Origin of the sequence: Enterobacter sp. A8, assembly GCF_004296595.1 — a bacterium.
GTDB classification, from domain to species: Bacteria; Pseudomonadota; Gammaproteobacteria; order Enterobacterales; family Enterobacteriaceae; genus Enterobacter; species Enterobacter cloacae.
The window spans coordinates 56,929-112,864 of the sequence record NZ_SCMF01000004.1 but is presented as its reverse complement, the minus strand read 5'-3'; the positions used below and the strand labels follow the sequence as shown (position 1 = coordinate 112,864).

At 54.4% G+C, this 55,936-nt stretch carries 57 protein-coding genes (2 of these 57 running past the window's edge); 22 read left to right on the top strand and 35 right to left on the bottom strand.

Annotated elements, in window-relative coordinates; genetic code table 11:
• The 4 genes in view from EQV24_RS16220 to EQV24_RS16205 are tightly spaced (at most 22 nt apart) and all read right to left on the bottom strand, a layout consistent with a single transcriptional unit that may run on beyond the window.
• On the bottom strand, positions 1-474 hold the 5' portion of the coding sequence (locus tag EQV24_RS16220; RefSeq protein WP_006810337.1) for a DUF4311 domain-containing protein. It extends 303 nt beyond the left edge of the window; 474 of the gene's 777 nt are visible here — the first part of the coding sequence; it begins with the start codon at positions 472-474; the stop codon falls past the left edge of the window.
• A 22-nt stretch (positions 475-496) separates the two neighbouring features.
• The gene (locus EQV24_RS16215) at positions 497-796 is read right to left on the bottom strand and encodes a DUF4312 family protein (RefSeq protein ID WP_006810338.1); all 300 of its coding nucleotides are present in this window, start codon (positions 794-796) and stop codon (positions 497-499) included.
• 2 nt (positions 797-798) lie between these two features.
• Positions 799-1,161, bottom strand: coding sequence for an SFCGS family glycine-rich protein (locus EQV24_RS16210; protein ID WP_006179053.1), 363 nt, complete (start codon positions 1,159-1,161; stop codon positions 799-801).
• 10 nt (positions 1,162-1,171) lie between these two features.
• Entirely contained in the window at positions 1,172-1,510 is a 339-nt protein-coding gene (locus EQV24_RS16205) for a glycine dehydrogenase (RefSeq protein WP_028027887.1), read from the bottom strand.
• A 416-nt stretch (positions 1,511-1,926) separates the two neighbouring features.
• Between EQV24_RS16205 and EQV24_RS16200 the strand changes: the two genes are divergently transcribed.
• Positions 1,927-2,082 carry a Hok/Gef family protein gene (locus EQV24_RS16200; protein ID WP_020688727.1) on the top strand — a complete coding sequence of 52 codons (156 nt, stop codon included), beginning with the start codon at positions 1,927-1,929 and terminating at the stop codon, positions 2,080-2,082.
• Positions 2,083-2,151: 69 nt separating this feature from the next.
• Here EQV24_RS16200 and cybC read toward each other — a convergent pair whose 3' ends face one another.
• Positions 2,152-2,538, bottom strand: coding sequence for a cytochrome b562 (gene cybC, locus EQV24_RS16195; protein WP_013095348.1), 387 nt, complete (start codon positions 2,536-2,538; stop codon positions 2,152-2,154).
• A gap of 40 nt (positions 2,539-2,578) precedes the next feature.
• Positions 2,579-3,931, bottom strand: a complete 1,353-nt coding sequence (gene pmbA, locus EQV24_RS16190) for a metalloprotease PmbA (protein ID WP_032618803.1) — start codon at positions 3,929-3,931, stop codon at positions 2,579-2,581.
• 95 nt (positions 3,932-4,026) lie between these two features.
• Here pmbA and yjgA point away from each other — a divergent pair, with 95 nt between their 5' ends.
• A complete protein-coding gene (gene yjgA, locus EQV24_RS16185; RefSeq protein ID WP_008501414.1) occupies positions 4,027-4,578 on the top strand; it encodes a ribosome biogenesis factor YjgA in 552 nt (183 codons plus the stop codon).
• 103 nt (positions 4,579-4,681) lie between these two features.
• Here yjgA and mpl read toward each other — a convergent pair whose 3' ends face one another.
• Entirely contained in the window at positions 4,682-6,055 is a 1,374-nt protein-coding gene (gene mpl / locus EQV24_RS16180) for a UDP-N-acetylmuramate:L-alanyl-gamma-D-glutamyl-meso-diaminopimelate ligase (RefSeq protein WP_013095346.1), read from the bottom strand.
• A 197-nt stretch (positions 6,056-6,252) separates the two neighbouring features.
• Here mpl and fbp point away from each other — a divergent pair, with 197 nt between their 5' ends.
• Both fbp and EQV24_RS16170 read left to right on the top strand, forming a co-directional pair.
• On the top strand, positions 6,253-7,251 hold the full coding sequence (gene fbp / locus EQV24_RS16175) for a class 1 fructose-bisphosphatase (RefSeq protein ID WP_013095345.1): 999 nt from the start codon (positions 6,253-6,255) through the stop codon (positions 7,249-7,251).
• A 145-nt stretch (positions 7,252-7,396) separates the two neighbouring features.
• Positions 7,397-7,756 carry a LysR family transcriptional regulator gene (locus EQV24_RS16170; RefSeq protein ID WP_038418557.1) on the top strand — a complete coding sequence of 120 codons (360 nt, stop codon included), beginning with the start codon at positions 7,397-7,399 and terminating at the stop codon, positions 7,754-7,756.
• On the opposite strand, the gene EQV24_RS16165 is transcribed toward EQV24_RS16170, so the two are convergent.
• The 5 genes from EQV24_RS16165 to ytfQ all read right to left on the bottom strand — a co-directional run bounded on the left by EQV24_RS16165 (position 7,728) and on the right by ytfQ (position 14,007).
• Entirely contained in the window at positions 7,728-9,299 is a 1,572-nt protein-coding gene (locus tag EQV24_RS16165) for a methyl-accepting chemotaxis protein (RefSeq protein WP_013095343.1), read from the bottom strand. The two genes, EQV24_RS16170 and EQV24_RS16165, sit on opposite strands and share 29 nt — an antisense overlap.
• Positions 9,300-9,392: 93 nt before the next feature.
• The gene (yjfF, locus tag EQV24_RS16160) at positions 9,393-10,394 is read right to left on the bottom strand and encodes a galactofuranose ABC transporter, permease protein YjfF (RefSeq protein WP_014830436.1); all 1,002 of its coding nucleotides are present in this window, start codon (positions 10,392-10,394) and stop codon (positions 9,393-9,395) included.
• A complete protein-coding gene (gene ytfT / locus EQV24_RS16155) occupies positions 10,381-11,406 on the bottom strand; it encodes a galactofuranose ABC transporter, ATP-binding protein YtfT (protein WP_161799150.1) in 1,026 nt (341 codons plus the stop codon). Before ytfT ends, yjfF begins: the two co-directional genes overlap by 14 nt.
• 10 nt (positions 11,407-11,416) lie before the next feature.
• Positions 11,417-12,919: a galactofuranose ABC transporter, ATP-binding protein YtfR gene (ytfR, locus tag EQV24_RS16150; RefSeq protein ID WP_040020472.1), complete on the bottom strand. Its 1,503-nt coding sequence runs from the start codon at positions 12,917-12,919 to the stop codon at positions 11,417-11,419.
• A 131-nt stretch (positions 12,920-13,050) separates the two neighbouring features.
• Positions 13,051-14,007, bottom strand: coding sequence for a galactofuranose ABC transporter substrate-binding protein YtfQ (ytfQ, locus tag EQV24_RS16145; protein ID WP_014882271.1), 957 nt, complete (start codon positions 14,005-14,007; stop codon positions 13,051-13,053).
• Positions 14,008-14,316: 309 nt separating this feature from the next.
• Between ytfQ and ppa the strand changes: the two genes are divergently transcribed.
• Entirely contained in the window at positions 14,317-14,847 is a 531-nt protein-coding gene (gene ppa, locus EQV24_RS16140) for an inorganic diphosphatase (protein WP_008501423.1), read from the top strand.
• A gap of 462 nt (positions 14,848-15,309) precedes the next feature.
• On the opposite strand, the gene EQV24_RS16130 is transcribed toward ppa, so the two are convergent.
• Genes EQV24_RS16130 through tamA form a run of 3 tightly spaced genes read right to left on the bottom strand, consistent with a single transcriptional unit; the run spans position 15,310 to position 21,163 of the window.
• Positions 15,310-15,654, bottom strand: a complete 345-nt coding sequence (locus EQV24_RS16130; RefSeq protein WP_028027890.1) for a gamma-glutamylcyclotransferase — start codon at positions 15,652-15,654, stop codon at positions 15,310-15,312.
• Positions 15,655-15,656: 2 nt separating this feature from the next.
• A complete protein-coding gene (tamB, locus tag EQV24_RS16125; RefSeq protein ID WP_130626815.1) occupies positions 15,657-19,433 on the bottom strand; it encodes an autotransporter assembly complex protein TamB in 3,777 nt (1,258 codons plus the stop codon).
• Complete coding sequence (tamA, locus tag EQV24_RS16120) at positions 19,430-21,163, bottom strand: autotransporter assembly complex protein TamA (protein ID WP_013095333.1); 1,734 nt, start codon at positions 21,161-21,163, stop codon at positions 19,430-19,432. The genes tamB and tamA overlap by 4 nt, the downstream gene beginning before the upstream one ends.
• A gap of 225 nt (positions 21,164-21,388) precedes the next feature.
• On the opposite strand from tamA, the gene msrA reads away from it, so the two are divergent.
• On the top strand, positions 21,389-22,030 hold the full coding sequence (msrA, locus tag EQV24_RS16115) for a peptide-methionine (S)-S-oxide reductase MsrA (protein ID WP_014830428.1): 642 nt from the start codon (positions 21,389-21,391) through the stop codon (positions 22,028-22,030).
• Here the strand turns inward: msrA and EQV24_RS16110 are convergent, their stop codons facing one another.
• Complete coding sequence (locus EQV24_RS16110; RefSeq protein WP_029882373.1) at positions 22,031-23,089, bottom strand: LacI family DNA-binding transcriptional regulator; 1,059 nt, start codon at positions 23,087-23,089, stop codon at positions 22,031-22,033.
• A 192-nt stretch (positions 23,090-23,281) separates the two neighbouring features.
• On the opposite strand from EQV24_RS16110, the gene EQV24_RS16105 reads away from it, so the two are divergent.
• The 6 genes from EQV24_RS16105 to EQV24_RS16080 all read left to right on the top strand — a co-directional run bounded on the left by EQV24_RS16105 (position 23,282) and on the right by EQV24_RS16080 (position 30,440).
• A complete protein-coding gene (locus EQV24_RS16105; RefSeq protein ID WP_130626814.1) occupies positions 23,282-24,433 on the top strand; it encodes a Gfo/Idh/MocA family oxidoreductase in 1,152 nt (383 codons plus the stop codon).
• Positions 24,434-24,449: 16 nt separating this feature from the next.
• Positions 24,450-25,634, top strand: coding sequence for a Gfo/Idh/MocA family oxidoreductase (locus tag EQV24_RS16100; protein WP_130626813.1), 1,185 nt, complete (start codon positions 24,450-24,452; stop codon positions 25,632-25,634).
• Positions 25,631-26,698, top strand: coding sequence for a Gfo/Idh/MocA family oxidoreductase (locus tag EQV24_RS16095; protein WP_045292417.1), 1,068 nt, complete (start codon positions 25,631-25,633; stop codon positions 26,696-26,698). The genes EQV24_RS16100 and EQV24_RS16095 overlap by 4 nt, the downstream gene beginning before the upstream one ends.
• A gap of 12 nt (positions 26,699-26,710) precedes the next feature.
• Complete coding sequence (locus EQV24_RS16090) at positions 26,711-27,730, top strand: Gfo/Idh/MocA family oxidoreductase (RefSeq protein ID WP_130626812.1); 1,020 nt, start codon at positions 26,711-26,713, stop codon at positions 27,728-27,730.
• Between the two features lie 82 nt (positions 27,731-27,812).
• Positions 27,813-29,360: an MFS transporter gene (locus EQV24_RS16085; RefSeq protein WP_130626811.1), complete on the top strand. Its 1,548-nt coding sequence runs from the start codon at positions 27,813-27,815 to the stop codon at positions 29,358-29,360.
• A gap of 399 nt (positions 29,361-29,759) precedes the next feature.
• The gene (locus EQV24_RS16080) at positions 29,760-30,440 is read left to right on the top strand and encodes a hypothetical protein (RefSeq protein ID WP_095453847.1); all 681 of its coding nucleotides are present in this window, start codon (positions 29,760-29,762) and stop codon (positions 30,438-30,440) included.
• Positions 30,441-30,627: 187 nt separating this feature from the next.
• Here EQV24_RS16080 and EQV24_RS16075 read toward each other — a convergent pair whose 3' ends face one another.
• Positions 30,628-31,122, bottom strand: a complete 495-nt coding sequence (locus tag EQV24_RS16075; RefSeq protein WP_130626810.1) for a YrhA family protein — start codon at positions 31,120-31,122, stop codon at positions 30,628-30,630.
• Positions 31,123-31,139: 17 nt separating this feature from the next.
• A complete protein-coding gene (locus EQV24_RS16070; RefSeq protein ID WP_130626809.1) occupies positions 31,140-32,282 on the bottom strand; it encodes an HNH endonuclease in 1,143 nt (380 codons plus the stop codon).
• Positions 32,283-32,534: 252 nt separating this feature from the next.
• Here EQV24_RS16070 and EQV24_RS16065 point away from each other — a divergent pair, with 252 nt between their 5' ends.
• A complete protein-coding gene (locus EQV24_RS16065) occupies positions 32,535-33,872 on the top strand; it encodes a hemolysin family protein (RefSeq protein ID WP_013095324.1) in 1,338 nt (445 codons plus the stop codon).
• A 71-nt stretch (positions 33,873-33,943) separates the two neighbouring features.
• Here EQV24_RS16065 and EQV24_RS16060 read toward each other — a convergent pair whose 3' ends face one another.
• Positions 33,944-34,150, bottom strand: coding sequence for a DUF1107 domain-containing protein (locus EQV24_RS16060; protein WP_008501430.1), 207 nt, complete (start codon positions 34,148-34,150; stop codon positions 33,944-33,946).
• Between the two features lie 324 nt (positions 34,151-34,474).
• On the opposite strand from EQV24_RS16060, the gene EQV24_RS16055 reads away from it, so the two are divergent.
• On the top strand, positions 34,475-35,032 hold the full coding sequence (locus tag EQV24_RS16055) for a YtfJ family protein (protein WP_013095323.1): 558 nt from the start codon (positions 34,475-34,477) through the stop codon (positions 35,030-35,032).
• Here the strand turns inward: EQV24_RS16055 and cysQ are convergent.
• The gene (gene cysQ / locus EQV24_RS16050; protein ID WP_013095322.1) at positions 35,026-35,766 is read right to left on the bottom strand and encodes a 3'(2'),5'-bisphosphate nucleotidase CysQ; all 741 of its coding nucleotides are present in this window, start codon (positions 35,764-35,766) and stop codon (positions 35,026-35,028) included. The genes EQV24_RS16055 and cysQ overlap by 7 nt on opposite strands.
• Before the next feature lie 190 nt (positions 35,767-35,956).
• Between cysQ and EQV24_RS16045 the strand changes: the two genes are divergently transcribed.
• A complete protein-coding gene (locus EQV24_RS16045) occupies positions 35,957-37,900 on the top strand; it encodes a bifunctional 2',3'-cyclic-nucleotide 2'-phosphodiesterase/3'-nucleotidase (protein ID WP_130626808.1) in 1,944 nt (647 codons plus the stop codon).
• A gap of 530 nt (positions 37,901-38,430) precedes the next feature.
• Here EQV24_RS16045 and EQV24_RS16040 read toward each other — a convergent pair.
• Positions 38,431-38,811 carry a helix-turn-helix domain-containing protein gene (locus EQV24_RS16040; RefSeq protein ID WP_130626807.1) on the bottom strand — a complete coding sequence of 127 codons (381 nt, stop codon included), beginning with the start codon at positions 38,809-38,811 and terminating at the stop codon, positions 38,431-38,433.
• 89 nt (positions 38,812-38,900) lie between these two features.
• On the opposite strand from EQV24_RS16040, the gene EQV24_RS16035 reads away from it, so the two are divergent.
• From EQV24_RS16035 to EQV24_RS16025, 3 genes are all read left to right on the top strand, one after another.
• On the top strand, positions 38,901-39,749 hold the full coding sequence (locus EQV24_RS16035) for an SDR family oxidoreductase (RefSeq protein ID WP_130626806.1): 849 nt from the start codon (positions 38,901-38,903) through the stop codon (positions 39,747-39,749).
• An 81-nt stretch (positions 39,750-39,830) separates the two neighbouring features.
• Positions 39,831-40,655: an AraC family transcriptional regulator gene (locus EQV24_RS16030; RefSeq protein ID WP_013095315.1), complete on the top strand. Its 825-nt coding sequence runs from the start codon at positions 39,831-39,833 to the stop codon at positions 40,653-40,655.
• A 75-nt stretch (positions 40,656-40,730) separates the two neighbouring features.
• Positions 40,731-41,696: a DMT family transporter gene (locus EQV24_RS16025; RefSeq protein ID WP_130626805.1), complete on the top strand. Its 966-nt coding sequence runs from the start codon at positions 40,731-40,733 to the stop codon at positions 41,694-41,696.
• Between the two features lie 62 nt (positions 41,697-41,758).
• Here EQV24_RS16025 and EQV24_RS16020 read toward each other — a convergent pair whose 3' ends face one another.
• Positions 41,759-43,408, bottom strand: coding sequence for a methyl-accepting chemotaxis protein (locus EQV24_RS16020; protein WP_013095313.1), 1,650 nt, complete (start codon positions 43,406-43,408; stop codon positions 41,759-41,761).
• Positions 43,409-43,652: 244 nt separating this feature from the next.
• Between EQV24_RS16020 and ytfE the strand changes: the two genes are divergently transcribed.
• Positions 43,653-44,315: an iron-sulfur cluster repair protein YtfE gene (gene ytfE / locus EQV24_RS16015; RefSeq protein ID WP_047352278.1), complete on the top strand. Its 663-nt coding sequence runs from the start codon at positions 43,653-43,655 to the stop codon at positions 44,313-44,315.
• Positions 44,316-44,410: 95 nt separating this feature from the next.
• Here ytfE and cycA read toward each other — a convergent pair whose 3' ends face one another.
• Together cycA and fklB are read right to left on the bottom strand one after the other, a co-directional pair.
• On the bottom strand, positions 44,411-45,820 hold the full coding sequence (gene cycA, locus EQV24_RS16010) for a D-serine/D-alanine/glycine transporter (protein ID WP_023619712.1): 1,410 nt from the start codon (positions 45,818-45,820) through the stop codon (positions 44,411-44,413).
• Positions 45,821-46,131: 311 nt separating this feature from the next.
• The gene (gene fklB, locus EQV24_RS16005; protein ID WP_008502892.1) at positions 46,132-46,752 is read right to left on the bottom strand and encodes an FKBP-type peptidyl-prolyl cis-trans isomerase; all 621 of its coding nucleotides are present in this window, start codon (positions 46,750-46,752) and stop codon (positions 46,132-46,134) included.
• Positions 46,753-46,985: 233 nt separating this feature from the next.
• Between fklB and EQV24_RS16000 the strand changes: the two genes are divergently transcribed.
• Positions 46,986-47,630 carry an OapA family protein gene (locus tag EQV24_RS16000; protein ID WP_130626804.1) on the top strand — a complete coding sequence of 215 codons (645 nt, stop codon included), beginning with the start codon at positions 46,986-46,988 and terminating at the stop codon, positions 47,628-47,630.
• A gap of 46 nt (positions 47,631-47,676) precedes the next feature.
• On the opposite strand, the gene EQV24_RS15995 is transcribed toward EQV24_RS16000, so the two are convergent.
• The 5 genes from EQV24_RS15995 to rpsF all read right to left on the bottom strand — a co-directional run bounded on the left by EQV24_RS15995 (position 47,677) and on the right by rpsF (position 50,197).
• Entirely contained in the window at positions 47,677-48,606 is a 930-nt protein-coding gene (locus tag EQV24_RS15995) for a DMT family transporter (protein WP_013095309.1), read from the bottom strand.
• A gap of 151 nt (positions 48,607-48,757) precedes the next feature.
• Positions 48,758-49,207, bottom strand: coding sequence for a 50S ribosomal protein L9 (gene rplI / locus EQV24_RS15990; RefSeq protein WP_008502894.1), 450 nt, complete (start codon positions 49,205-49,207; stop codon positions 48,758-48,760).
• Between the two features lie 41 nt (positions 49,208-49,248).
• Positions 49,249-49,476, bottom strand: a complete 228-nt coding sequence (rpsR, locus tag EQV24_RS15985) for a 30S ribosomal protein S18 (RefSeq protein WP_000135199.1) — start codon at positions 49,474-49,476, stop codon at positions 49,249-49,251.
• A 4-nt stretch (positions 49,477-49,480) separates the two neighbouring features.
• Positions 49,481-49,795, bottom strand: coding sequence for a primosomal replication protein N (gene priB / locus EQV24_RS15980; protein ID WP_008502895.1), 315 nt, complete (start codon positions 49,793-49,795; stop codon positions 49,481-49,483).
• Between the two features lie 6 nt (positions 49,796-49,801).
• Positions 49,802-50,197 carry a 30S ribosomal protein S6 gene (gene rpsF, locus EQV24_RS15975; RefSeq protein ID WP_003856034.1) on the bottom strand — a complete coding sequence of 132 codons (396 nt, stop codon included), beginning with the start codon at positions 50,195-50,197 and terminating at the stop codon, positions 49,802-49,804.
• Positions 50,198-50,540: 343 nt separating this feature from the next.
• Between rpsF and yjfY the strand changes: the two genes are divergently transcribed.
• Positions 50,541-50,816: a DUF1471 family protein YjfY gene (gene yjfY, locus EQV24_RS15970; RefSeq protein WP_013095308.1), complete on the top strand. Its 276-nt coding sequence runs from the start codon at positions 50,541-50,543 to the stop codon at positions 50,814-50,816.
• Positions 50,817-50,958: 142 nt separating this feature from the next.
• Here yjfY and EQV24_RS15965 read toward each other — a convergent pair whose 3' ends face one another.
• From EQV24_RS15965 to ulaA, 6 genes are read right to left on the bottom strand one after another with little or no spacing between them, the layout of a single operon-like run.
• Complete coding sequence (locus EQV24_RS15965; protein WP_013095307.1) at positions 50,959-51,645, bottom strand: L-ribulose-5-phosphate 4-epimerase; 687 nt, start codon at positions 51,643-51,645, stop codon at positions 50,959-50,961.
• The gene (locus tag EQV24_RS15960; protein ID WP_130626803.1) at positions 51,638-52,498 is read right to left on the bottom strand and encodes an L-ribulose-5-phosphate 3-epimerase; all 861 of its coding nucleotides are present in this window, start codon (positions 52,496-52,498) and stop codon (positions 51,638-51,640) included. Before EQV24_RS15960 ends, EQV24_RS15965 begins: the two co-directional genes overlap by 8 nt.
• Positions 52,499-52,507: 9 nt before the next feature.
• A complete protein-coding gene (ulaD, locus tag EQV24_RS15955) occupies positions 52,508-53,158 on the bottom strand; it encodes a 3-keto-L-gulonate-6-phosphate decarboxylase UlaD (RefSeq protein ID WP_013095305.1) in 651 nt (216 codons plus the stop codon).
• A 13-nt stretch (positions 53,159-53,171) separates the two neighbouring features.
• Complete coding sequence (gene ulaC / locus EQV24_RS15950; protein ID WP_013095304.1) at positions 53,172-53,639, bottom strand: PTS ascorbate transporter subunit IIA; 468 nt, start codon at positions 53,637-53,639, stop codon at positions 53,172-53,174.
• 9 nt (positions 53,640-53,648) lie between these two features.
• Positions 53,649-53,954 carry a PTS ascorbate transporter subunit IIB gene (ulaB, locus tag EQV24_RS15945; protein WP_004109091.1) on the bottom strand — a complete coding sequence of 102 codons (306 nt, stop codon included), beginning with the start codon at positions 53,952-53,954 and terminating at the stop codon, positions 53,649-53,651.
• Between the two features lie 12 nt (positions 53,955-53,966).
• A complete protein-coding gene (ulaA, locus tag EQV24_RS15940) occupies positions 53,967-55,367 on the bottom strand; it encodes a PTS ascorbate transporter subunit IIC (RefSeq protein WP_095453749.1) in 1,401 nt (466 codons plus the stop codon).
• A 359-nt stretch (positions 55,368-55,726) separates the two neighbouring features.
• On the opposite strand from ulaA, the gene ulaG reads away from it, so the two are divergent.
• Positions 55,727-55,936: the 5' end (the start) of an L-ascorbate 6-phosphate lactonase gene (ulaG, locus tag EQV24_RS15935; protein ID WP_010427455.1), read on the top strand. Its footprint extends 855 nt past the window's final position; the window shows 210 of its 1,065 coding nt (coding positions 1-210); the start codon lies at positions 55,727-55,729; its stop codon lies off the right edge, out of view.

Sequence of the window (55,936 nt, the reverse complement as noted above, 5' to 3'; positions counted from 1 at the left end):
CACCGGCATCACGGTGTTCACCAGCAGGTTTGCCGCCGGTACCAGCACCTTCACGGCGGTGACCTGCAGTGCGGCCGGAACAGACGAGGCAGTCAGGTTAAGGAAGGTGACAACAATCATGCCGATGATGCCGCAGGCAATCGCCATCTTGCGGGGATCGTGCAGCGTTTCGCCGACGTTACGGTTTTTGATCATCAAGGCTGCAGCACCCCAGTTTGGGATGATGCGGTGGTCTACGTCCTGTGTGAAGGCACCTGCGGCCACGGAAGAGGCCCAGGCGTTAAAGAAGAAGCCTAACCCAAAGGAGAAGTGAGAAGCCGGATCCCCTTCGCAGGAGTTCAGTTCCCCCAACGTACGAAACGCGCCCATACCCTGAGTGGTAGGCGCATGAAACATGCGTGCAGCCCCGGCTCCAACACCGACGCCTACCAGGCCGCCAATGATGAGCGATTTTATTAATATAATTAAGAACATCAGTCTGCCCTTTTATGAATAATCAGCGTTGCGTGACGAAATCCACCTGGTCGAGATTGATGGCGGTCACGTTGACGGTCACATCCAGCTCCACGCTGTAGGTGCGTCTTTCCCGGCGCAAAAAGAAGAACAGAAACGCTTCTTTACGCACCGCTTCTTGCGCCTGAACGACCTGCACATCCTGTGGCTCAATACGCAGTAAGATATGCGGTGAGGCTTTCATCACCGCGGCCTGAACGTGGTTGAGTGCGTCGGCAAAGGCGCGCGCTTTGGCGTCGCCCTTCCCCTTCACTCTCACCGTGGTTGTGAACTGTTCTTTCATGCTTATGCGCCGTGCTTCTTCTGCCACGCCTGCACCAGACGCTCGCCCAGCTCTTCTTTATCCATAAAGCCAAAGCCCAGCACGTTGCAGCCTTCGTTGATGGCGGTCACCCCCTCATCTACGGAGCGCATGCCGTATTTCGCTTTGTAGCCATATTTGGTTTGCGCCGTGATGGCACCCGCGCCGCCGCTGCCGCAGAAGGAGATGCCGAAGGTGGCGTTTTCCGCTTTCATGACGTCGCCGAGTTTCATATCTGCCGCCATACCCGGCACGACAACCGCACGTCCACCCGCTTTTTCCACACCGGCAGCCACTTTCTGGCCTTTACCCAGGCGATCGCCAATCACGACTGTAATCTGTTCCATGTGTTGCTCCTTAAAGGTTGTCTTTCGCGACTTCAAAGTGAACGGAGAGCAGCCAGGCTTCTTCATCAGGAAGGTTGCCAAACTGCGCTACCACTTCACGGGCGAGCCGCATTGAATCCGGTGAAATTTCGTCGAACAGCTCTGCCTCCACTTCCGGCAGCGGCTCGCCGGTCACGGACCGGTGCGCCATCGCGCGGACATGGGAGGTGAGCATCTGTTCCTGTACTGCATTGGGGATGATGTTGTGCCGGGCCAGCAGGGCATAAACCTGCTGCAGCATGGTGTTCGCGAGCTTTTCTGTTTGCTCCGCCTGATCCCCAACGTCGTTCATTACCGCTCCGTTACTCACTGGTCTTACCCCGTTAATGGCTCTGGAATAAAACTAACGTTGGCGATGGCGGGTTTGTAGCGAGTTGTTTTCCACTTCGAAGTGGAAAGGCGAGCCGCAGCAGTGATCTGTGCCACATAAATAGGCTGAATCTGGATAAATCGCTGTATTTACGTGATGAATATCACGTTATCTGACGGCAAATATGGCAAGAGCGAAGCGGAAAAGATTACGAGCCGACTCGTAGAAATGTGACGTGGATAAGGTTTTCTTATGGGGATTCGCTAGAGTGGCGGCGGGTGCTTGAGACTGACCGTCTCAGGCATGGGACGGAAAGTGGAAAGCCCCGCCTGATAAAAAATCAGGGCGGGGGCTCGAAACGACACGTCGGACCGTGGAGTTCGCTACCTCGCCCGCTTTAAAGCAAGGAGGCATCCATGAAACGCCAATCCCCAATTATCCGGGTTTTGATGATTATTGCTTTGACAATAATCATCTTAACGCTGGTGACGAGGAAAACACTGTGCGAGATCCGTTTTCGAAACGGTTCGCTTGAAGTGACAGCGCGGATGGAGTGTCGCTCCGGCCAGTAGGGAGCAAAGATGCGGGGGCGCTAACTGCGCCCCCGCATACGGGAAAGGACGTACAGCTCAGGCACCCAATTAACGATACTTTTTGTGATACGTGTTACGCGTCGCGACAAACTGGTCGGCTGCCGCCTGGGCTTCCTTCACTTTGCCTTCGTTAGCGAGCTTCAGCGCGCCGTCAATCTGACCGACCAGCACGTCAAAGCCGTGGCGATAGTCCTTCATCTCTGCGCTGTCTGCCGCTTTGCTTTCCAGCTTTGGCGGCGTCGCTTTTTGCGCGTCCAGCGCCGCTTCACGCATTTTGGTCAATGCGCTTTTCATTTCTGCCGCATTGTCCGTTTTCTGAACGACCTTCAGGTTTTGACTGAGGATGTCCATGTTGTCTTCGAGATCGGCAGCAAACGCAGAAGAGCCAAGAACCAGCGTTGAAGCCGCGACGATCGCTAACAGGTGTTTACGCATTGCTCACTTCCTTTTTTATTATTAAAACGCTTTTCGGGTATTACTGGCCGGCGATTTTCATTTCCGGCAGTAATACAGAACCACACTGTATATTGCTACGTGTTTCAATATCGTTACCGACCGTAACGATATTGCGCCACATGTCCTTCAGGTTGCCGGCGATGGTAATTTCGCTCACCGGATACTGAATCTCGCCGTTTTCGACCCAGAAGCCTGCCGCACCGCGAGAGTAGTCTCCGGTAATGCCGCTCACGCCCTGGCCCATCAGTTCTGTCACCACCAGGCCGGTGCCCATCTCTTTCAGCATCTGCTCGAAGTTCAGGCCCTGTCCGGCAATGCGCCAGTTATGGATGCCCCCCGCATGTCCGGTGCTTTTCAGCCCCAGCTTGCGCGCGGAGTAGTTGGTCAGCAGCCACTGGGTCAGAATGCCGTCTTTAACGATATCGCGGCGTTCCGTGCGCACGCCTTCGCTGTCGAACGGCGTGGAGGCCAGCCCTTTCAGCAGGTGCGGGTGCTCTTCAATGGTCAGCCATTCCGGCAGGATCTGTTTGCCCAGTGAGTCGAGCAGGAAGGTCGATTTACGGTAAACTGAGCCGCCCGCGATAGCGCCCACCAGATGGCCAAACAGGCCGGTCGCCACTTCATTGGCAAAAATAACCGGGGCTTTCATGGTGGAGAGCTTACGCGGTGACAGGCGAGACAGCGTGCGTTCAGCACACGCTTTGCCCACCCACTCCGGAGACTGCAAATCCCCCAGCGCGCGGCCGATGGTGTAAGCATAATCCCGCTCCATATCGCCGTTTTCTTCGGCGATCACGCAGCTTGAGAGCGAGTGACGGGTTGAGCAATAGCCCTGCAGCATTCCGTGGCTGTTGCCGAAGACTTTGATGCCGTAGTGGCTGTTGAAGCTGCCGCCTTCGGTATTGGTGATGCGTTTATCCGCCTGCAAAGACGCCTGTTCGGCACGTGCGGCCAGCTCAATGGCTTCGTCCGGGGTAACTTCCGCCGGGTGGAAAAGATCGAGATCCGGGGCATCAAACGCCAGCAGATCTTTATCCGCAACGCCAGCATAAGGATCCGGTGAGGTGTAACGCGCAATATCCAGCGCCGCCTGCACGGTACGGGCAATGGCATCGGGGCTGAGATCGGTAGACGACGCGCTGCCTTTGCGGTTCTGGTGATAGACCGTGATCCCCAGTGCGCCATCGCTGTTGAATTCTACATTCTCCACTTCGCCATAGCGGGTGCTCACGCTAATGCCGGTGGTTTTGCTGACCGCCACTTCGGCGCCATCTGATTTACCTGAAGCGAGCGTCAGCGCGGTGGAGACGGCTTCTTCCAGAATTTTACGCTGCGCTTCAACTTGTGAGGTTACTTTCATCGCAAATGCCATACTGTAAGAGAGAGTTAACTGAAGTCTAACAGAGAACCGTTTTTCAGTGCGCGTCTTAACTGGTAACATTAGCCTCTTTTTTTAAGGAGCCTGACATGACTAAGCAGCCCGAAGACTGGCTCGACGACGTTCCCGGTGATGACATCGAAGACGAAGATGATGAGATCATCTGGGTCAGTAAAAGTGAAATTAAACGCGACGCCGAAGAGTTAAAACAGCTTGGCGCAGAAATGGTGGAACTGGGTAAAAACGCGCTGGATAAGATCCCGCTCGACCAGGATCTGCGTGATGCCATTGAACTGGCACAGAAAATCAAAAAAGAAGGCCGTCGTCGCCAGCTTCAGCTTATCGGTAAAATGCTGCGTCAGCGCGACGTCGATCCGATCCGCCAGGCGCTGGATAAACTGAAAAACCGCCACAACCAGCAGGTTGCGCTGTTCCACAAGCTGGAGCAGATCCGCGACCGTCTGATTGAACAGGGTGATGATGCGGTACCGGAAGTATTGAACCTGTGGCCGGATGCCGACCGCCAGCAGCTGCGTTCACTGATCCGCAACGCGAAGAAAGAGAAAGAAGGGAATAAGCCGCCGAAGTCCGCGCGTCTGATTTTCCAGTATCTGCGCGAGCTGTCTGAGAACGAAGAGTAATCCGTGCGGTTTTGCGCCGGATGGCGGCGTAAACGCCTTATCCGGCCTACAAGGTCGTGCAATGAGTAGGCCCGGTAAGCGCTAGCGCCACCGGGCTTTTTTTTTACTCTGCGGCCTCAGCCTTTTTCGCCAGACCGTCCAGCAGCTTCTGATGGATCCCACCAAAACCGCCGTTACTCATCACCAGGATATGGTCACCCGGCTGAGCGGCTTTCACCACCATATCCGCCAGAGCATCAACATCCGCACTCCAGTGCGCAGGCTGAATGCAGGCATCGGCCACTTCAGCTACCTGCCACGGAATATGCTGCGGCTGCAGCAGGAAGACCTCGTCGGCACGCCCTAAGGATGGCGCGAGATCGTCTTTGCAGATGCCCATTTTCATGGTGTTAGAGCGTGGCTCCAGCACCGCCAGAATGCGCGCGGTACCGCCGACCTTGCCGCGTAACGCTGCAAGCGTCGCCAGAATAGCGGTTGGGTGGTGCGCGAAATCGTCATACACGGTTACGCCGTGGGCTTCACCGCGCAGCTCCAGACGGCGACGGGCATTGATAAATGAACCCAGCGCATTCGCCGCGTCCGCAGGCTGAACACCCACATGGCGTGCGGCAGCGATTGCCATCAGGCCGTTATGCATGTTGTGTTCGCCAACCAGGCCCCACTTCACCTCACCCACTTTCTCGCCGTCGAGCCACACTTCCCACTCCGAGGCATCCACGTTGAGTTTTTTCGCCTGCCAGTGGCCCTGCTCACCCACCAGCTCCTGCTCGCTCCAGCAGCCCATCGCCATGGTCTGCTTAAGATTGATGTCGTTCTCCGGCAGGATGATACGGCCCTGACCCGGAACGATGCGCACCAGGTGGTGGAACTGTTTCTGAATGGCTTTCAGATCGTCAAAGATATCCGCATGATCGAACTCAAGGTTGTTGAGGATCAGCGTGCGCGGGCAGTAGTGTACAAACTTGGAGCGCTTGTCGAAGAACGCACAGTCGTACTCATCGGCTTCGATCACAAAGAACGGGCTCTCCCCCAGACGCGCAGACACGTCGAAATTGCCCGGAACGCCGCCAATGACAAAGCCAGGCTTGTAACCACAGGCTTCAAGGATCCAGGTCGCCATACCGGCGGTGGTGGTTTTACCATGCGTACCGGCCACAGCAACAACCCAACGGTCGCGCAGGACGAAATCATGCAGCCACTGTGGACCAGACATGAACGGAATATTGCGTTCCAGTACCGCCTCAACGCACGGATTACCTCGCGTCATGGCGTTGCCAATGATCACCAGATCCGGCGCGGGATCCAGCTGGCTGGCATCATAACCCTGAATCAGAGAGATGCCCTGTTTTTCCAGGAGCGTGCTCATCGGCGGATACACATTGGCGTCCGAACCTGTCACTTCATGGCCCAGCGAGCGCGCCAGCATTGCCAGTCCGCCCATGAAAGTGCCACAAATCCCCAATATATGAATGCGCATACGTCACTATCCTTCTTCAATGTGGCGCACATTTTACTCACATGTTAGCGGGTGTGAAACGCATTTCAGGTAAATCCGTATATTGCTGGCGCGATTCACCTCTGCGCTACTATTTGAATATTTGTTAAGATTGTTGGGCATTAGTCGTTTTAGTGAACATACAATCGCTCTACTCACAAAGATGCAGGGAAAGTGTTATGAAAACGTTAGGTGAATTTATTGTCGAAAAGCAGCACGAGTTCTCTCATGCTACCGGTGAACTCACTGCTTTGCTGTCGGCAATAAAGCTGGGCGCTAAGATCATCCACCGTGATATCAACAAGGCCGGTCTGGTCGATATCCTGGGTGCCAGCGGTGCCGAGAACGTTCAGGGCGAGGTTCAGCAGAAACTCGATCTGTTCGCAAATGAAAAACTGAAAGCTGCACTGCGCGCGCGCGACATCGTTGCGGGTATCGCCTCTGAAGAAGAAGATGAAATTGTCGTATTCGAAGGGTGTGAACACGCGAAATACGTTGTTCTGATGGATCCGCTGGACGGCTCCTCCAACATCGACGTTAACGTTTCTGTCGGTACCATTTTCTCCATCTACCGCCGCGTCACGCCTGTTGGCACGCCGGTGACAGAAGAAGATTTCCTGCAGCCTGGCAGTCAGCAGGTTGCTGCCGGTTATGTCGTGTATGGCTCCTCCACCATGCTGGTCTACACCACCGGCTGTGGCGTTCATGCCTTTACTTACGATCCGTCGCTGGGCGTATTCTGCCTGTGTCAGGAACGTATGCGCTTCCCGGAGAAGGGAAACACCTACTCCATCAACGAAGGTAACTACATCAAGTTCCCGACTGGCGTGAAGAAGTACATTAAATTCTGCCAGGAAGAAGATAAAGCGACGCAGCGCCCTTACACCTCCCGCTATATCGGTTCCCTGGTTGCGGATTTCCACCGTAACCTGCTGAAAGGCGGCATTTACCTCTACCCAAGCACCGCCAGCCACCCGGACGGGAAGCTGCGTCTGCTGTATGAATGCAACCCGATGGCGTTCCTGGCGGAACAGGCGGGCGGCAAGGCGAGCGATGGTAAAGAGCGCATTCTGGACATCGTGCCAGAAAGTCTGCACCAGCGTCGTTCCTTCTTCGTCGGCAACAACCATATGGTTGAAGACGTTGAACGTTTTATCCGTGAGTATCCGGACGCGTAATCCCTCTCCCGGGGAGCCGCTCTGGCTCCCCAATACATTTATATAATTTACCGTATAAGTGTTTATAAAAAACGCGCTTTAATATTCAGATTCGCTCCTGCATTATTTCCATAACAGTTTGACAGATATTTCCTGGAGCGTACCCGTGACGAAAAATTATTCCCGTGCCAATACCGGCATCGATTTAAATCTTATTCCTGTCTTTATTGAAGTGGTCCGCTGCGGCAGCATGGCGAAGGCCTCTGTCCGGCTGGAGATGTCACGCCCGGCCGTGAGCCTGGCGTTGAAGCGCTTTAGCCAGCTTTTTGCTGAACCGCTATTTATCCGTAAAGGGTTATATCTTGAACCGACGGAAAAAGCGTTAACCTTAACCCACCAGCTGGAAATATTACTCGGTAATATTCACGATAATATTAGCGCGATTAATTCGTCCGAGAATAATACCCTGGTACAGAATGTACCAGGGTCGGGGAATATTATGCGACACTCTGCGTCGTCAGTTTAAATGATGACATGGCTTCCATCAGCTGGCGCGACTGCTCTTCCAGCGAGCGCGTCGCGGCAGAGGATTGCTGTACCAGCGCCGCATTCTGCTGCGCGGTTTCATCCATCTGATTTACCGCAATATTCACCTGTTCAATGCCACGGCTCTGTTCCTGAGACGCGGTGGCAATTTCGCGCATCAGTTTGGTCATGCGCAGCACTTCGGTTGCGATCTCATCCATCGTTTCGCCCGCCTGCTGCGCCAGCTCGCTGCCCTCATTAACGTGAGTCTGCGAGTCGCTGATAAGTGAACGGATCTCTTTTGCCGCATCGGCGCTGCGGCTGGCAAGATTGCGCACCTCGCCCGCAACGACGGCAAAACCGCGCCCCTGCTCGCCCGCACGCGCCGCTTCCACGGAGGCGTTCAGCGCCAGAATGTTGGTCTGGAAGGCAATGCCGTCAATAACGCTCAGAATGTCGGCAATGCGCGCCGAGCTGCCGGAGATATCGCGCATTTTCTCAATTACATAGCAGACCATTTCGCTGCCGTGATCGGCAGTATCCGAGACAGATTTCGCCAGCTGGTGCGCCTGCTCGGCGTTATCCGCGTTGAGTTTCACCGTGGCAGTGATCTCTTCCATGCTGGCGGCGGTCTGCTCCAGCGAGGTCGCGGTGGACTCCGTGCGTTCGGCAAGATCCCTGTTTCCCGCCGTCAGCTCGCGGCTGCCGGTATCAATTTGCGAGCTGGCATCGCGGACCCGCAGCACCGAGTGCATCAGCGACTGGCGCATGCCTTCGATGGCAGCGTTCAGACGGTTGAACTCCTGGCTCGCCGGGGCATTCAGCGTGTGGGTTAAATCCCCCGCGGCGACGTTTTCCAGCTGCGCAATCGACGCCGAGAGCGGCTTGAGCAGCATGTGGCGCAGCACCAGCCAGGCCAGCACAATGATGCCTGCCGTCAGCAGCGCCGCGACAACGATCAGGACCAGAACCCGCGTTTTGCTCGACTGCACGGCGCTGACTTCCGCTTTCCCGCGCGCGTCGCTCCACATCTGGAACGCCTGCATATCGTTATCAAACTGCTTTGCTACCGGAATGAGCTTACTCTCCAGCAGATCGTAATAGCTGTCTGCGCTCTGTTCGTTCAGCGCTTTCAGCATTGGGTTGATCCCCTGTTGGTTATAGGCCGCCAGACTGGCCGCCACCTTATCCAGCAACTGCTGTCCCTGGGGATCGGCCACGCCTGCGTCGATCACGCCTTTCAGCGTTTTTTGCGCCAGGGCGATCTCCTGATTAATGCTTTTCACCGATTTCGCGGCATCGTCCAGCAGACCAATTTCCATCATTCTGACGGCCTGGCCCGCCTCGTTGCGCGCACGAAGGATCAGCGTATAGCCAGAATTGAGCTGCACCATCTGCTCACCCTGAAGGTGGTTGATGCGCTGAAGTGACGAAGAACTCTGTGTGAGGGCATAAATGCCAATGCCGCTGACAATCAGCAGCAGAAGGGTCATAACGGCCAGTAAAGAGAGCAAGCCGGTACGAATCGATAGCGTTTTAAGCATGATGTTATTTCCGGTAGCGAGATATTTCTGGGCATAAAAAAAGAGTATCGGCCGCTACCGGAAAATGTTTAGACTTTAAGCAAATTCAGCATGTTATCGCTCTGTTACTGATGTGTTCACGCGGGTAACAGGCGAGCTCTGGCGGTTCTCCCAGAGCACCGTCAGACCGCGCTGCAGGGCAATAAAAATAAACAGTAAAATGCCGATGGCGATTTTCGTCCACCAGGAGCTGAGCGTGCCGTCAAAGTTGATATAGGTCTGGATCAGCCCCTGGATTGCCACGCCAAACAGTGTTCCCAGCACCGTCCCCACCCCGCCGCTGAGCAGCGTGCCGCCAATCACCACAGAGGCAATCGCATCCAGTTCAACGCCAACCCCGGCCAGCGCGTAACCCGCCTGGGTGTAAATGGAGAAGACAATCCCCGCCAGCGTCGCCAGCCCGGTGGAGAGCATATAGATGCGGATGGTGGTGCTGCGGGTGGAGATCCCCATCAGATTGGCCGAGGTCGCGTTGCCGCCAATAGCGTAGACCTGATTACCAAACCGGGTGCGATGAGCAAGGAAGATACCAATGACCACCACGCCCAGCATCAGCAGCCCCATCGCGCTCAGGCGGCCCCCGCCGGGGATTTTCCACGCCAGGCTGGAGAGCGTGTCGTACACCGGATGGTTGATCGGGATCGACTCCTCAGACACCAGATAACTCACGCCGCGCAGGAAGAACATCCCGGCAAGCGTAATGATAAAGGCCGGGATCTTGAGCGCGTCAATCAGAAGCCCCATAAAGGCACCAAACGCACAGCCCATCACCAGCACCAGCGGAAACGCCACCAGCGGCGAGATGCCCCAGAAACCGATCGCTTTGGCAAGGAACACACCGGTAAAGGCGATCACCGATCCGACGGAGAGATCAATCCCCCCGGAGAGGATCACAAAGGTCATGCCGACCGCGATGATGCCTAAAAAGGCGTTATCCGTCAGAATGTTACAAATCACACGCGTCGAGGCGAACCCCGGGAACTGGGTCAGGCAGTAGAGATAGCCCAGCACAAACACGCCCAGCGTGATCATTAACGGTAAATTACGTTTTATCATGGCCACGGATCCCCTTAATGATGCTGACAAAGCGCGGTGACTGGACGATCAGCACGCAGAGCACGACCACCGCTTTCACCACCTGGTTGAGTTCCGGCTGGAACCCGGAAAGCAGGATCCCGGTGTTCATCCCCTGAATAATCAGCGCACCAATTACCGAGAGCAGCAGGTTAAAGCGCCCGCCCATCAGCGATCCGCCGCCAATAACCACCGCCAGGATCGCATCCAGCTCCAGCCATAACCCGGCGTTGTTAGCATCAGCCCCACGAATATCTGCCGCGACGATCACCCCGGCGATGGCAGCACACACGCCGCTCAATACGTACGTGAGCATCACCATCAGCCGCGTATTGACCCCGGCGTTGCGCGCCGCACGGATGTTGATCCCGACCGCTTCAATGAACATGCCCAGCGCCGTTTTGCGGGTAAAGATCCAGAACACCACCAGCGTCACCAGCGCAATAATCACCGGCGTGGGGAAAAAGAGCAGCTTGCCGCTCCCGAGCCACGCCAGGTTCGGCGAGTTGAAGGTAACAATCTGCCCCGAGGTGATGAGCTGTGCGACACCGCGCCCGGCCACCATCAATATCAGCGTGGCAACAAACGGCTGGATTTTGAGCACCGCCACCAGAATGCCGTTCCACAGTCCGGCCAGCACGCCGGTGCCCAACGCCGCCAGCAGCACCACTGGCAGGCTGTGCCCGGCGACGGTCATTGATGCTGCCGTCGCCCCGGCAATGGCCATCACCGCGCCAACAGAAAGGTCGATCCCGCCGGTGGCGATCACCAGCGTCATACCAATGGCGAGCAGCGCCACCGGCGCGGCGCGGTTTAAAATATCGATCGGGCTGCCGAACAGGCGGCCATCCTGCACGATTATCTGGAAGAAATGCGGTGCGACCAGGCTATCGACCAGCAACACCACCAGCAGCGCGGCGATTTGCGGCGTGCCGGTCGGCCAGTTGAAGCGGCGTTTTGTTTCGCCAGTTTGCGAAAGCGAACGAGACATCACGATTCACTCCTTACGCCGCGATGGCATTCATGATTGCCGGAACGGACAGTTTATCCAGCGGGATCTCTGCCACCTGCTTGCGATCGCGCATGATGATGACGCGATCGGCATAGCCCACCAGCTCCTCCAGTTCAGACGAGATGACCAGCAGCGCCAGCCCGTCCGCGCACAGGGTTTCAATAAGGCGGATAATTTCGGCGTGCGCCCCCACGTCAATGCCGCGGGTCGGTTCATCGAGGATCAGGAACTGAGGTTTGGTCAGTAGCCAGCGGGAAAGCAGTACCTTCTGCTGGTTGCCCCCGGAGAGGAACTCTATCGGCTGTTCTGCGCTCGGGGTACGGATACCGAGCTGGCGAATAAAGCGCTCGGCAATGGCGTTTTGCTCTTTCCGTGGGATCGGCCGCAGCCAGCCGCGCTGCGCCTGTAAGGCCAGAATGATATTTTCCCGCACCGAGGCGGCGGCAATAATGCCATCCGTTTTTCTGTCTTCCGGGCAGAAGCCCACACCCAGACAGGAGGCCTGATGTGGCGAGCGCAGGGTTTGCGGTTTACCTTTGATCAGCGCGGTGCCGCTGTCTGCAGGCTTGATCCCGAAGATCACCTCGGCGGTTTCGGTACGGCCCGAGCCTAACAGGCCCGCCAGACCGACAATTTCACCGGGGCGCACCTCCAGGTTAAACGGCGAGATGACCCCTTTCTTGCCGAAATCACTGAACGCGGCGACCGGTTTCTCACTCAGCAGCGTACGGCCGGCACGCTGGAGCGCATTGGACTCCAGCTCGCGGCCGAGCATCATTTTGACCAGTTCAATCTGCGGCAGCTCGCGGGTTTCGCGGCAGCCGACAAAACTGCCGTTGCGCAGCACCGTAATGCGATCGCTCACCTCATACACCTGATCGAGGAAATGGGTGACGAAGATCAGGCTCACGCCCTGATTGCGCAGCTGGCGCATCAGGGTAAAGAGCATCTCCACTTCCTGGGTATCGAGGCTGGCGGTGGGCTCATCAAGGATCAGCACTTTTGCCGAGAGGTCGATAGCGCGACAAATGGCGACAATCTGCTGCATGGCGACGGAAAAACGGTTCAGCGGCTCGCGTACGTCGAGAGAGAAGCCGTAAGACGCCATCAGTTTTGTCGCCCGCGCTTCCATCTCCTTGCGGCGCAGCAGGCCAAAGCGTCGTGGCTCCCGGCCAATAAACAGGTTATCCGCGACCGACATGTTCGGCAGCAGGTTCACCTCCTGGTACACCGTCCCGATCCCCAACTGCTGCGCATGGGCGGTATTTTTGGGTGATATGGCGTTACCTTCCAGCCAGATGGTGCCGCGATCGGCGTGATAAACCCCGGTCAGGGCTTTAATCAGCGTCGATTTCCCCGCACCGTTCTCGCCCAGCAACGCCATGATCTCGCCGCGTCGCAGGCTAAAATCAACGTTATCCAGCGCTTTTACGCCGGGGAAGAATTTACTCAAGCCCTCTGTGCGGAGGATTTCCTGGTGTTGTTCAGTGGTCATGGTTTTCCCCCTCACCCTGACCCTCTCCCCGGAGGGGAGAGGGGACTATTCGTGCCAGTCTTTAATTTTCTGCCCAAACTGCCCTTTTCCCTCTCCCCTCCGGGGAGAGGGCTAGGGTGAGGGGGCTGAGCTTAGTAGCCCATATTTTTCTTCTTCTCTAACTCTTCTTTCGCGGTATCCGGCAGGTAGAGGGTAGATTTGGTGACCGTCACCTTCTCAGGCATCGTGCCGTCCTTCTTGAATTTCTCCAGCGCATCGAATGCCGGACCGGCCATGTTTGGCGTGAGCTCCACGCTGGCGTTGGCTTCGCCGTCGATCATCGCTTTGTAGATGTCCGGCACGCCGTCGATAGAGCCGGTGAGAATATCTTTGCCCGGTTTCAGGCCCGCTTCTTTAATGGCCTGAATCGCCCCGATCACCATGTCATCGTTGTGGGCGTAAACCATGCAGATGTTCTTGCCGTTGTTTTCAGCTTTGATAAAGCTCTCCATGACCTCTTTACCTTTACTGCGGGTAAAGTCGCCGGACTGAGAACGGATAATTTTAATGTTTGGCGCTTTGGCGATGGCCTCAGCAAACCCCTTCTTACGGTCGATGGCCACGCTCGCGCCGACCGTACCCTGCAGCTCAACGACGTTACACGGCTTGCCATCCACCTGTTTCACCAGCCAGTCACCAATTAATTGCCCTTCAAGAACGTTGTTGGCGGTCACGGTGGTCATATAGAGAGATTTGTCTTTTACATCGATGGAACGATCGAGCAGGAAGACCGGGATCTCAGCATCTTTCGCTTCCTTCAGGACTGGCTCCCAGCCGGTCGCCACAACGGGCGCAATAAAGATGGCATCCACACCCTGCGCAATAAACGAACGCACGGCTTTAATCTGGTTTTCCTGTTTTTGCTGACCATCGGCGATCTTCAGCGTGATGCCGCGTTTCTGGGCCTCGCTTTTCGCAACGTTGGTTTCTGCCGCACGCCAGCCTGATTCAGAGCCGACCTGCGAAAATCCTACGGTTAAAGGTGCGGCCATCGCCATAGACGACATGGCTGCCGAAACTGCTGTGACAAGAAGTAAGCGCTTCCACATATGAACGTCCTCGTAGGGTGAGTTATTGTTGGTTAAAAGATGTTCTGCGAAATGACTATAGCCAATGAAATATGTAACGAATTGCGTTACATCACACTTCAGAAAAGTGAATAAAACGTTAATCACAAGTTTGTAATCGCTTTCATTTCTCCATGAAAAATGCGGCTGAGTTTATGGATTTTTCTGCCATGGAATCGGTCTGAAAAGTGAGACGAACGCGTTGAGAAGACGAAAACAGGCGGAGACATTCAGCGCCAGTTGGCTATAATACCTGCCACTTGTTTACCATCCATTTTAAAGGACACAGACATGAGCTTACTCAACGTCCCTGCGGGTAAAGAACTGCCAGAAGACATCTACGTTGTTATCGAAATCCCGGCTAACGCAGATCCTATCAAATACGAAGTGGACAAAGAGAGCGGTGCGCTGTTTGTAGACCGTTTCATGTCTACCGCGATGTTCTATCCATGCAACTACGGTTACATCAACCACACCCTGTCTCTGGACGGTGACCCGGTTGACGTGCTGGTTCCAACGCCATACCCACTGCAGCCAGGCGCAGTCATTCGCTGCCGCCCAGTTGGCGTGCTGAAAATGACCGACGAATCCGGCGAAGATGCGAAACTGGTTGCGGTACCGCACACCAAGCTGAGCAAAGAGTACGATCACATCAAAGATGTGAACGACCTGCCAGAACTGCTGAAAGCGCAGATCACTCACTTCTTCGAGCACTACAAAGACCTCGAAAAAGGCAAGTGGGTTAAAGTTGACGGCTGGGACAACGCAGAAGCGGCGAAAGCAGAAATCATCGCCTCTTTCGAACGCGCTGCTAAGAAGTAATTCTTACCGCACATCGATAAAGCCCCGCTGGTCGGGGCTTTTTTTTGCCATTGAAAAACCAGAATACTCCTGACCGTCGCGATCGTGAGCGTTATGCATGCTAAGTTTCTTTCTTCAAAGCATAAAGATGGGCTACATAAAGGCGTTTGACTGTTACGGCAAAGACAGTAAATGGCAGTATCTCTGCATCCTGGCATTCCAGCTTGCCTGGTTTTTGGGGTACTTATGGATCCCTTATCGAAGTGATTATGCGATTCTGCTGTTTTTACTGTTTATCCTGCCCGTCATTTCAAGCAATACGCGGTGCATAAACTACTATGGCCGTTCACGCGCTTTGTGCCTGTTATGGCTTATTGCCCCGTACATCATGCTGTTTGTTCCTCTGTTTTTAACCCGTCGCCGGGATACAGAAGAGAGTTGAAGGCACAAAAAACAACGCCACCTCACGGTGGCGTTGTTTTTTCAGTACTGGTCTCTGTCTAACCAGTTACCGCTTACAATCCGCGTTAACCCTTCGACCGGACGCTGGTAGACGTACATCCACGCACTTCCGTACGGCGTCTGGATCAACTGGCGCGCGTATTCACCGCCCCTGGTGCGCAAGGCATCAAGTTCGGCAAGTGTCGCGTTATCAATACGATAAACTTCACCGTGTACTGTTCCTTCGCCGGGAACCGCGCCTGGATAGTGGCCCAGGCTGTACAACTGGTAGTTTTCGATATTGTAATTCCCAAGCAACAGGGCATTGGTCATCCAGTGACTGTTGCCTTGCTTGGTTCGTAAACTGCCGTAGACAAATATTCGCATTGCTAAAACTCAAACTGATAGAGCAGATCAAGTGCCTGGTCTACGCCGGACACTGCTTCCAGATATAGCTTAGGCATCAGGCGATAGCGTAACGTGAGAGTTGCCAGCGAGTCAAAGATCCCCACGCCATATTTTACCTGCAGACCCGGCAATACATAGCCGCTGACCACCACCTGCGAGGAGTCACCCACGCCCTGGGTGTCCAGCGCCAGATTGCTTACGCCGAACGTCTCACCGATTTTACCCACAACCTGACCACTTTGTGCAACCCCCAGACCCACTAACATTGAGGTCATCGCTGCACTGTCGCTTTGGCCGCTATCCAGGCCCTGACCACGCAGCAGGTAAGAGAGTGCTTCCTGCTGGGACATCGCAGGGTCGGAGAAGATCTCCGCCTTCGGTTCATCGGCCGAACCGGTGACGCGCACGCCCGCAATCACGTCGTTTTCTGTCGCTTCCGGGTTACGAATCGCTTCAATGTTGAGCAGCGGCTGATCCGGCGGACCGGAGAACAGCAGTTCACCTTTACGCACTATCAAATCCTGACCATAAGCATGGAAGCGCCCTTCAGGAATGTTGATCTGCCCGTTCAGGCCAAGCCCCTGTCTGTCCTGCGCCACTTTCAGGTCACCCGTCAGGCGTGCCTTCAGCCCAAACGCGTTCAGACGAACGTTATTCCCCACATGCACGGTAAGATTGCTGTTGATCGGAATGCCCGCGCTTTGCTGATTAATCGGCTTGAGGTTATCGTCGAGCATCACTTCATCACTGGAGACGCCCACCGCGCTTTCCGGCACCTCGTGAACCACGATGCGCGCCCACGGCACGTCCACGTTCCCGTCGAGGGTAAAGAGGCTCGGCGTTGCTTCAAAGACGATATCCGGCGAGACATCCAGGCGTACCATCGGCGGTACGGTGATCCTCACCTTGCTGCCTTTCGCGGCGATACGGGCGCGCCAGTTATCAAGCTGGCTCCAGTCGGCGTCACCGCTGAGGTTGATTTGCCCCTGCTGGGTCAACACCGAACCGTTCAGCGTTGAGCTCATCCCGTTGAAGTTCATCGTAATCTGGCTTGGCTGCATATCGAACGGCATAAAGTTGCCGTCGATATCCACACCGTTTAGCTGCATCTGGCCGAACAGCTGCGGGCTTTGCGCGTTGCCCGCCAGCCGCAGGTTCGCGTTGAGCATCCCCGCCGCTTTTTCACCGCGCGAGAAAATCGGGTTAACCATCGCCAGGTTGAAGTTGCGAATAGAGACGTTCCCGCCCAGATTACGTCGCCCTTGTGGGTCGGTAATCTGCACCTTACCGTCGAACTGGCCATTATTGGTCAGGCGGATAAGCCACCCCAGCTCGGCCCGGTTGTTGTGCAGATCGGCGCTCAGGTTCAGGGTATCAAACGCCACCGGCAGCGGCGCGTTGTTGACATCCTGTGTCACCTTCACGTTGCGGCCAGAAAGCGTCACGCTGCCCTGTGGCAGCCCCTCTTTGGTGGTGTCCCAGGCCACATCAGCCTTCCCGCTAAAGACGCCGCTCGCCTGAGTGGTATCCGGCATGAACGGTTTTAACATCGCCAGATCAAAACGATTGAGGGTGATCTGCGCGCGCCCTTCCGCTCCCGCGTCGATGGTCTGCGGCACGCACAGCTCCGCATTCGGGTTGGTCCAGCAGTGTGGGCCAATGCTGATCTTTTGTTCGGCATTGCGGTAGTCCAGGGCAATAGCGCGTGACAGCACCAGTGGCCCTACCGGGGTGTTGAAACGGGTGTTGTCGAGCGTCCCTTTCCAGCGCTCCGCCTTGCGGTCGAAGCTCCCCGTCAGGTGAAGCTGCCCGGAAACCGGCTCGCCCTGCACGCGCAGCTGGAGATCGTGCTGCTTCTCGTTGCCTTTGGCGTCCAGGGTCACCAGATTAATGTTCACGTCCGGCTGAGAAATGCGCTCCACGCGCAGGTTCAGGTTACCGCCGATCTGATCGGTGGATTTCACATCCCCGTCAACGCGCACACGGGCGATGGACAGCTCCTGCCAGCGCAGGTTACTGGCCGTGATATCCGCCAGCAACTGCGGTGCATCCACCGTGCCGCGCACCTTAAGCAGCCCCTTCGCCGTGCCGCCAAGCCCCGGAAGGGCGTTATCCAGATTCGGCGCATCGATAGTGGCGTCGAGGTTCAGATCTTTCACCCCCAGCTCGCCTTTGATATCCGCCGTGTTGCGGCCCAGCGCCACGTGCAGACCCGGGATCACCCACTGCAGGTAGCTGTTGCCTTTGAGCGAACCTTCTACGTTAACCTTGTTCTGCTTCACGTTACCGGTGAGCTTGATTTCCGGGACATCCATCTGCCACGTGCCGCCGTACAGGCTGCCGCGGGTTTTGATAAGACCGTCCAGTTTTGACGGCCAGTCCGGCACCTCTTTCGCCGTGTTAATCCCCGAGAGCTTCAGCTCACCGCGCCAGCTGATCGCCTGCTGCCAGTCGAGCAGCGCGGTCAGCTCGGTTTTGCCTTCCAGCGCCGCAACGGTCAGTTTGTCGAGATTAACCTGCTGTTCATTCCCTTTTGCATCCAGCGTGATCGTGGCGGGTGGCACGTCCTGGCCCTTCACGGCGGTACGGAACGACAGCGTGTAATCGGTCATCTTGCCGCTCAGCTTCAGCTTCAGGTCATCGGCCTGGAACTGTTTTTCGCCGGTGAACGGCCAGTACAGCTGCTTGCTGACCACCTCAAGGTTAAGTGGCAGTCCGGCTTCCGCCAGCTGGGTTTGCGCGCGCAGAACCATGTCCACCGGGCCGGAGAGATTCACCCCGACATCCAGCTTGTCGCGTAGTGCGCCGCCCACCTTAACCTTCACTTTTTCGCCTTTCAGCGGGTCGATATTGAGCGCGCTGTTCAGGGTAATATCCACCGGCCAGTTGTCACGCAGCAGGGCATGACCCGAAGCATTGACAGAGCCCTGGTTGGTGTCGATATCCAGCGCGTCGAGCTTCATGTTGCCGTCGATGCTGCTGACCTTCAGCAACATGTTATAGACCGTGAGATCGGTGTCGCCAGTCAGACGCAACTGCTCGCCCTTGAACGCTTCGATATTCAGGTTCAGCGGCAGGTGCACGTCCGTCATCTCCGGCAGGACGGGCTTCGAGAACAGATCTTTCAGCGTTTCACCCAGCGGTTTCTCTTCCGGCTGTGGGTTCTGGATCTTCGGCTCGACGATCTCCTCTTGCGCCACGTCCGCCACCTTCGGCAGCACGATCAGCAATCCCTGCAGGGTGGTTGGCGTCAGGGTGAGGTTTTTCTCCTGCCAGCGCAGGCCGGAGGTGAAATCCATCACCGATACGGTGGTGTCATCGATTTTGACATTGACGTTGTCCAGCGCCACCCGATAAAACGCAATCGGGTACGGCGTCGAGAGATTCAGCGGGCCGCTGTCCTCTTCTTCAACCGGCGCTGATTTCGGCATTTTCTCCGAATCAATCGCCACGTTCACATCTTTTAGCGACAGGTCGTTGACGCAGAGCTTACTGTCCCGCAGGCAACCCAGCCTGACGGCAAGGTGAAACTCGCCCGCGTTGACCGCAACGCCAGGCTGCTCGTAGCGAATATTCTTCAGACGTAGATCGCGCCAGCCGCCCGTCACCTGGCCGATTTCCAGCCCGGGTACCCAGCGGTTCGCCGCGTTAAACAGCAGATGCAGGCCGGTTGTCGTGCCCACCAGAAACGCCACCGTACCGAGCAGCAGCACGATAAAAATCAGTACTCCGAGGCTTATCTTCTTCCATAAACTCATAATTCAGGCCCCAGACCGATGTAAAACTGTAAACCGTGTTCTTCTTTGTCACCCACCGGCACAGCGAAGTCGAGCTTGATGGGCCCGACGGGCGACTGCCAGCGCACGCCCACGCCCGCGCCGGTTTTGAAATCACTGCGGCGGATATCGCTCACCGCTTCGCCGCCGTCCACAAACATGGCGCCCCACCATTTTCCGCTGACGTTGTACTGGTACTCCAGCGAGCCGGTCGCCAGCTTGGAGGCCCCGATCAGCTTGCCGTCATCATCTTTAGGCGCGATGGATTTGTATTTGTAGCCGCGGATACTGCGGTCGCCCCCGGCGAAGAAGCGCAGGTCGGGCGGGACTTTGTCGAAGTCGCCGGTTTCAATCCAGCCGAGGTTCCCGCGCATCACAAAGCGGTGTTTGTCATACAGCGTGCGGATCCAGACGTTTTGCGCCTGAATCACCGAGAAATCCACATCGGAACCCCACATGGTGTTGGAGTAATCGATAGAGTAACGCTGGGAATCGCCCCAGGTCGGCATCAGGCCGCCGCGTGAGCGGGTACGGCTGATCATCACCCCCGGATAGAGCAGCATGGTGGTGTTGGTGACGTTGGCCTGGGTAAAGTGGTCAAGACTCCAGCGCAGGTTAATGGCGCGCTGCCAGCCGCTGGAGAGATCCCAGAATCGGGATACGGCAAGCGTGGTGGAATCCGACTCGGTATCGTTCAGATCGGTACGCTTAAAGCCCCCCTGGACCAGGTAATACTGCTCAAGCGGGTTCTTCAGCAGCGGAATTTTGTAGCTGAAGTCGAGCTGTTGCTCCGGGGCTGAGATACTGGCACTGGTGGTCAGGCTATGGCCGTACGAGTTCATCCACGGCTTTTTCCAGGTCGCCCTCACGCGCGGCCCCACGTCCGTTGAATAGCCAGCCCCGGTCTCAATGGTGTTTTCGGTGCGTGGCGACACCACACCGTGCAGCGGTAATACCTTGGTTTTGCGGGCCTTTTCAAACTCCGGCGCAACGACCACCGAATTAAACCACCCGGTTGCCGACAGGCGGCGGTTCAGCTCGGCCAGATCGCGTGAATGGTAGTAGTCACCCTTTTTGAACGGCACGAGGTTTTGCAGGTACTCTTCACGAATTTGCGAGCCTTCGAACGTCACGTCGCCAAAGCGGTAGCGTTCGCCGCTGTCATAGTCGATATCCCAGAAAGCCTGGCGTCTGCCCAGCGCAATGCCCAGCTGGCTTTTATTGAACTGGCTGTCGAAGTAGCCCTTTCGTAAGGAGACGCTCGTCAGCGATTTTTTGAAACTGTCGTAATCACCGTGATTCAGTACGGTACCGATTTTAGGCCGCGTACTGAGCAGATCCAGATAATCGCGATCGGTACGCGCGCCGCCGCGTAACACCACATTGGTGCCGCCTATCAGCACCGGCTCACCCGGCGAGACGCGGGCAATAAGCACCTGCCGCCCCTTTTTTGGCGGTGGGCGGAGATCGAAATCGATGGTGGGTTCGTAATATCCCAGGGCTTTTAGCCCTTCGCGTATCGCGTCATCCACGCGTGCACGAAAACGCCGGTCCGGCGTCACTTCGTCACTTTCAATCGTCGACAGCTGTGCACGCACGTTTTTTTCCAGCGCCCCGGATAACCCCTCAACCTGCAAACGGACATTCGCCGCGCTGGCAACCCCGCTTGTCAGCAAGACACTGACCAAACATAACTGGCGGATTTTTGTCACGTTCTCTCCTGAATATCCCTGTTTCCACCCTGGAAGCAAATGAAGTGCCGCTCCGCGGCAAAATACGGCCTGTTAGCCAAAAAACCCAATTCTCGGGTTGAAAAAGGGTGTAACACCCAAATATTTCTTATGATTAAATCTAGACTCATTCAGCGCATTTATTGTGTTCAATTAAACGCTTCGTGACAACCTTAACCGAAACATCGCACCCCGGGAGGCCCCATCGTGAGTTTATTCGACAAAAAGCATCTGGTTTCACAAGCAGATGCATTACCGGGACGCAACACCCCTATGCCAGTCGCAACCTTACACGCCGTGAATGGCCATTCCATGACCAACGTACCTGAAGGCATGGAAATCGCCCTGTTTGCCATGGGCTGCTTCTGGGGCGTGGAACGCCTCTACTGGCAGTTGCCTGGCGTCTACAGCACCGCGGCGGGCTACACGGGCGGATATACGCCAAACCCCACCTACCGCGAAGTCTGCTCCGGCGAGACCGGCCATGCTGAAGCCGTACGCGTGGTATACGACCCGTCCGTCATCAGCTATGAACAGCTGCTGCAGGTGTTCTGGGAAAACCACGACCCGGCGCAGGGTATGCGTCAGGGTAATGACCATGGCACCCAGTATCGTTCGGCGATTTATCCGCTCACGCCTGAGCAGGAAGCCGCCGCACTCGCCAGTAAGGAGCGTTTCCAGCAGGCCATGCGCGACGCAGGTGATACGCGCGAGGTGACAACGGAAATCACCACCGCGAAACCGTTCTACTATGCCGAGGACGACCACCAGCAGTATCTGCACAAAAATCCGTACGGCTACTGCGGAATTGGTGGCATCGGCGTGTGCCTGCCGCCTCAGCTTGCCTGATTACTGATCCAGCGCCACGCGAGCCGCGTGGCGCGTGGCATTACTGACTGAGCCGTAATCCATGACTTTGCCCTGCAACAGCAGGTTATAGACCGGCGCCTGAGGTCGGTTGAGCCGCGTTTGCAGCAGGTGTACGGCCTCAATCCCCAGCTCACGGCAGGGCACCGTGACGCCTGTGATCGGTTTTTCCAGACGGTGCGCTAAATTCCATGCAAAATCGGTCGTAATGAGCGAAATGTCTTCCGGAATGCGCAGCCCGTGGCGCGTTAACGCCCTGATCACTCCCTCCGTCATGCTGGTACTGTTCGGGAAAATCACCTCTGGCCACTGCGATCTGTCATGACTTAACAGCCATGCATCCAGCGCCCGCTCGGCCTCCTCTGCCGTAAACCACTCCGTCACCAGCAAATCACGCTGGGGATCAAAGGCCACGTGAAAATGGCGGTACGCCTCTTTAATGCCGTCCAGACGCGCATACAGCGTCTCACGCCGCAGGCAGGTGAGCGTGAGCACACGGCGGTGCCCCTGCTCAAAAAGGTACTGCATGGCGGTGAAACCAATCGCCCGGTGATCGGGTGATACGGCGTCCAGCACCCGATCACGATCAACGGAGTTAATCAATACGCAGGGCTTATTCAGCGTGCTCGCCAGTTTAAAGATGGTGGAATCATCAGTCCCAATAATTATTATTGCGTTGATATTCTTATGGCTGGCCTTTTCCATAAACAATTTCACGTCGGCGTGCTGCTCTTCTAATCCGCAGCAACTGACCCACACGTTATGCGGGGCGCACGCTTCAGCAATGCCTTTGGTCACTTCCAGATAAAAAATGTCTCCACGCCCCTGAAAGGTTCTTTCCGGGGCAAAGACAGCGATACCGTTAATTAACAGCCTTCCGCTTGCCATTGCCTCCAGAACACCTAATTCGCGCGCGGTGCGAACGATCGCGTCACGGGCTTTATCGCTGGCATAAGACTTGCCGCTTAATACCCGCGAAACCGTGCTGACGGAATACCCCGTCAGGGTCGCAATCTCCTCCATTTTTAATCTGCCCGGCATAGTGTGACCTCGCTCTCAATCAGTTTTTGCAAATATTTGCAGAAACAGCGCTTTGATTTTAAAACCAAATTTCAGAGACCCTGGAGATTACTTAAACAGCTTGCGAGTATTCTCACAAAAACACATTGTCGCTGCGGCTCCCCTTTCCTATTTTCCGGTCATCCCTCATTTCAACTGAAATTAAGGTGTGACATGGAGAAGGTACGTTTTGGCATTATCGGAATAGGTAATATCGGTACGGTCCACGCGCGTTATTTACTGGCGGGTACGGTCAGTAACGCATGCCTGGCGGCGGTTTGTGATAATGCACCGGAAAAGCATCCGGCCATTCGCCAGCTGGTCGGCTCCCTCCCCCTTTTCAGCGATGCGCAGGAGATGCTTCAGAGCGGGCTTATCGACGCGGTGATTGTCGCAACGCCGCACTACGAGCATCCGCGTTTGTCAATGCTGGCAATGCGCCACGGCATCCACACGCTCTGCGAAAAACCGGCCGGCGTATATACGGCGCAGGTGCAGGAAATGAACGCCTGTGCCCGGACCTGCGATGTGGTGTTCGGCATCATGTACAACCAGCGCCCGAATCCGCTCTACCAGAAGGTGAAAGATCTGATCGACAGCGGCGAGCTGGGTGAGATCCGCCGCTCCAACTGGATCATTACCAACTGGTATCGCTCGCAGAGCTACTACAACTCCGGCGGCTGGCGCGCCACCTGGAAAGGAGAAGGCGGTGGCGTACTGCTCAATCAGGACCCACATCAGCTCGATCTCTGGCAGTGGCTGGTTGGTATGCCGATCCGTCTGCGCGCGTTTTGCCAGTTTGGTAAGCATCGCGACATTGAAGTGGAAGATGAGGTCACCGCCTACGCCGAGTACGCCAACGGTGCGACGGGCGTATTTATCACGACCGTGGCTGAAACGCCGGGGACCAACCGGCTGGAGATCGTCGGCGATCGCGGCAAGGTGGTCGTCGAAGAAGGGAAACTGCGCTACTGGCGGCTGCGGGAATCTGAAACCGCCTTCAACGCCCGCTGGCAAAACGGCTTTGGTGAACCGGAATGCTGGGAGGTCACGCTTCCCGTCGGCCCGGAATGCAGCGAACACCACGTTATTACCGCCAATTTCTGCGGCGCCATCCTGCGCGGCGAGCCGCTCATTGCCCCGGGGCTGGAAGGGATCCACGGGTTAACGCTCTCCAACGCCATGCACCTCTCCACCTGGACCGACGACTGGGTCGACCTCCCGCTCAACGAGAAACAGTATCTGCGCTTGCTTCAACAGCGTATCAGCACCTCAGTGGCTAAAGAGACCGCCAGCGTCACGCTGGATGCCTCCGGCACCTGGTAACTCAGGAGAAGAAACGATGTTAAATGTCGCCATCGTGGGAACAGGAAATATCTCGCATAACCATATTCAGGGTTATTTGCAGTTTGGCCAACGCTGCCGGATCGTCGCGCTGGTCGATATCTACCCGGAAAAAGCCCACGAGAAAAAAGCACGCTACAACCTGACGGACGCACGCGTGTATGAAAGCCACGAGCAGATGCTGGCGTCAGAGCCAGATATCGATATCGTCGACGTCTGCACGCCGCCCTACGTTCATGCAGAGATAAGCATTAATGCCCTCAATGCGGGTTGCCATGTGCTGTGCGAAAAACCGATGGCCGCCTCGCTGGAGGAGTGCGACGCCATCATCGCCGCGCAACAGGCCAGCGGTAAATTGCTCGCCATCATCGCTCAAAACCGCTTTACCGATGCCTTCTGGCGTTTAAAAGCGGCGCTGGATTCGGGCCTTGCTGGCAAGGTGTGCCATGCCCAGGTGGACTCGTTCTGGTGGCGCGGACACTGCTACTACGACCTGTGGTGGCGCGGCACCTGGGAAAAAGAGGGCGGCGGCTGCACCCTTAACCACGCTGTTCACCACATCGACGCCATTCAGTGGATGCTGGGTTTCCCGTCTGAAGTGGTGGCTATGATGACCAACGTGGCGCACGACAACGCTGAAGTCGAAGATCTCAGCGCGGCAATATTTAAATACCCCAGCGGCGCACTCACTCAGCTAACCGCCTCGGTCGTGCACCACGGCGAAGATCAGAAAATCATTATCCAGGGTGAAAAGGCGCGCATCTCCGCACCGTGGCAGGCCTTTGCCAGCGTCAGCGCTGATAACGGCTTCCCCCAGGAGGATCGGGACCGGCAACGGGAAGCGCAGCTTAACGCCGTTTTTCACGAGACGCCGAAGCTCGAATGGACGCTGCACACCGGGCAGATTAACGACCTGCTGTATGCCATCGAGCACGGCACGGTGCCGTTAGTGGATGGTCTGCAGGGCAAACGCTCACTGGAGCTGATAACCGCGATTTATAAATCCGCCATCACCCGCTGCGTGGTTTCGCTGCCGATTCAACGCGACGATCCGTTTTACCGTACCGGCGGGACCAACGCCCTCGCCCCCCGTTTTTATGAAAAATCCGCAAGCGTCGCCAACTTCAGCGAAGTCGGTGCAATTCCCTTGGGCAAAGATCTGGATGAAGGAGTAACACCATGAACAAAAATGACGGCATGAACTACGCGCCAGTGGGTAAACCTCAGCCCGTTGTCAGGGAAGGAGAGTTTGTCTTTGCCGCTGCCGCGCTCGACCACGGCCATATCTACGGCATGAGTAACGGCCTGATTGAAGCGGGCGCCACGCTGAAATGGGTCTACGACCCCGATCCGGCAAAAGTGGATAAATTCATTCAGCAGTATCCGCAGGCCAGGGTTGCTGACTCCCTGGATGTCATACTCGCCGACGATGAGGTGCGTCTGGTAGCTGGCGCCGCCATTCCCGCCGAGCGCTGTGCGCTGGGGTTAAAAGCGATGGCCGCAGGCAAAGACTACTTCACCGATAAAGCCCCCCTTACCACCCTTGAACAACTGGCAGATGCCAAAGCCATGGTGGAAAAGACGGGCCGAAAATACGCCGTGTATTACAGCGAACGTCTGCATGTTGAGAGCGCGGTCTTTGCCGGACAGCTGGTGCAGCAAGGGGCCATTGGCCGCGTCGTACAAACGCTGGGGACGGGCCCGCACCGGGAAGGGACCGGCCGCCCGGACTGGTTCTACGATCGGCGCTATTTCGGCGGCATTCTGTGCGATATCGGCAGCCATCAGATTGAGCAGTTCCTGTTTTACACCGGCAACAGCGACGCCTCCGTGGTGGCAAGCCAGGTACGGAACGTTAAACACCCCCAGTACCCCGCCTTCGAAGATTTTGGCGATGCCATGCTGAAAGGGGAAAACGGCGCCAGCGGCTATTTCCGCTGCGACTGGTTTACCCCTGACGGGCTCTCGACCTGGGGCGATGGCCGCCTGACGCTGCTGGGCACCGAAGGCTATATCGAGATCCGCAAATATGTCGATCTCACCCGTGGTGAACAGGACGTGGTGTATCTCGTCAATAACGAGGGGGAGTTCCGTTATCCGGTCGCCGGCCAGGTCGGATTCCCGTTCTTTGGCGAGCTGATCCTCGATTGTTTGCATCGTACTGAACATGCCATGACCCAGGCTCACGCCTTTAAGGCGGCGGAGCTCTGCGTGAAGGCACAGATGCTGGCCAACGCAACGGCATAACGGGAGGCGACAATGAAGCTCCTGAACACGGCGGTGATCGGCGCCGGAGCGATTCACGGTTGCCACGTGAATGCGCTGCGCCAGCTCCCCAACGTTGCGCTGCGTGCGCTGGCAGATATCGACAGCGTCAAAGGGCTGAAGCTGGCACTGGGCTATCAGTGCCGCTTCTATCAGGATTACCGGGAGATGCTGCTGGATGATGCCATCGATGTGGTCCATATCTGCACGCCGCACTTTGAGCATAAAAGCATGATTCTGGCGGCCCTCGCCGCCGGAAAGCATGTGTTCTGCGAAAAACCGGTGGGCATGAACAGCAGCGAACTGGTGGATATCACCCGCGCCGCTGACCAGGCTACGGGTCTGCTCGGCGTGTGTTATCAGAACCGGCTCAACCCCACCAGCCTGCGCATTCGCCAGACGCTGGACGAAGGCGAGCTGGGAAAAATGCTCAGTATCAAAGCGGTACTGACGTGGGCACGCTCGGGCGCGTACTACACCCAAAGTCCGTGGCGTGGGCGACTGGCTACGGAAGGGGGTAGCCTGCTGATCAACCAGGCCATTCATACCCTCGACCTGATGCAGTGGTTCGCCGGCGGCGTGACGCGTGTGAAAGGCGTGGTGGATAGCGGTGAACTGGCGGACGTGACGGAAGGTGAAGACAGCGCGATGGCCACGCTGCACTTTGCTAACGGCGCGCGCGGCCTGTTTTACGCCAGCAACTGCAATACCACCGATTCCCCGCTTCTGATGGAGATCCACTGCGAGCAGGGCTCGTTGCTGCTGAACAACAACACGCTCTGGCGCGTGACGCCGGGCGAGCGCGTCAGGCTCACCTGCGACGACTCCCCGGACGGTTCGGTCAAAAGCTACTGGGGGCTGGGCCACCAGCAGGCGATCCGTCGTTTTTATCAGGCTATCACCCACCCCGGTTACACGGATTACACCGATATCCGTGAAGCCGGGAAATCACTCACCCTTGTGGAGGCTATTTATCGTTCATCTCAATTAAGGCAATGGATAGAAATCAATTAATAGAACGTAATTTGTATTCCAGCAGTAAATAAAAAACGACCCGACAGATCGGGTTAATCATTACCCTACACTGGATATTATTATGGTCAAACCAACTGAACGTAGAGTGGGTTATGGCGTGGCGCTCGGCTACGGTATAACCGATCTGTTTGGCGGAGGCGCTTTCGCCATTATCGGCACCTGGCTTTTATTTTTTTACACCACCTATTGCGGGCTCTCTGTTGTCGAAGCGGGTTCGATATTTGCTATTGCTTGCGTCATTGATGCGTTATTAAGCCCGATTATGGGTTATATCACGGATAATTTCGGTGATACCTGGCTCGGGCGTAAATTTGGCCGTCGCCGCTTCTTTTTATTACTCAGTTCGCCCTTAATGTTTCTGTATGCCCTGCTGTGGCTTACGGACATGGGTTACTGGTATTACTTGGGCACTTACCTCTCTATTGAGCTCTTGTCGGCGATGGTGCTGGTGCCCTGGGAAACCCTGGCCGCTGAAATGACTAACCGGTATGAAGAGCGCAGCCGTCTCTCCGGCGTGCGCATGATCTGCTCTCAGCTCGGCGGCTTTCTTGCGGTTTCCGTTCCCGGCGTCATTATGCAGTTCACGGGGAAAGATAATCCGTTTACCTATACTCTTACCGGGCTGATATTCTCCTGCGTATTCTGTATTGCGGTATTTATTACCTGGTATACCACCTGGGAAGCGAAAGATGTGCAACAGCCATCCACGTTTAAAGTGGATAAACAGCGCAGCAGCGGATTAATTAATCACCTGAAATATCTGGTGCTGGATCTCTTTTCCTCTTTCCGTATTCGCGCGTTCCGCCTGCATATTATTATTTATATCTTTTCATTTACGGCGATGGACGTATTCGGTTCGGTCTTTACCTATTATGTCGTGTATTGTCTGAGCCAGGACGCGGCAGCCGTCTCCGGCTGGCTGAGCATTGCGGCTTTCGCCTCGGTACCTGGCACATATGGATTTATGCTGTTGCTTAACAGGCTGAATGTCTCCCCTTCTGCCGCTTTGCGCCTCTCTTACGGCGGGATATTCTTCGTGCTGATGTTCCTGTTTACGGTCTACCTGACCAAAACCCAGGTGCCCACGCTGCTGTTCACGGCGGTCTTTATCCTGCTGGGCGCCACCCGAGCAGGCCTCTATTACATACCGTGGAATATCTACAGCTTCATTCCTGATATTGACGAGATGGTGACGCAGCAGCGCCGCGAAGGGATTTTTGCCGGGGTGATGGTCCTGACCCGCAAAAGCACCGTGGCGATCGCCATCATGATTATTGGCCTGGTCCTGCAGGAGTCCGGCTTTGTGAAGGGCGGCGGCGCACAGCCTGAAAGCGCGCTGGGGGCGATTATAGGCCTGATGATCTTCGCGACGGCAGCCCTGCTGGCGGTGAGCTTCTTCACTACCTATAAATTCAAGCTCACCCGCGACACGCATAAGCTGCTTCTCAAGGAGATTGCCCGCCGTAAGCTGGGCGGTGATTACCGCGACTGCGATGCCAATACTCGTGTGGTGATAAAACAGCTCACAGGCTATGAGTACGATCAGGTGTGGGGAGGCGATGCTGCCCGTCGTGCAGTGAACAACGTCGGGTTATCGGCCGCAAAATAGCGCGTCTCGCCGGGCCGGTTCCCCGCCTGCCCGGCCTCTTTTCGCCGCAAAATGTGACCTCTGGCAGGTTTACATCTTTTAGATAATAGACAGGCTGGCTTCGATTAAGTCTTGTACTAAAGCCAGGTGATTTTAATGAAAACGAACAACAAGCCCCCCTTTGAGGCCGCTTGAAGATATATTTAGAAGATACAGTTGTTATCACATTGATGCGACTGTAATTTTAACCACACATAGCACAATAAATAAACACAAAGGCCGCTATTAATAATTGATTTTATTACTTAAGGGGCACTCTCACCCTTAACCTACAAAATTTTTGGGTATTCAAACATTAGTTTTCGTGTCATAACTATATTGCTATTCTGTATAGATTACTAAGGGATGAGAGGGTTAACTATGGTTCATAATGCAAAAGAAAACAAATATCCTTGCGAAAACAAACATTTTCAAGAAAACATCGAGTATTTTGCAGCCATATTGGGTACTGAAGTGTATAAACAAAGTGCACCGACAGAGAAACAATTAACTATATTGAATGAGGCGTATAAGCAAACGCTTGACACAAGAAAGTTTGAAATTGAATTATATTGGAAAAGAGCTACCTTTATGTGGCCTGTAAATGGTGCTTTACTTGTCCTACTTGGTATATTTGCAAAACTCTTTTATGATGCCCCATTTGATAAACGCACAGAATATCTGATGGCAACCTCAGTTATTTCTTTATTAGGGTATCTGGTTTCAATGATTAGTAGCGGCATGTCCCAAAGTGGGAAGTACTGGCAAGAAAATTGGGAATACCATTTAGATATGCTTGAACCTTTTTTTTGCGGTCATCTTTTTAAAACTCATATATCACGCCGTCCTAAACCATATTCAATATCTCGATTACAAGATACAGTTAATTTAATATTATTGTTGTTATGGGTTGTGATTTTTTTTGTTTCAATATCCCAGACTTCACTAACTACCGGTGAGCAGTTTACAATTTTCACACTATCTCTTTTGTTAATCTCCTACAATTTAAAACATACACCTTTTAAAAATAAAAAATGGAGCATAAGCCAACGAAAAATATAACTCTATTGCGATATAACACTCGTCGTTAATTTAAGCATTTGCTTTACTGGTTTTATGAAATAACTAACAATTAAAAAACACATGCTCTTAAAAACACATCTATTATATATTATAGAGCAAAGTGTGTTAGAAACATAAAGCCTCCTATGAAATTAAACCTATAGGGGGCTATTTACTGGAGGAGTATTTATTTGACTGTGTCGAGTATTTCTTCTAAAAAGTCATTAAAATCACTAAATGAACCAAATACATTTTCTGTAGCAATGTTGTCCCTAATCTCAAACAACTTTGAATTAGTATCATAGGTGAATAATGATATGCTATCTTCACCAATAACTAGTCTTTCTGCAAGAACAGGATCTATAAAATCATTATTATCTCTATAAAAATCATTCATTACAAACAGGTTTTTAACTAAAGGTTCAGGAGTAGATAAACTGTATAGAGTAAGACCATCATATTCAAATCCATCCATATACTCTAAGAAGGTAATATAGTCGGGTTGACTGGAAAATAAAATACAAAGTTCATCTGCTAATTTTTCTAACACAGATATCGTACTTGCATTAGGCTTTCTATTCAAAATGCTAGCAAGAAATGATTTCTCAATTGGGTCTTGAACTGGATACTCCCACTTAATCATTTCACTTTTCAGCTCTGCAAGAATGTTATCTATTTTCATCTTTTGATTCCAAGAAGTTATTTATGTGGGTAAATTGAACCAGTAGGAATTGCCCACGGCGTTATTCTACTTTCCCCGGGAACTAAATTTTTAGCTGCTGATCTCTGCATGTTTGTAAAAATTTTATGATATGGTTCCTTTTCGATTAACACTAAGTTGTTGAAAGAATTCGTACCACTATCATCTAATGGAAATTTATGGTGAACATCCCATCCTTCTGGAGACTTTCCATTCTTCATCCTGAGCAGTTGTGACGATGAAAATATATTAACCGCATCAGGAGTATTAGCAATTTCTTTAATAAACGTTCTTCTTACTGTACTATCGAACTCTTTTCTTAATAATGCTGCTTCTGCTGAGTTTCTTTTAATATAATTAATGTCAGTAATAGTTATTCCATTAACTATCCTTGGTTCCCCTCTGAGTTTCCCCAAATAATTTGTCATTTCCTCATATAGTTGTGGATTAGGTCGTTTCGCTAACAGAATTGAAGCCGCCGCAATAGCTGTACCAGCCGTTTGTTCATTCAGAACTTGATCATACCCCTTTACAGCATCTCCACCTAACTGCTCAGCCGTTTTCCTGAATCCCTCAATGTTACCATTGTAAACACCTCCAGCCGCCAGTAAACGTCCTGCGGCCTTGCTGTTAATTGTCTGGTATGTCGGCTCAGAAGCGGGTGCTGATATTCCGCCTGAGAAAGATAAAGCAAACGAAGTTGGGCGGGGCTTTCCTGAACAATAGTACTTGCATCCGACAGAATTCCTGTATTCTCTCAGGATCCGTTCAGCCCCGTTCATGTCAAACACATGATAATTCCTGCAGATAAGCCAGCCTTCTTCATCAATATAGAAAAGTTCTCCAGGGGAACCGTAACGGTTTAACATCACAACTTCACCTCTGAAGACAAGGTATCTCAGCCGCCTTTCTGTGTTGAATCCATTTGAATGATTGTTCTGATAAGCGTAGCTACGCGAACAGGATGGACGTGGCCTGAGCCCTTCGACATGAAAATGATCACGATACCTGTCATCGAATTCATACTCCTGTCTGATGTAATCCCATGTGACAGAAGGGCGAGTAATCAACTCATACTTCTCTGGTTCAAGGTTATCCCTGGACAGGTAAAACAAGTTAAATCCCGGTAAGCTAAAGCTCATACCAACTCCTTTTGGTAACGTTCTGTGCATTTTATAACCGCATCGCCTTGAAAACAAAATGATTGTTGTGACCTGCTCCCCGCAGAGTTCCCATTAGTACACAAAAATGTGACCTCTGGCAGGTTTACATCTCTTTACGCTATACTACCCGCTGAAATAATCAGCTCAACGCTACGAGCTGACGTTCAATGTGTTTCCACACAAATGGTATCAACTTCCCTTCCGAGGATCTGGCGAGAAGCCGGATAAACTATGTTAAACAGTATTTTAGTAATACTTTGTCTGATAGCCGTCAGCGCATTTTTCTCGATATCCGAGATCTCGCTGGCCGCGTCCCGTAAAATCAAACTTAAGCTGCTTGCCGACGAAGGCAACATCAATGCTTCCCGTATCCTGAAGATGCAGGAAAATCCTGGAACGTTCTTCACCGTGGTACAAATTGGCCTGAACGCGGTCGCTATTCTCGGCGGTATCGTGGGGGATGCAGCGTTTTCTCCGGCCTTTTACAGCCTGTTCGTGCAGTACATGTCCGCCGAACTTGCCGAGCAGATGAGCTTTATTCTCTCCTTCTCGCTGGTCACCGGGATGTTCATCCTGTTCGCTGACCTGACCCCGAAACGCATCGGTATGATTGCGCCAGAAGCTGTGGCTTTGCGTATCATCAACCCGATGCGCTTCTGCCTGTTCGTGTTCCGTCCGCTGGTGTGGTTCTTCAACGGCCTGGCGAACGTCATCTTCCGCATCTTTAAACTGCCGATGGTGCGTAAAGATGACATCACCTCCGACGACATCTACGCCGTGGTAGAAGCCGGTGCGCTGGCCGGGGTGCTGCGCAAGCAAGAGCATGAGCTGATCGAAAATGTGTTCGAGCTGGAATCCCGTACCGTGCCCTCTTCCATGACGGGCCGTGAAAGCGTGATTTGGTTCGATCTGCATGAAGACGAGCAGAGCCTGAAGAATAAAGTCGCGGAGCACCCGCACTCTAAGTTCCTGGTCTGTAATGAAGATATCGACCACATCATCGGCTATGTGGACTCCAAAGATCTGCTGAACCGCGTGCTGGCGAACCAAAGCCTGGCGCTTAACAGCGGCGTGCAGATCCGCAATACCCTGATTGTACCGGACACGTTGACGCTCTCTGAAGCGCTGGAAAGTTTCAAAACCGCCGGTGAAGACTTTGCCGTTATCATGAACGAATACGCGCTGGTGGTGGGTATCATTACCCTCAACGACGTCATGACCACGCTGATGGGTGACCTGGTCGGCCAGGGTCTGGAAGAGCAGATTGTGGCGCGTGATGAGAACTCATGGCTGATTGACGGCGCAACGCCAATCGACGACGTGATGCGCGTGCTGGATATCGACGAGTTCCCGCAGTCAGGCAACTACGAGACCATCGGCGGCTTTATGATGTTTATGCTGCGTAAAATCCCGAAGCGCACCGACTCGGTGAAGTTCTCCGGCTACAAGTTTGAAGTGGTGGATATTGATAACTACCGCATCGACCAGCTGCTGGTGACGCGTATCGATAACAAACCGACCGTGCTGGTGCCGAAGCTGCCGGATGCGGAAGAGAAGGTGTCGGCGTAAGGTTCCTGCCCCCACAAACATCAACGGCTCCCATCGGGAGCCGTTTTTTTAACTACTGCATAGCACGTTGGTTAAGCCATCTCAGTTTGCAGACGCATAACCTGACGGTTGACTTCGGACATCACAGACAAGTGCTGTTTGTCCTTCACTTTTGGGACAAGGATCTTGCCCTTATCAAACTCAAAAGCGCCAACATCCTTGATATACAACCGTCCACGGAACAGGATCTTCACGTACTTCGCCACCTGAAGCGGGTTGTAGCGTTGGAAAATTTTCATTCTTGTATCTCCTGCGAATCATACGCTCTTGCGGCGCCACAATCGGCCCGACTGTTCTGAGCGCAAATTTTGTTGCCCAATGACTATAGACCAGAACTACGTAGTTACCCAGTGTGCATAAGTTTATTTACCGTTTGATTACAATTATTCAGAATAATCTTTTCAAACTGTGACTACAGGCAGTATAAGCCGTCGTTTTTTTATGGATATGTGCGTTCGCCCGCAAACTGGCATCGGGATTGCGGGAAAAGCCCATTGATCGCACTTATGATTAAAAGCGTAAGACCAAGTGGTCGGATCACCTGCATACAATAAGGAAACACCATGACCCTACGTAACATTCTTGCAGCCGCATGCCTGCTCCTGCCCCTGTGGGCGAGTGCCCACAACATTGAAAAAGGACAACGCGTACCGCCAGTCGGCATTGCTGACCGGGGAGAATTGATTCTCGACAATGATAAGTTTAGCTACAAACCGTGGAATAGCGCGCAGCTCGCGGGCAAAGTGAGAGTTGTACAACATATTGCCGGTCGTACATCTGCAAAAGAGAAAAACGCAAACCTGGTGGAAGCGATCAAGGCCGCAAAATTCCCGCATGACCGCTATCAGACCACCACCATTGTGAACACCGACGATGCCATCCCTGGCTCCGGGATGTTTGTACGCTCAAGCCTTGAGAGCAACAAAAAGCTCTACCCGTGGTCGCAGTTTATTGTCGACAGCAACGGCGTGACGCGCAAAGCCTGGCAGCTTGAGGAAGAGAGTTCCGCGATTATCGTGCTGGATAAAAACGGCCAGGTGCAGTGGGTAAAAGACGGGGCGTTAACCCAGGAAGAGGTGCAGCAGGTGGTTGATCTGCTGCACAAGCTGCTGGCTCAGTAAAGAGAGACCCGGAAGCCTGGATTGAGGAATGATTCGCGCGGGGTGTAGTCCAGCGGCTTGCCCTGCCAGTCATGAACATGCGCACCCGCGGCTGCGGCTACCGCGTGGCCGGCTGCCGTGTCCCAGATGTTCGTCGGCCCGAAACGGGGATAGAGCTGCGCCTGCCCCTCCGCCACCAGACAGAATTTCAGCGAGGAGCCAATCGAGGTCGTCTGATGTTCACCCAACTGTTGCAGGTACTCTTCCAACTCGCTGTCGCTGTGCGAGCGGCTGATGACCACCAGCGGAGGGCGCGCATCGCGCACCTGGATCGGCTTGCGGACACCACACTCTTCCTTCCAGGCCTTGCCTTCTGCGGCGCTGTACATCACTTTCATCACTGGCGCGTAGACCACCCCTAGCACCGCCTTGCCCTTGTCGATCAGGGCGATATTCACGGTGAATTCACCGTTACGCTTGATAAACTCTTTGGTGCCGTCCAGAGGATCGACCAGCCAGTAACGCTGCCAGTGCTGACGCTCATCCCAGCTCTGCGGCGCTTCTTCGGAAAGCACGGGGATCTCTGGCGTGAGTGCCTGTAGCCCTTTCATGATCACGCCATGCGCCGCGATATCCGCCGCCGTGACCGGGGAATCATCCGCCTTGCTGACAACGTTCATCGGTTGTGCGCCGTCATACACCTGCATGATGGCATCGCCCGCATCCCGTGCGAGCTGACAAATTTTATCTAACATTCTCCACCTCTTCGTTAACGCAGTGGGTATAACTCTTTGTTTTATTTATATCGTAATGTGAACAATTCCGCTATCTGTGAAGCAATTCCGGTTTCATCGCCCTTTTTTCTGGCAGGATTCACACTTCTGTAAGCAACAAACGATAGATACATATTCTTTTGTGGCCTGGATCGAAAAAAGGACTCCTCTGATGATTAAGTTTAGCGCAACGCTCCTGGCAACGCTGATTGCAGCGAGCGTACAGGCGGCGACGGTCGATCTCCGTATTCTGGAAACCACCGACCTGCACAGCAATATGATGGACTTCGATTACTACAAAGATACCCCTACGGAAAAATTCGGACTGGTACGCACGGCAAGTTTGATCAATGCCGCCCGCGATGAAGTGAAAAATAGCGTGCTGGTCGACAACGGTGATTTGATTCAGGGGAGTCCGCTGGGTGACTACATGGCGGCAAAGGGGCTGAAAAAAGGCGAGATCCACCCGGTATATAAAGCGATGAACACCCTGGATTATACCGTCGGCAACCTCGGTAACCACGAATTCAACTATGGTCTGAAATACCTGCACGATGCGCTGGCAGGCGCAAAATTCCCGTACGTTAACGCCAATATCATCGACGTTAAGACCAAAAAGCCGCTTTTCACCCCTTATCTGATTAAAGAGACCGAGGTTGTTGATCAGGACGGTAAAAAGCAGACGCTGAAAATTGGCTACATCGGCTTTGTACCGCCCCAGATCATGACCTGGGATAAAGCCAATCTCACCGGCAAAGTCACCGTTAACGACATCACCGAAACGGCGCGTAAATACGTACCGGAGATGCGTGAAAAAGGGGCGGATGTTGTGGTCGTTGTCGCCCACTCGGGCCTCTCTGCCGATCCGTACCAGGTGATGGCGGAAAACTCGGTTTACTACCTGAGCGAAGTGCCGGGCGTGGACGCGATCCTCTTCGGCCACGCTCATGCGGTCTTCCCGGGTAAGGATTTTGCCAGCATCAAAGGGGCAGACATCGACAAGGGAACGCTCAACGGCGTGCCGGCGGTAATGCCCGGCATGTGGGGCGACCATCTTGGCGTGGTGGATCTGGTACTCAATAACGACAGCGGCAGCTGGAAGGTGACCGGCTCCAAAGCCGAAGCGCGACCTATTTACGATGCTGCCGCAAAAAAATCACTGGCGGCTGAAGACCAAAAACTCCTCGACGTGCTCAAACATGACCACGACGCCACCCGCGAGTTCGTCAGTAAGCCGATCGGCAAATCCGCCGACAACATGTACAGCTACCTGGCGCTGGTACAGGATGACCCGACCGTTCAGGTGGTCAACATGGCGCAGAAAGCCTATGCCGAACATTTTGTTCAGGGCGATCCGGACTTAGCCAACCTGCCGGTGCTTTCCGCCGCCGCACCGTTCAAAGTGGGCGGACGTAAAAATGACCCTGCCAGCTATGTTGAAGTGGAAAAAGGCCAGCTGACGTTCCGTAACGCCGCCGATCTCTATCTCTACCCGAACACGCTGGTCGTGGTTAAAGCTACGGGTAAAGAGGTGAAAGAGTGGCTGGAATGCTCCGCCGGGCAGTTTAACCAGATCGATCCGAAGAGCAGCAAGCCGCAGTCGTTGATTAACTGGGACGGGTTCCGCACCTATAACTTCGACGTTATCGACGGGGTGGATTATCAGATTGATGTCACCCAGCCCGCGAAATATGACGGCGAGTGTCAGGCCATTAATCCGCAGGCAGAGCGCATCAAAAACCTGACCTTCAAGGGCAAGCCTGTCGATCCGGCGGCCACCTTCCTGGTGGTGACCAATAACTATCGCGCGTATGGCGGCAAATTTGCCGGCACCGGCGATAGCCACATTGCCTTTGCATCCCCGGATGAGAACCGCTCGGTGCTGGCCGCCTGGATCAGCGCTGAGTCGAAAAAGGCGGGAGAGATTCATCCGGCGGTCGATAACAACTGGCGTCTGGCCCCGATCCACAGCGATACCCCACTGGATATTCGCATTGAAACGTCTCCGTCGGATAAGGCTGCGGCGTTTATTAAGGAGAAGGCGCAGTATCCTATGAAGAAGGTTGCGACGGATGATATCGGGTTCGCCATTTATCAGGTGGATTTAAGTAAGTAAAAGCAAAACGGCAACGCACGTTGCCGTTTTTGGTGTTTATTCCCTCTCCCTGTGGGCTGAGGGATCCCCAGTAATTTTTTACCGAAAGCGATGAATGTTGCTTCAGGAAAATGAATGACTTATAGCGACGCCCTGGTCCGGCTGTAAATCGCTGAGGCGTTTCCTGCAGGCCGGGGCGAGGCGCATGGATGCGCCGAGAGGGCGGCTTTACAGGGACGTTACATCCGCCCGTCCCCGATAAGCCGGAAGGAATAAGCCGAAGGCACCGCGGAGCGGCGATTTACCGCCGGGAGCCCGGGTCGCCAGGGTGGTGGCGACTGAGCCGCCCTGGCACGTTCACAAGTCATGCCGTTACAGAGTAGCAAGGAACATAAAGTGAACGGAATGACCTCTACAGCCATATGTTCCCCCTCACCCCAACCCTCTCCCTCAAGGGAGAGGGGGTCCTCCGTGCAGGCATTATTTTGTGGGGAACCCAGCCCTGTGGGAGAGGGTTAGAGTGAGGGTATCAGACCGCACATTCCCGGCTATTACGCTGCCCGCTCATCCCGGTTCGCCATTACTTTTGGCGTATTCACCTCTATCCAGTCCGCCAGCGCGGCCACTTTCTCGCTCACCTCTACGCCAAGCGGCGTCAGGCTATACTCAACGTGCGGCGGTACAACAGGATACGAAACGCGATCGACAAAACCGTCATGCTCCAGTGCCTGCAGCGACTGGGCCAGCATCTTCTCGCTCACGCCACCCATTTTACGGCGCAGATTGCTGAAGCGATGCGTTCCCTCACGTAGCGCCACCAGGATCAGAACTCCCCAGCGGCTGGTGACATGTTTGAGCACCTCTCTGGACGGGCACTGCTCCGCGAAGAGATTACCATCGCGCATTTGTTCGCTGAGTGTCGGTATCGTCATTTAATACTTACCTTTTTGTACGTACTTACTAAAAGTTAGTTATGGTGCTAGTGTGCCACAACACCAGACAAACACGAAGGAGATTGATCATGATCGCGATTACCGGCGCTACCGGCCAGCTTGGCCGCCTCGTTATCGAACAGCTGTTAAAAACCGTCCCGGCAAACCAGATTGTCGCCATTGTGCGTAACCCGGCGAAAGCGGAAGCCCTGAGCCAGCAGGGTATTGTGGTTCGTCAGGGCGATTACACCGACCAGGCCGCGTTGACCACGGCGCTGAAGGGTGTGGAGAAACTGCTGCTGATCTCATCCAGCGAAGTGGGTCAGCGCGCCACGCAGCACCAGAACGTCATCAACGCTGCCAAAGCAGCTGGCGTGACATTTATCGCCTACACCAGCCTGCTGCATGCGGATAACTCACCGCTGGGCCTGCACGTTGAGCATGTTGCTACGGAAAAAGCGCTGGCAACATCCGGCATTCCTTATGCCCTGCTGCGCAACGGCTGGTATACCGAAAACTACCTGGCGAGCGCGCCGCCTGCGCTGGAACACGGCGTGTTTATCGGTGCCGCAGATGAAGGCAAAATCGCCTCAGCCACCCGTGCGGATTACGCGGCGGCGGCGGCAAAAGTGGTTTCGGAAGAGGGCCACGCTGGCAAGGTCTATGAACTGGCAGGCGACAGCGCGTGGACGCTGAGCGAACTGGCGGCTGAACTGAGCAAGCAGAGCGGTAAACCTGTGGTTTATCAAAACATGAGCGAAGCGGATTTCGCCGCTGCGCTGAAGAGTGTCGGCCTGCCTGCCGGGCTGGCGGATATGCTGGCGGACTCTGATGTGGGCGCATCTAAAGGCGGGCTCTTTGACGATAGCCATACGCTGAGCAAACTGATTGGGCGACCAACGACCTCTCTGGCGGAGAGCGTCAAGGCCATCCTGTAATTGTTACGGATTGGTTATTTTTTGTGGCATCCCCTCGGGTCATCTCTGATAATGAAGCGATGACCCACGAGGAGGCTCACCGTGCAAGGCGTACCGGAACAATTTAGCGATGAGAGAGACAGCGCGCGCTTTCGCCATCTGGCGCAGTTGCCGGGTCTGGAACTTTATCACGCGCATATCGCTGACTACGCCTTTGAGCCTCACACGCACGAAGCCTTCGGCATCGGCACCATCGAAACCGGTGCCGAGCGCTTTCGCTATCGCGGTACTCAGCACCTGGCCGCTGAAAAATCCGTTGTCACCATGAACCCGGACGAGATCCACACCGGTGAATCGGCCACCGAAGGCGGCTGGCGCTACCGGATGGTCTACATCGAACCCGCTTTACTGGAAGAGGTGACTGGCCTGCGCCACTGGTGGTTCAGCGACGTGACCCGCCACGACCCGCTGCGTTCGCAGCAAATCGGCCAGCTGATCTACGGCCTGTGGCATACCCAGGACCCGCTTGCGCAAAAAGGACTGCTGCTGGATCTGATTGAGACCTTCCAGCCGTTGGCCCATCACGCTCCAATAATTAAGGAAGGCGCGCACCGGTTCGAACGGGTACGCGAGTATCTGCACGACAACTACATGCACGCCGTGACGCTGGACGAGTTGGCCAACGTGGTTTCTCTCAGCCCTTACCATTTTCAGCGCCAGTTTAAAGCCCATTTCCACGTCACACCGCACCAGATGCTGATGGCTATTCGCCTGTGGCGCGCCAAAGGCTTCCTTACGCACGGCATGCCCGCCGCCGAAGTGGCCGCCGCGACCGGGCTGACCGACCAGTCGCATTTAACCCGCGCGTTTACCCGCCGCTACGGGATTACGCCCGTCCGCTACCAGAAACAAGTTATCGGGCGCTGATGCGCAATCTCATACAATACGCGCGCAATCCCCCCTTCTACACTGAGTACAAAGTCAATTGATGTGGATGGAATAATGATTAGTGGCGTGTTGTATGCCCTGCTGGCAGGGCTGATGTGGGGGCTGATTTTTGTCGGCCCGCTGATTGTGCCCGAGTATCCGGCGGCCCTGCAGTCAACCGGACGCTATCTGGCGCTGGGGCTGATTGCCCTGCCGCTGGCCTGGCTCGGTCGTACGCGTTTACGCCAGCTCAACCGCCAGGACTGGATGACCGCGCTGGCGCTGACCATGATGGGCAACCTTATCTATTACGTCTGCCTGGCGAGCGCCATTCAGCGTACCGGCGCGCCGGTATCGACCATGATTATCGGCACGCTGCCTGTCGTTATCCCCGTCTTTGCGAACCTGCTGTACAGCCAGCGCGATGGCAAACTGGCATGGTCAAAAATGGTACCCGCGCTGATCTGCACGGGCGTCGGGCTGGTCTGTGTGAATATTGCCGAGCTTCGCCACGGGCTCGCTGATTTCAGCGTCTGGCGTTACGGCTCGGGGATCGGTTTAGCGTTTATTTCGGTCGCCTGCTGGGCCTGGTATGCCCTGCGTAATGCGCGATGGTTACGGGAGAACCCGGATAAACATCCGATGATGTGGGCAACGGCACAGGCGCTGGTGACGCTGCCGGTCTCGCTGGTGGGCTATGCCGGGGCGTGCCTCTGGTTTGCGCAGCAACAACCGGACTTCGCCCTCCCTTTCGGGCCGCGGCCGTGGGTCTTTGTCGGGCTGATGATCGCTATCGCTGTGCTCTGTTCCTGGGTGGGCGCACTGTGCTGGAATATCGCCAGCCAGAAACTGCCAACGGTGATCTTAGGGCCGCTGATTGTCTTCGAAACGCTGGCCGGGCTGCTGTACACCTTCCTGATGCGCCAGAGCGTACCGCCGCTGTTAACGGCCTGTGGAATAGTGCTGCTGGTGATGGGTGTAGTAATGGCGGTAAGAGCGAAGCCGGAAAAACCGATGGTCGTTCCGGCGTCGGAGATATGAGGCGTTTGCAGGGCCTGCAAAAACGTAGGCCCGGTCAGGCGTAGCCGCCTCCGGGCAAGCTTTTAAAACGTTTCCCAGTTGGCTTCAGACGCAGAAGCGACGGGCTGCGCTTTTGGCGCATAGGTTTTCGCCGGAGCCGCCTTCACTGCCTGGCTGCGGGCAATTTTAAACACTGCCACCGCGTCGTTCAGGCGTGCCGCCTGGTCTTCCAGCGCGGCCGCTGCGGCCGCAGACTCTTCCACCAGCGAGGCGTTCTGTTGGGTAACACGATCCATCTCTGCCACCGCCTGGCCCACCTGGTCGATCCCGCGGCTCTGCTCATCAGACGCAGAGGCAATTTCACCCATAATGTCGGTGACGCGAGTAACAGCGTTAACAATCTCCGCCATAGTGGCCCCGGCTTCGTTCACCAGTTGCGAGCCTGCGTTAACTCGCTCACCAGAGTCATCAATCAGCGCTTTAATCTCTTTCGCCGCCTGGGCGCTGCGCTGAGCAAGCGTACGCACTTCTCCGGCTACCACCGCAAAGCCACGCCCCTGCTCACCTGCGCGCGCCGCTTCAACTGCCGCGTTAAGAGCCAGGATGTTCGTCTGGAAGGCAATACCGTCAATGACATTGGTAATTTGCGCAATTTTGCTGGAACTGGTGGCGATTTCGTCCATGGTGCGCACCACGCCTTCTACAACGTTACCGCCCTTCTTCGCCGTTGAAGAGGCATCAAGCGCCAGACGGGAAGCCTGACGGGCATTGTCGGCGTTTTGTTTCACCGTTGCCGTCAGCTGCTCCATACTGGCAGCCGTCTCTTCCAGCGAGGCAGCCTGCTGCTCGGTACGGGAAGAGAGATCGTTACTGCCCGCAGAGATTTCCCCCGCACCGGTGTAAATGGTATCCGCACCTTCACGAACCACGCCCACGGTGTTTGCCAGCGCGGTTTGCATCTCCTGGACGTTTTGCGCCAGCACGGCCATCTCGTTTTTACCCTCAGCATGGATCGGCTGGGTTAAATCACCAGCGGCAATGGCGCGGATATGGCTTATCACATCCTGCAGCGGCAACAGCAGCACGCGGCGCATGGCAATCCAGCTGGAGATAATCACGATAATTACCAGCAGCATAACCGCAGAGAGGATCCACAGGATACGCTTGTAATCACTTTCGTTATCTTTGATCCCTTTATCCGTAAGCACGGCCTGGGCTTCACGCCATTCCCGGTAAACGTTTTGCATCGCGGTCTGTTTCTGCTCTGCATTCTGCTTGAACATCTCTTCCAGATTGCCCTGAGAGAGCAAAACGTTCATTTGGGTCAGCGTCGCGGAGTAATTGCGGTACTGCTCTTCCAGACGATTTGCCAGGTTGGGATCCAGCCCTGGGGTATTCGGCAAAGCATAGTATTTGTCGTAATGAGACTGGGCATTGGCCAGCAGGTTTTTCGCCGTGTTTACCAGCTCATTGAGCTGTCCGCCGTTAATCTGCGAGGCCATGCTGCTTTGCAGACGCAGCATGCCGCGGTTCAGGGTGACGCGCGCCTGGTTCAGGCTGATCCATGCATCGGTAAACTCCGCCACGTTCTTGCTGGATAGCTGCGACACGGTGAAATTGTCTTTATCGTTATTCAGCGCGTTGATAAAGATACCGGCGGAAACGAGTTGCATGATGCCGAGCACAAGCAGCACCGAAATCAAAAGGGTAATGACTTTTATACGTTTAAACATGCGTTGCCTTTGTAATATGCAGGTTTGTCTGACGTGGATATATCGGCAGGCGCGGCGGGTTGTTTACTGTTTCTCCACGTTAAAAAAGTTTCTAAAGTTATTTTCTGCATTCATTCAGTGAGTTAAACACGCTAATTTTTTGTGACTTACATCTCATTTTCACCCTTGCCTCTAAAGGGTTATAGCGCCGCCTTAAAGATGCATTTAATATGCATCTTATATTCTTGATGATGAGGTAACTGCTATGGCCTTCCGCGACCAACCACTCGGCGAGCTGGCGCTCTCCATCCCTCGCGCTTCTGCGCTGTTTCGTAAATACGACATGGATTACTGCTGCGGCGGTAAGCAAACCCTGGCACGTGCTGCCTCGCGCAAAGAGCTGGATGTAGAGGTTATTGAAGCGGAGCTGGCCCTGCTGGCAGAGCAACCCATCGACAAAGAGTGGCGCACGGCCCCGCTTGCCGAAATCATCGACCACATTATCGTGCGTTACCACGATCGCCACCGCGAACAACTGCCGGAGCTGATCCTGCAGGCCACCAAAGTGGAGCGCGTTCATGCCGACAAGCCTTCCGTGCCGCGCGGCCTGGCGAAATACCTGACCATGCTGCATGAAGAACTCACCAGCCATATGATGAAAGAAGAGCAGATCCTCTTCCCGATGATTAAACAGGGAATGGGCAGCCAGGCGATGGGGCCAATTAGCGTGATGGAAAGCGAACATGACGACGCGGGTGAACTGCTGGAAGTCATCAAACACACGACCAATAACGTCACGCCGCCGACAGAAGCCTGCACCACATGGAAAGCGATGTACAACGGCATTAACGAGATGATCGATGACCTGATGGAACACATCAGTCTTGAGAATAACGTTCTGTTCCCGCGTGCATTGGCGGGTGAATAAAAAGGCCACTGAAGCCTGATGCCCTCACCCCGGCCCTCACCCACTGGGAGAGGGTGCAAAAACTAAAAACGGCAACCGAAGTTGCCGTTTTGCTTTTACCTTACGCCTGCCATTCGTTTCTTACCAATGAACAGCCAGCCCAATCCCAGGGCAATGAACCACAGCGGCGTGACGATCAGCGCCTGACGGGTGTCATCTTCCAGCGTCAGCAGAACCAGAACGAACGCGAAGAACGCCATGCACACCCAGCACATCAGCTTGCCCAGCGGCATCTTATAGATCGATTTCTCATGCAGATGCGGACGCTGTTTACGATACACCAGGTACGAACAAAGGATGATCGTCCAGACGAACATAAACAGGATCGCCGAAACGGTGGTGATCATGGTGAACGCACCGATAACGCTCGGGTTCACGTAGAGCATTACCACCCCACCCAACAGGCACATGCAGGAGAACGTCAGCCCTTTCGCCGGAACAGCACGCTTAGAGAGCTTCGCGAACGCGCTCGGCGCAACGCCTTCCTGCGCCAGGCCAAACAGCATGCGGCTGGTTGAGAACACACCGCTGTTCGCCGATGACGCTGCAGATGTCAGCACCACGAAGTTAATCAGGCTCGCTGCTGCAGGCAGTCCCACCAGCACGAACAGTTCAACAAATGGGCTCTTGCTTGGCACAACCGAGCTCCACGGCGTTACGGACATAATAATGATCAACGCAAAGACGTAGAACATGATGATACGAACCGGAATGGAGTTGATTGCACGCGGCAGGGATTTTTCCGGGTCTTTGGTTTCCGCAGCGGTGGTTCCAACAAGCTCAATCCCCACAAAGGCAAACACCGCAATCTGGAAGCCGGCAAAGAAGCCGCTGATGCCTTTCGGGAACCAGCCGCCGTCATTCCACAGATGGGTAAACGAAGCCTGTACGCCAGTTGGCGACTGGAAGTGCGTCAGCACCATTACCAGGCCCACCACAATCAGCGCCACAATAGCGACAATCTTGATCATCGCGAACCAGAACTCCATCTCACCGAACATCTTAACGGTGGCGAGGTTGAGGCTCAGCAGCAGAATAATCACCGCCAGCGAGGCGACCCAGTCCGACAGCCCCGGGAACCAGAACTGCGCATAGGCGGTAATGGCGACGACATCCGCCATGCCGGTTACGACCCAGCAGAACCAGTAGGTCCAGCCGGTGAAATAACCCGCCCAGGGACCGAGCAGGTCGGAAGCAAAATCGCTGAAAGATTTGTATTCGAGGTTGGAGAGCAGCAATTCACCCATTGCACGCATCACAAAAAAGAGCATAAAACCGATGATCATATAAACGAAAATGATCGACGGCCCGGCAAGACTGATGGTTTTGCCTGAGCCCATAAACAGCCCGGTACCGATGGCACCCCCGATGGCGATAAGCTGAATATGACGGTTTGTGAGATTGCGCCGTAGCGACTGTTCAGACGTCGCCTCTTCTGTCGCGGCGACTTTGACCTGATCTACCATGTAATTTTCCTGTTTATGCCTGTCTGTGTTGTTAAGGCTCTTCTGGCCTTTAAAAACGTCAAATAAATGACGGTCCCTTTGTAAGGGTTTATCGATATTAGGTAAGAATCGGCGGGATGAATACTATGATTTAGATATTATGTTAATAATATGTTGGAAGTGAGTGTCATATCACTCATACAGCGCGAAACAGCTCACAAAAATACACGCAACAGTTTCGTTTGCAAGATAAAATATTGATTCCGTCGTAACTATAGGTTTTAACACTATTTTCCTCTCCCCGGACGGAGAGAGGAAATAAGAAAAGCCGATTACAGGATTTCCAGCAGCTCGACTTCAAACACCAGGGTGCTGAATGGTGGGATGGACGCGCCAGCGCCACGCTCACCGTACGCCAGGTTGTGTGGGATAGTCAGTTCCCATTTGGAGCCGACTGGCATCAGGGTCAGAGCCTCAATCCAGCCTGCGATAACGCCGTTAACCGGGAATTCAGCCGGTTCGCCGCGTGCAACAGAGCTGTCGAACACGGTACCGTCGATCAGCTTACCGGTGTAGTGTACGCGAACGTGGTCAGTGCGTGCCGGGATAGCGCCGTCGCCCTGGTTGATCACGCGGAACTGCAGGCCAGACTCGGTGCTGTTCACGCCTTCACGCTCACGGTTCTCTTCCAGATATTTCACACCTTCTGCCGCCATCTCTTCGAAGCGCGCGCGACGCACAGCGTCCGCACGTTCGTGGATTTCACGCAGCGCACGGTGCACAACATCAACCGGAACGGCTGGCTGTTTGCCTTCCAGCGCGTCAGCGATACCCGCCACCAGCGCTTCTGGTAACAGACCTTCCAGGCCGGATTCGCTCAGTTGCTGTCCTACCTGCAAGCCGATACCGTAACTTGCCTGCGCTTCGATAGTGTCAAAAGTCGGGGTGGTCATGGGTTTTCCTTCCATCACATTTAAAGTAGCGGGCAGCATAGCAGCCATGCCCTTATGGGTAAAACTTTGTCTGAAGTTAAGGTGACAAACTGCGATGAAACAGAAACAATAGAGGTAACCAGGATTAATCCCGAATGGATGTCACGGATGTCGGGTTTGCTACGCCGTTCAGGCAGTTAGCGAACTATACTTCGGAGCACAGGATAAAAAAGACGCGGAGCAGGAGGAGAGCCATGCCCGGGCGATTTGAACTGAAACCTACCCTGGCGAAAATCTGGCATGCGCCGGACAATTTTCGCATTATGGACCCGCTACCTCCTCTGCATCGCAGAGGGATTATCATAGGCGCGCTGCTGGTGATCGTCGGTTTCCTGCTCCCTTCTGGCGGCGATGATGTCGACACCGCACCGGTCACCCGCAATGCGCAACTGGATCTTCAGTCGCAAACGCGCCCGCGGCCTGACACGCAACCCATGCAGACACAGCTTGTGACGCCGTCTAACGATCCGGGACAGGTTGCACCGGTTGAGCCAGAGCCTATTCAGGAAGAACAGCCGCAGGAGCAGGCCGCAGCCCCGTCTGAACCCCAGACGCAGCAGCCAACCGGCATTGAGCAGCAATGGCGTTCCTACCGCGTGGAGGCGGGCAAAACGCTTGCTCAGCTGTTCCGCGACCATAACCTGCCGCCAACCGATGTCTATGCGATGGCTCAGGTTGAAGGTGCGGGCAAGCCGCTCAGTAACCTGCAGAACGGCCAGATGGTGCAGATCCGCCAGAATGCCAGCGGCGTGGTCACCGGGCTAACGATTGATACGGGTAATGGCCAACAGGTGCTGTTTACCCGCCAGCCAGACGGCAGTTTTATCAGAGCACGGTAATGGCGTAGGCCGGGTAAGGCGAAGCCGCCACCCGGCACTTTTGTTCTCAGGCACTCCGTTTATTCACCCACCAGATCCCCGAGCAGACCAGCACCAGCGCAATCGCGTATTTAATCTCAAGGATGTTTTCGCCGAGGAAAATAGCGGACAGTACCGTCCCGGCGACGGGAATCACAAAGTTGAACGGGGCAATCATACTGACGCGGTTCACTTTCAGTAGCGCGCTCCACAGGGCGAAGGCGACGGATGAGAGCAACGTCAGATACCCTAATACCGCCACCGCGGTGAGGCTATGCACCTCCAGCGTCCCGCCCGTTGCATATCCCCCTGCCACCAGCGCAAGACCACCAATGCCCAGCTGCCAGCCGGTCATCACCGTGGGATCAACCGTCTGGGAAATCCGTTTGCCGTAAAGCGTGGCGGCGGAGAGGATGAACGCCGCCAGCACCACAAACCCGTCACCATTCCAGACAAAGCGGAAATCACGAATACCACTGTGGAAATTCACCAGCATCACCCCGGCAAACCCCAGAATACAGCCCAGCGTTTTGTTATAGCTGAGCTTGTCGTTGTGGTAGATAAAATGCGCCAGCAGTACGCTGAAGAAGGTGCCGGTGGCGTTCATGATCGAGCCATTAACGCCCGTGGTGTATGCCAGCCCGATATAAAAGAAGGTGTACTGAATGGTGGTCTGCGTCAGTCCCAGGATCGTAAGCTGGCCAAACTGCGTGGGCGTGAGCCTGGCGATGGGTTTACGCTGTGCCAGCGCAAACAGCAGCAGCAGTGCTCCGGCAAACAGAAAACGGTATCCGGCAAAGACGACTTTTGACGGGATATCATCGGTTGCGATCTGAAAGAGTTCATAGCCACTTTTAATGGCCGGGTAAGAGCTACCCCAGAGCAGACAGCAGAGTGTGGCGCAGGCGTAGGCCACATTGCGACGGGCAAAGACAGGCGTAGACAGAGCGGTTTCCATGGCAAATCTCAAAGATAAAATTGCGTTTCATTTTATTATCAGAGAATGCGTCAGGAATCGCGACCATACAAGCTAAAAGAGAGGTTCGTCAGGCTTTAAAAAGCAAAACGCCGGCACAAGGCCGGCGCTTCGACGCGAGCAGAGTAAAAAATTACTCAGCTACAACGTTAACAACCAGTTTAGCGAACACTTCGCTGTGAACCTGGAAGTCAACTTCGTGCTCACCAGTGGTACGCAGAACGCCGTTCGGCAGACGAACTTCGCTCTTAGCCACTTTAACGCCTGCTGCAGAAACTGCATCAGCGATATCGCGGGTACCGATGGAACCGAACAGTTTACCTTCGTCGCCAGCTTTGGAAGCGATGGTAACAGTGCCCAGTGCGTTGATTGCTTCAGCGCGAGCGTTAGCAGCCGCCAGAACGTCAGCCAGTTTGGCTTCCAGTTCAGCACGACGTGCTTCGAAAAACTCTACGTTTTTCTTGGTAGCAGGAACAGCTTTGCCCTGTGGAACCAGGAAGTTACGAGCGTAGCCCGCTTTAACGTTTACCTGATCACCCAGGCTGCCCAGGTTTGCTACTTTATCAAGCAGAATAACTTGCATTACCTTATCCTCTTAAAGTCGTATTAATGGACCGTGCCCGATTACTGATGACGATCAGTGTACGGCAGCAGAGACAGGTAGCGAGCGCGTTTGATAGCGCGAGCCAGCTGACGCTGGTATTTTGCACGAGTACCGGTGATACGGCTTGGGACAATCTTACCGCTTTCGGTGATGTAGTTTTTCAGCGTTGCGATATCTTTATAGTCGATCTCTTGAACGCCTTCCGCGGTGAAACGGCAGAACTTGCGACGACGGAAATAACGTGCCATATGGCTAGTCTCCAGAATCTATCAAATCAATCTGCTCGGCATGCAGAACCATTTTGCTCAGACCGTTCTTTGCCTTGTGGCAAGAGATGAACCCCTGAACGATTACTGCACTACCGACCGTTAAACTGTGAGTAATGGCCTGGTTTTCGTGTCCGCTAATGATAACGGGCATTTGGCACCACGCCTGCCGGTGAAACCCGGCTTCCTCTTGCACAGAACGATGCTCAAGCACGAACTGGCAATGCGGAATTCCTGATGGACTGACCTTTCGAAGGGGAGCCCTGCATACGATGCCGGACAACGCCAGACGGTTGGTCATCAGAAATTACTCTTCAGAATCCCCAGCATCAGAATCATCTGCGGTTTCGTTTGCGAAATCATCGCGACGCTCACGGCGCTCGTCTTTCGCTTTAACCATCGGAGATGCTTCGGTAACTGCGTGTTTGGTACGCATAACCATGCTGCGGATAACGGCATCGTTGAAGCGGAAGGTAGTTTCCAGCTCATCGATCACTTCCTGCGGAGCTTCAACGTTCATCAGAACGTAGTGTGCTTTGTGCAGTTTGTTGATCGGGTAAGCCAGCTGACGGCGGCCCCAGTCTTCCAGACGGTGGATCGTACCTTCTGCACCAGTGATGGCAGCAGAGTAACGCTCGATCATACCCGGAACCTGTTCGCTCTGGTCAGGATGGACCATAAAAACGATTTCGTAATGACGCATCGAATTGCTCCTTACGGATTATTCAGCCTCCTGTCTGGGTCAGCCGAGGCCCGGGGAGGCAAGGAACGTGTTAAAGGTCGGCTGAAAAATTGACGCGTCATAATACTTGCGCCCCCCAGGAAACTCAAGCTGATTGCACAAATAATTCGCACAAACCGCAAAGCTGGTCTAAGTGGGTGATTTAAAATTAACCACACTAGGAAGCGTTGTTTTTTTGAACAACTGCATCAGAAATGGTCACGCATCCTCGCCGGATAAGTGATTACACTTTAATCAGAGACCATATAAATACCGGAGGGGAGCAAACAACCGTCTCACAGCACGCAGTCGTGGAGCGCATATCATGAAAAAAATCGCAATTGCCGTAATGGCTGCGCTTTTGCTCAGTGCAAACGCGATGGCAGCCATCAAGATAGACAGCCGACAGGCCAGAAACATGGATGATGTGCAGAGCTTAGGCGTTATTTACATCAATCACCATTTCGCCACAGAGAGCGAAGCAGATCAGGCGCTTAATAAAGAAACCGATGCTCAGGGGGCAAATTACTACCACGTTATTCTGATGCGTGAGCCCGGCAGCAACGGCAACATGCACGCCAGTGCAGATATTTACCGATAACGCTTTGACGCTAGCACCAGGAAAGCCAACAAAAAGAATATAGCCATCGTTTTACTTGCCCCCTGCCCGGGGGCTTTTTTTTTTATGAATGGCTCTGAAATACCACCGGTTACAACTGTTTTCGGTATTCCAGAGCACTTATTCACTTCTGCCCGTAATAGGCGTTTGGACCGTGCTTGCGCATGAAATGCTTGTTCATCAGGTAATCATCAATGCCCTGAAGCTGTGGGTTGATGCCGCGAGCGATCCACGCCATGCGTGCCACCTCCTCCATGACTACCGCGTTATGGACAGCGTCATGCGCATCTTTTCCCCAGGCGAACGGACCGTGCTGATAGACCACAATGCCCGGCGTATGCAGCGGTTCGCTCTCACCCAGCGTTTCGATAATGACGTTGCCGGTGTTGAGCTCGTACTCGCCTTCCACTTCTGTCTGCGTGAGTGCCCGCGTGCACGGAATGTCACCAAAGAAGTAGTCCGCATGCGTGGTTCCCAGAGCCGGAATGGCCCGCCCCGCCTGTGCCCAGGCTGTGGCATGCGTAGAGTGCGTATGAACTACGCCGCCCAGAGAAGGGTAACGCCGGTAGAGCGCCAGATGGGTGGCTGTATCTGAAGAAGGGCGCCATTTGCCGTCGACAACGTTACCCTCAAGATCAACCACTACCATATCGTCAGGGCTCATAGCGTCATATGCCACGCCGCTAGGCTTAATCACCACGAGTCCCTGCTCTCGGTCGATAGCACTGACGTTTCCCCAGGTGAAGGTCACCAGCCCATAGCGCGGGAGATCCATATTAGCGTCAAAGACCTGCTGCTTAAGCTTAAGCATATTCAGCCTCCAGTAAGCCGGCCCGTGCCATACGTTCCCGTACCCAGTCGCGAGCGTTAGCCACTTCACCTGCCGGGTCATCTGACGTTTCGCTCCACATCTCAATCAGGTAAGGTCCGCAATACCCCGCCTGTTTGAGCGTCTGGAAGCACCGTTCGAAATCCACCACCCCGGTGCCGAACGGAACGTTTTTGAATACCCCAGGACGCGTATCTTTGACATGAACCGCGACGATATGGCCCATCCCCGCCAGCAGTTCCATTTGTACGTCGTTATCCCACGCCGACAGGTTGCCGATATCAGGATAGAGCTGGAACCACGGATTGTTCAGGTAATGCGCGTAGCCCAGCGCCTTGCTGATCGAGTTCATTAACGGATAGTCCATGATCTCCATCGCCAGCGTCACCTGCGCGCGGCTAGCCATTTCAACGCTCTCTTTCAGGCCATCACGAAAACGACGACGCGTTTCGTCATTGGCTTCCTGATAGTAAACGTCATACCCGGCAAGCTGTATCACGCGAATACCCACATCCTGCGCAAAACGAATGGCTTTACACATGATCTCCAGCCCCTGCGCACGCACCGTATCATCTTCACTGCCAAGCGGAAAACGACGGTGGGCACTGAGGCACATGGACGGCACGCGTACGCCCGTTTCGGCGACCGCACTCACCAGCGCCAGACGCAGCTCCTGGCTCCAGTCGAGGCGAGAAAGACGTTCATCGGTCTCATCCACGGACATTTCGACAAAATCGAAGCCCAACTGTTTCGCCAGTTTCAGCCGCTCCAGCCAGCACTCCCCCGCAGGGAGTGCCTTTTCATAGATGCCAAGCGGGACCTGTTTAGACAACATATCCGCTCCTTAGCCCCAAAGCTGAGCGATTGAACGTTTGAACTGACGTGCCGCTTCCACCGGAGACGCGGCATCACGAATGCTGCGACCCGCGATAAAGACGTGAATAGGGATACCTTTAAACAGCGGCAGATCTTCCAGTGCCAGGCCACCGGTAACGGTCACTTTAAAGCCCATGTCAGCAAGACGTTTAATGGCGCTGATATCCGCGTCTCCCCACGCCACGCCGGCGGCCTGCGCATCACGGCTGCGGTGATAAACGACCTGCTGAATGCCAGCATCGCGCCACGCCTGGGCCTGTTCCCAGGTCCAGAAACCGGTCAGTTCAATCTGCACATCGCCGTTGAACTCTTTCGCCACATCCAGCGCGCCTTTCGCGGTGTTGATATCTGCACAGCAGATCACAGTGACCCAGTCGGCATTGGCTTCAAAACACATGCGGGAGAGAATTTTGCCTGCATCGGCAATCTTGGCATCGGCCAGCACGATTTTATGCGGGTAGAGCGCTTTCAGATCGCGAACGGCGCGCACGCCTTCGCCTACGCACAGAATGGTGCCAACTTCGATAATATCCACCTCTTCCGCAATCAAGCGGGTGGTTTCATACGCATCGGACAAAGTCTGGTTATCCAGCGCAACCTGCAACATTGGTAATGACATTTTCAATTCCTTCTTAAACTGCCGCCGCTGTGGCGTTATCAATTAAATCCAGCACTTCCTGCTCAGTGCGGCAGGCGCGTAAACGATCAAAATTCGCTTCGTCATCAAACAGGTTAACGATCTGCATGATGCCAACCTCCTGATGGGTATTGGCATCGACGGCCGCCATGGTGATCAGAATGTCGACCGGGTCGTTATCTTCATGGTTAAACACCAAAGGCGTTTTCAGCGTTACCAGCGCGAAGCCGGTTTTCTTCACGCCCTCTTCCGGGCGACCGTGCGGCATTGCAAGGCCTGGCGCGATGACAAAATAAGGACCATGCTGCGCCACACCATCAAGAATGGCCTGGTAATACCGCGGCTCGACAACGTCAGCCTTAACCAGCAGATCCACGCTCAGCTTGACCGCCTCCTGCCAGGTGCTGGCCTCGGCCTGTAAAAGGATGGAGTTATTCTCTGCCAGCGAATCACGTAGTTTCATGTGGCGTCCTTACTTCACGTCCTGGGGGAAGTGCGCTTTGATCACTTCCAGCAGTTTTGGACCGAAATCCGCAGGGGAGAGCATATTGCGTACCCCCACGACATACTTGTTGCCAGAAACGCTAATTTCACCAGCGATATGGGTAGACGCGATGATGATATCGGCGCCGTTCAGTTCACTTTTGTATTCACCCACCGCGCAGCTGTTCACCGTGTGGTCAATGTTTGACTGGGTTAAAAACTGGTCCACTTTCATCTTCATGATCATGGAGCTACCTTGCCCATTACCACACACAGCCAGGATACGTACGGTCATAATCGAAACTCCTTAGTGAGCAGAAACTTCTGCTGTTTGTTTTTCCGCATCTTCTTCAGCTCGCAGAGAACGGCCAGCGAAGAACATATAAGCCAGAGCAATCAGGATGATGACGGCCATAAAGGCCAGCCCGACGGACGCAAAGCCCTGCATCATTGGCGGTGCCAGGATTGACCAGTCCGCCATGCCCATCCAGGCGCTCATACCGGTGAGCTTGACCGCCCACACGCAACCGAAGATCTCCACCATGCCCATCACCAGACAGATCTTGAGCGCCGCGCGCCAGCCGCCAAAGTGGTTAGCAAAGACGCCAATGGTGGCGTTGGAGAAGAACATGGGGATAAAGCCAGGAATAATCAGAATGGATGAGCCGCAGCCGACCAGAATGCCTACCGCAATCAACTGGCCGATGGTGCCCCACATGAAGCCCCAGACCACCGCGTTTGGCGCAAAGCTGTAGATAGCCGCACAGTCAATGGCCAGCACCGCACCAGGAATCAGGCGTTGGGAGATCCCATTAAAGGCTTCAGACAGTTCGGCAACAAACATACGGACGCCCTGGGTAATGATGAAAATGGCTACCGCGAAGGAGAAACCGGTCTGCAGGATATAAACCGTCCAGTGCGTTTTCCCCGCCATCGCCTGTACTACATCAATCCCGAAGGAGAGCAGAATGGCGCCGAAGAAGATTGTCATCACAATGGCGGTTGAAACGATGTTGTCGTGGAAGATATTCAGCCAGCCCGGCAGCTTGAGATCTTCCACGCTGTCCTCTTTTTTACCCAGGTACGGTGCGACCTTGTAAGCGAGCCAGGCGGCGAATTGCTGCTGATGGCCGATTGAGAAACCGCAGCCGTCGGTGACCTCCTGCGTCGGCTTGTACATCATGTTGGAGGTGATACCCCAGTAGAGCGATACCAGCACGGCGGTGCAGATAATCGTGGTCCACATGGGGTAGCCGAAGATATAGAGAGACACCGCAATCAGCCCGGCCTGCTGGAACATAATGTGGCCAGTCAGCATGATGGTGCGGATGCCGGTAATGCGGCGCAGCAGAACGTAAATGATGTTCAACGCCAGCGCGAGCAGTACCGCGTACCCCACCCAACTGTAGGCATCTCCCATGCGGTCAATGGTGGCCATCATCGACGCGTAGGTGTCAGAGATGGCGCCGTTGATGCCATACACCTCCGACATCTTCGCAACCACAGGCTTAAACGTGCTGGTCAGAATGCCTGAACCCGCCTGCAGCAGCATGAAACCGATGATGGTTTTGATTGTGCCTTTGATGATGACGCTGACGCTTTTGCGCAGAAGGATGTAGCCCAGGCACGTCACGATACCCAGCAAAAGCGGGGCGTTAGTCATTACCTGATTAAAGAACACGGTAAAGACGTTGTAGAGGATCTCCATAACTCTCTCCAGAAATGAGAACACGAGGGGGTAATCCCTGTTCGGTTGGTGCCATCACTCTATTAATCACAAATAATCACCACAAGATTGCATTTGATTATTTGTGACGTATCACGCAAATTATTTCCATGGTGTTAGTAATGATTTTCACTACCGATTCACACGTATAAATTATTTCTTATAATTCATACAATTAATCATTGATAGCGGATATTCTAACAACGTAGAAATGGATTATCTGTGACATGGCGAAGATAAATTTCCTCAATTTACTCGTTGCAAACCGATTCAAAGAGTGCCAGCATTAATCACAACAAATCACCAAATGATTACTTTTGATTAAACCAGGAGTCAAAACGATGAGTAAAGTGAACACCATCACCCGTGAATCATGGATTCTGAGCACCTTCCCGGAATGGGGCAGCTGGCTGAATGAAGAGATTGAGCAGGAACAGGTTGCTCCTGGTACGTTTGCAATGTGGTGGCTGGGTTGCACCGGCATCTGGCTGAAATCCGAGGGTGGCGCCAATATTTGCGTTGATTTCTGGTGCGGTACCGGCAAACAGAGC

What these genes read in the sequence shown, in the direction of transcription:
- ulaA (WP_095453749.1), bottom strand. Translation starts at nt 55,367, where the DNA reads ATGGAGATCCTCTACAACGTCTTTACCGTGTTCTTTAATCAGGTAATG.
- yjfF (WP_014830436.1), bottom strand. Translation starts at nt 10,394, where the DNA reads ATGATAAAACGTAATTTACCGTTAATGATCACGCTGGGCGTGTTTGTG.
- ulaD (WP_013095305.1), bottom strand. Translation starts at nt 53,158, where the DNA reads ATGTCATTACCAATGTTGCAGGTTGCGCTGGATAACCAGACTTTGTCC.
- EQV24_RS16095 (WP_045292417.1), top strand. Translation starts at nt 25,631, where the DNA reads ATGAACAAAAATGACGGCATGAACTACGCGCCAGTGGGTAAACCTCAG.
- EQV24_RS16130 (WP_028027890.1), bottom strand. Translation starts at nt 15,654, where the DNA reads ATGCGAATATTTGTCTACGGCAGTTTACGAACCAAGCAAGGCAACAGT.
- EQV24_RS16020 (WP_013095313.1), bottom strand. Translation starts at nt 43,408, where the DNA reads ATGTTTAAACGTATAAAAGTCATTACCCTTTTGATTTCGGTGCTGCTT.
- yjfY (WP_013095308.1), top strand. Translation starts at nt 50,541, where the DNA reads ATGAAAAAAATCGCAATTGCCGTAATGGCTGCGCTTTTGCTCAGTGCA.
- EQV24_RS16090 (WP_130626812.1), top strand. Translation starts at nt 26,711, where the DNA reads ATGAAGCTCCTGAACACGGCGGTGATCGGCGCCGGAGCGATTCACGGT.
- EQV24_RS16080 (WP_095453847.1), top strand. Translation starts at nt 29,760, where the DNA reads ATGGTTCATAATGCAAAAGAAAACAAATATCCTTGCGAAAACAAACAT.
- ppa (WP_008501423.1), top strand. Translation starts at nt 14,317, where the DNA reads ATGAGCTTACTCAACGTCCCTGCGGGTAAAGAACTGCCAGAAGACATC.
- ytfR (WP_040020472.1), bottom strand. Translation starts at nt 12,919, where the DNA reads ATGACCACTGAACAACACCAGGAAATCCTCCGCACAGAGGGCTTGAGT.
- EQV24_RS16165 (WP_013095343.1), bottom strand. Translation starts at nt 9,299, where the DNA reads ATGCTTAAAACGCTATCGATTCGTACCGGCTTGCTCTCTTTACTGGCC.
- EQV24_RS16000 (WP_130626804.1), top strand. Translation starts at nt 46,986, where the DNA reads ATGCCCGGGCGATTTGAACTGAAACCTACCCTGGCGAAAATCTGGCAT.
- EQV24_RS15965 (WP_013095307.1), bottom strand. Translation starts at nt 51,645, where the DNA reads ATGCTTAAGCTTAAGCAGCAGGTCTTTGACGCTAATATGGATCTCCCG.
- EQV24_RS16060 (WP_008501430.1), bottom strand. Translation starts at nt 34,150, where the DNA reads ATGAAAATTTTCCAACGCTACAACCCGCTTCAGGTGGCGAAGTACGTG.
- EQV24_RS16035 (WP_130626806.1), top strand. Translation starts at nt 38,901, where the DNA reads ATGATCGCGATTACCGGCGCTACCGGCCAGCTTGGCCGCCTCGTTATC.
- rpsR (WP_000135199.1), bottom strand. Translation starts at nt 49,476, where the DNA reads ATGGCACGTTATTTCCGTCGTCGCAAGTTCTGCCGTTTCACCGCGGAA.
- EQV24_RS15960 (WP_130626803.1), bottom strand. Translation starts at nt 52,498, where the DNA reads ATGTTGTCTAAACAGGTCCCGCTTGGCATCTATGAAAAGGCACTCCCT.
- EQV24_RS15995 (WP_013095309.1), bottom strand. Translation starts at nt 48,606, where the DNA reads ATGGAAACCGCTCTGTCTACGCCTGTCTTTGCCCGTCGCAATGTGGCC.
- EQV24_RS16065 (WP_013095324.1), top strand. Translation starts at nt 32,535, where the DNA reads ATGTTAAACAGTATTTTAGTAATACTTTGTCTGATAGCCGTCAGCGCA.
- EQV24_RS16100 (WP_130626813.1), top strand. Translation starts at nt 24,450, where the DNA reads ATGTTAAATGTCGCCATCGTGGGAACAGGAAATATCTCGCATAACCAT.
- mpl (WP_013095346.1), bottom strand. Translation starts at nt 6,055, where the DNA reads ATGCGCATTCATATATTGGGGATTTGTGGCACTTTCATGGGCGGACTG.
- EQV24_RS16215 (WP_006810338.1), bottom strand. Translation starts at nt 796, where the DNA reads ATGAAAGAACAGTTCACAACCACGGTGAGAGTGAAGGGGAAGGGCGAC.
- EQV24_RS16105 (WP_130626814.1), top strand. Translation starts at nt 23,282, where the DNA reads ATGGAGAAGGTACGTTTTGGCATTATCGGAATAGGTAATATCGGTACG.
- fklB (WP_008502892.1), bottom strand. Translation starts at nt 46,752, where the DNA reads ATGACCACCCCGACTTTTGACACTATCGAAGCGCAGGCAAGTTACGGT.
- EQV24_RS16075 (WP_130626810.1), bottom strand. Translation starts at nt 31,122, where the DNA reads ATGAAAATAGATAACATTCTTGCAGAGCTGAAAAGTGAAATGATTAAG.
- cycA (WP_023619712.1), bottom strand. Translation starts at nt 45,820, where the DNA reads ATGGTAGATCAGGTCAAAGTCGCCGCGACAGAAGAGGCGACGTCTGAA.
- rpsF (WP_003856034.1), bottom strand. Translation starts at nt 50,197, where the DNA reads ATGCGTCATTACGAAATCGTTTTTATGGTCCATCCTGACCAGAGCGAA.
- EQV24_RS16045 (WP_130626808.1), top strand. Translation starts at nt 35,957, where the DNA reads ATGATTAAGTTTAGCGCAACGCTCCTGGCAACGCTGATTGCAGCGAGC.
- EQV24_RS16025 (WP_130626805.1), top strand. Translation starts at nt 40,731, where the DNA reads ATGATTAGTGGCGTGTTGTATGCCCTGCTGGCAGGGCTGATGTGGGGG.
- EQV24_RS16070 (WP_130626809.1), bottom strand. Translation starts at nt 32,282, where the DNA reads ATGAGCTTTAGCTTACCGGGATTTAACTTGTTTTACCTGTCCAGGGAT.
- EQV24_RS16085 (WP_130626811.1), top strand. Translation starts at nt 27,813, where the DNA reads ATGGTCAAACCAACTGAACGTAGAGTGGGTTATGGCGTGGCGCTCGGC.
- cybC (WP_013095348.1), bottom strand. Translation starts at nt 2,538, where the DNA reads ATGCGTAAACACCTGTTAGCGATCGTCGCGGCTTCAACGCTGGTTCTT.
- pmbA (WP_032618803.1), bottom strand. Translation starts at nt 3,931, where the DNA reads ATGGCATTTGCGATGAAAGTAACCTCACAAGTTGAAGCGCAGCGTAAA.
- cysQ (WP_013095322.1), bottom strand. Translation starts at nt 35,766, where the DNA reads ATGTTAGATAAAATTTGTCAGCTCGCACGGGATGCGGGCGATGCCATC.
- tamB (WP_130626815.1), bottom strand. Translation starts at nt 19,433, where the DNA reads ATGAGTTTATGGAAGAAGATAAGCCTCGGAGTACTGATTTTTATCGTG.
- rplI (WP_008502894.1), bottom strand. Translation starts at nt 49,207, where the DNA reads ATGCAAGTTATTCTGCTTGATAAAGTAGCAAACCTGGGCAGCCTGGGT.
- EQV24_RS16200 (WP_020688727.1), top strand. Translation starts at nt 1,927, where the DNA reads ATGAAACGCCAATCCCCAATTATCCGGGTTTTGATGATTATTGCTTTG.
- yjgA (WP_008501414.1), top strand. Translation starts at nt 4,027, where the DNA reads ATGACTAAGCAGCCCGAAGACTGGCTCGACGACGTTCCCGGTGATGAC.
- priB (WP_008502895.1), bottom strand. Translation starts at nt 49,795, where the DNA reads ATGACCAACCGTCTGGCGTTGTCCGGCATCGTATGCAGGGCTCCCCTT.
- ulaC (WP_013095304.1), bottom strand. Translation starts at nt 53,639, where the DNA reads ATGAAACTACGTGATTCGCTGGCAGAGAATAACTCCATCCTTTTACAG.
- EQV24_RS16210 (WP_006179053.1), bottom strand. Translation starts at nt 1,161, where the DNA reads ATGGAACAGATTACAGTCGTGATTGGCGATCGCCTGGGTAAAGGCCAG.
- EQV24_RS16040 (WP_130626807.1), bottom strand. Translation starts at nt 38,811, where the DNA reads ATGACGATACCGACACTCAGCGAACAAATGCGCGATGGTAATCTCTTC.
- EQV24_RS16110 (WP_029882373.1), bottom strand. Translation starts at nt 23,089, where the DNA reads ATGCCGGGCAGATTAAAAATGGAGGAGATTGCGACCCTGACGGGGTAT.
- fbp (WP_013095345.1), top strand. Translation starts at nt 6,253, where the DNA reads ATGAAAACGTTAGGTGAATTTATTGTCGAAAAGCAGCACGAGTTCTCT.
- ytfQ (WP_014882271.1), bottom strand. Translation starts at nt 14,007, where the DNA reads ATGTGGAAGCGCTTACTTCTTGTCACAGCAGTTTCGGCAGCCATGTCG.
- ulaB (WP_004109091.1), bottom strand. Translation starts at nt 53,954, where the DNA reads ATGACCGTACGTATCCTGGCTGTGTGTGGTAATGGGCAAGGTAGCTCC.
- EQV24_RS16055 (WP_013095323.1), top strand. Translation starts at nt 34,475, where the DNA reads ATGACCCTACGTAACATTCTTGCAGCCGCATGCCTGCTCCTGCCCCTG.
- ytfE (WP_047352278.1), top strand. Translation starts at nt 43,653, where the DNA reads ATGGCCTTCCGCGACCAACCACTCGGCGAGCTGGCGCTCTCCATCCCT.